We start from the raw sequence: 56924 nt of genomic DNA, 5'->3' as shown, positions 1-56924 counted from the left end.
CGAGACCACCACCGTGCCGCACGACGGCATGGCCGACGCCCTGCTGCAGGCCCAGGGCGGGCACATCGACGGTGCCGTCGCAGGAGGCCTCACGGAGGCCCAGTCCGCCATCGACGAGGGCAGTCTCAAGCCGATCCTGGTGTTCGACGACGAGCGGCTGGAAGGCCTCCCGGACGTCCCCACGGCGAGCGAGGAGGGGCTGGACACCATGCACAGCTCCTGGCGGGGAGTGGCGGCGCCCGAGGGCACCGATCCGGAGATCATCGAGCTCTGCACAATGTCTTCCAGGAGGCGCTGGAGACGCCGGGCTACGAGGAGGCCGCACAGAACCTGAACCTCTCCATCGACTATGCCGGACCGGAGGAGTTCCAGGAGCTGATCGACGCCACCTACGAGACCTACTCGGCATATGAGGACTGACCCCCATCCTGCGTCTCCTCGACCAAGGACGGTGATCCATGAAGGTCAGATCGGTTGAGCTGATCGTGCTGCTCGGTCTCGCAGCCGCGGGAGTCTGGTACCTCGTCAGCGCAACGAGCTTCCTGGAGGCCGGGGAGCCGGACTACTACCTGAACCCCGGCTTCTTCCCCACGATCCTGGGGTGCGCACTGCTGCTGTTCATCACGGTGAGTCTGGTCCAGACGCTGTTCAGGACGTCCAACAGGGAGGCGTTCCCGGCAAGGAACACCCGCCGGGTGATCCTGGTCATCGGGCTGACGGCCGCCTACCTCCTGCTCTGGAGCATGATCGAGCCGCTGTTCTACCTGTTCACCGTCCTGTTCTTCCTGGCGGTCTCCCTGGTGCTGACCCTGAAGAGAGGAACCCCGCTGCTGCCGGCGATCGCCAGGCTCGGGCTGGTCGCCGTCCTGCTCACCGGACTGGTCTACCTCATCTTCGATGCCACGTTCGGGATCTCCCTGACATGACGGCCGCCTCGCCGCCTCGAAAGGACGTGTTCACATGGGCTTGACGGAATTCGACGTCTCGGTCCTCTTTGATCCGCTCAACATCGTCGCCATCCTGGTCGGTTCTCTGGCCGGCATGTTCTTCGGTGCCATCCCGGGTGTCGGAGCGATGGTGGTGCTGGTCCTCTTCCTGCCCATCTCGTTCCTCCTGCCGCCGCTGCCTGCGGTGCTCCTGTTGCTGGCCGTGTATCAGTCGAGCGAGTACGGCGGGTCGATCTCCAGCATCATCCTGGGGATCCCCGGTTCGCCGTCGAATGTGGCGACGATCCTCGACGGGCATCCGATGGCACAGAGCGGAATGCCGGGCAAAGCCTTGGGATACTCGCTGTGGGCGAGCACGATCGGCGGACTCGTCGGTGGTCTGGCGCTGCTGTTCCTCGCAGTGCCGATCGCGGCCTTCGCGATGACGCTCAGCTATCCGGAGTACTTCCTGCTCGGCATGTTGGGCATCCTCGCCGTGGCAGTGATCAGCTCCCACGATCTGATACGCAGCATCATCTCGGCCATCCTGGGGCTCATGGTCGGCACCGTGGGAATGGACCTCATCACCGGGGATCCGCGGTTCACCGGGGGCCAGATGGAGCTCTACAGCGGATTCACGCTCGTGGCGATCATCCTCGGGATGTTCGCCTTCTCCGAGGTCATCACCATGATCAGGGACAAGGGGAGCCAGCCGGCGCCCGATACGCTGACGGTGAAGACGAAGGTCCCGTTCGCGGAGCTGAGGACCACAGCCAAGGCGACCACGGGCGGAAGCGTCATCGGCTCGCTGATCGGCATCTTCCCCGGCACCGGCTCCGGGACCGCATCCTGGTTCGGCTACAGCCTGGCGAAGAAGCTCTCCAGGAACCCGGACCGGTTCGGCAAGGGGAGTCCTGAGGGCATCGCCGGTGCCGAGTCAGCCAACAACTCCTCCGTCGGCGGCTCACTTCTGCCGCTCCTGACTCTCGGGGTCCCCGGGTCTCCGGCCATCGCGATCGTGATGGGGGCGTTCCTCATGCACGGCATCGTGCCCGGCCCCAACATCTTCGCTGAGGAACCCACCCTCACCTACGGAATCCTCTTCGGCTTCCTGCTCACCTCGGTGGCGATGTTCTTCTCCGGGAAGCTGGTGACGCCCATCTTCTCGCGGGTGCTGAAGTTCCCCAGCGAGATGCTGATCCCCGCTGTGCTGCTCATCTCGATCGTCGGCGTCTATGCGGCGAACACCTCGAGCTTCGAGCTGTGGGTCGCACTCACCGTCGGTGTGATCGCCTACTTCATGAGGAACCTCGGTTTCTCCCTCCCTGCCTTCGTTCTGGCGTTCGTGCTCAGCGGGATCATCGAAGAGAACTTCCGCCGTGCCCTGCTGGTCTCGGGCGGGGACCTCACGATCTTCGTGACCAGGCCCTTCTCTCTCGTCCTGGTCCTGATCATCGTCGGCCTCGTGAGTCTGGGAATCTGGGGCAAGGCCCGAGGCACCCGGCGTGAGAAGATCCTCGCCGAAGTGCAGGGGACCGACGAGCAGAAGTCCAAGGCCTGACATCTCATTGACCTGCATCCAGTGGCCACGAATCACGGGATCTGCCCGATGACACGCCGGTCAGGGGTCCGAGATGCCGGGATTCGTGACCACTCGATGCAGTGAGGGCATGTCGTCACCGGCGAGGCCGCAGCGCCTCACGCCAGATCCGCTCGTGCGCACGCACGTAGGAGGTCACCGCGGACCAATGCGCGCCGTGGCCCGTGAGGTACATGCTTCCCCACGGCTCGCGGCCACTTGCGTAGGACTCGCACAGCAGCCGGTGCATGGCCGCCGTGCGGTCGCCCATGGCTTCGGGGAGGGCGGATCGCAGCGTGCAGTCCGCGCCGTATCCGTCGACGAACGCGGCGAGTCGGGCAGCCGCCGCCTCCGGATCCTCCGCAGGGTCGTTCGCGGTGAAGGCCTGTGCGGAGTAGGCCAGGTCCCAGAGCCGACTGCTCGGTCCTGCGCCGTCCCAGTCGATGAACACGAAGCGCTCGCCGATGACCAGGTTCCAGGGGGCGAGGTCGTTGTGACAGATCAGCTCGTGCTCCCGGGCTGGGATGACGTTCTCCCAGGGCGCACCCTCGGCAGGACGGTGCTGTGCGGCGACGTCGTGGATGCGCCGCACCAACGCGCCCACTCTGTGCAGCTCGTCACAGGTGAGTCGACGAGCCTCGACCGTGGGACCAGGGATGAACTCCAGGATCTGGCGGCCTCTGCTGTCCCGGCCCAGCACCCGGGGCACGTCGACGCCATGGTTCCCCAGATGGGTCAAGAAGGCGTGGACGCTCGCCGTCGCAGAGCGCCACGGTTTGCGGACCGTGTCACCGATCCGGACGACGCCGTCGCTGACATTGCCGCCGGTCAGCGGCTGCTCAAGATCCACAGCACCAGGCTAGTGCGTCGCCCCGACCATCTAGTGGCCACGAATCACGGGATCTGCCCGATGACACGCCGGTCAGGAGCCCGAGATGCCGGGATTCGTGGCCACTCGATGCGGAGGTGTCAGCGGAAGCGGACCTCCACGGCCTCGCCGTGGGCGGGCAGACCCTCAGCCGCGGCCAGCGCGGTGACGTGGCCTGCCACCTGGTCCAGTCCGTCCCTGCCGTAGTGGATGACCTGCTGGGAGCGCAGGAAGCTGGTCACATTGAGCCCCGAGCTGTAGGCCGAGGCGCCGCCGGTGGGCAGCACGTGGTTGGATCCGGCGCAGTAGTCGCCCAGCGACACCGGAGTGTAGGCGCCCAGGAACACGGCACCGGCGTTGTGGATCCGGTCGGCCAGGGCGGCGTCGTCGCCGGTCATGATCTCCAAGTGCTCGGCTCCGTAGGCGTTGGCGACGTCCACCGCCACGTCCAGGGAGTCGACCACCAGCACCGCCGACTGGGAACCGGCCAGCGACTGCTTCACCCGGTCAGCGTGCGGCGTGCGGGCGGCCTGCTCCTCGACGGCGGTCATCACCCGCTCGGCGAACGTCATCGAGTCGGTGACCAGCACCGCGGCGGCGAGCTCGTCATGCTCCGCCTGGGAGATCAGGTCCGCGGCCACCAGAGAGGGGTCGGCGGACTCATCGGCGAGCACCATGATCTCGGTGGGACCGGCCTCGGCGTCGATGCCGACCACGCCCTGCACCGCCCGCTTGGCGGTGGCGACGAAGATGTTCCCCGGACCGGTGATCAGCTTCACCGGCGGGCACACCAGGTGCCCGGCGGCGTCGCGCGCGCCGTAGGCGAACATTGCCACCGCCTGGGCCCCGCCGACGGCATAGACCTCCTCGACGCCCAGCAGGTGGGCGGCGGCCAGGATGGTCGGGTGCGGGTAGCCGCCGAAGTCCTTCTGCGGCGGGGAGGCGATCGCCAGGGAGCGGACGCCGGCCACCTGGGCGGGCACCACGTTCATCACCACCGACGACGGGTACACCGCCTGGCCGCCCGGCACATAGAGGCCCACCCGCTCGATCGGCACCCACCGGTTGGTGACGCGAGCATCCGGTCCGGGGGACACCATGGAAGCGGCCGGCAGCTGGGCGGAGTGCACCTCGCGGGCTCGGGAGATCAGCGTCTCCAAGGCGGCGCGGACGGTGCCGTCCAGGTGGTCGAGCGACTCCTCGAGCTTCCACTGCGGCACCCGCAGCGCCGGCGGGCGGACGCCGTCGAAGCGTTCGGAGAGCTCGGTCAGCGCCTCGACGCCCCCGTGCCGGACCTTCTCAAGGATCGGCGCCACGGTCTCGACCGTGGCCGAGATGTCCTGCTCGGCGCGGGGCAGCACGGTGCTGACATCCGCGGCGCTGCCACGGAGATCCTTGAGGGTGAGCATGTTCCTCCTTGGGACCGGTCGGATTCTCCGCCCATTCTCCCCCGGGGAGGCGCAGGACGCAGAATCTCATGACGATGACGGCGGACGACGACGGCGTGCAGGCTGTCACACCGGCTCACGTCCGGTTGCACTCCAGGTGTCGGTGACACCATGCTGGATGATCGCGGTCCGGCAGTCGCCGACCGCCCACCATCCGACGCCCCGAGGAGTGCCGTGACTGCGGAAGAGACGCTCGAGCCAGCACCGGACGAGGATCTGAACACCATCGTCGAGGACAACGTCCCGGACGGGGTCCAGTCGCTGATGGCCGATGCCGGACCCATCCTGGGGATCTTCATCGGTGTCGCGGTCACCCTGGTGGTGGCCCTGGCGATCACCGTGGCCTCCTCGGTGGTGATGAAGCAGATCTTCCGTCGTACGCCGGAGGCCACCCGGGCGATCAACCGCACCCGGCTGCCGCTGTTCCTCACGCTGACGGTCTTCGGCGCCCGGGTGGCGGTGCGGATAGCGGCCACGGAGGAGTCCTGGCAGCCGGCGGTGTCGTTCGTGCTGTTCATCCTCATCGTGGCAGGCATCGCCTGGTGGGCCATGCGTGTGGTGCGCATCGTCGAGGCACTGGTCCTGGCCCGTTACGCCGGCGACGGCGAGATGGAGGACCGCCGGGGGCGCCGCCTGCGCACGCAGGTCTCACTGATCCGCCGCATCCTCACCGCGGTGATCATCACCCTCGCGGTGACCGCCGTGCTGCTGATGATCCCGGAGGTCCGGGCGCTCGGAGCCGGGCTGCTGGCCTCGGCAGGTGTGGTCTCCGTGGTGGCCGGCCTGGCGATGCAGTCCACGCTGAGCAACGTCTTCGCCGGAATCCAGCTGGCCTTCACCGACTCGATCCGCGTCGGTGACGTCATCGTCATGGAGGACACCTTCGCCACCGTTGAGGACATCACGCTGTCGGTGGTGGTGCTGAAGGTCTGGGACGAGCGCCGGGTCATCTACCCCTCCAGCTACTTCGTGGCCACCCCGTTCGAGAACTGGACCCGAGTGGGCACCGAGCTGTTCGGCACCGTGGAGCTCGACGTCGACTGGCGCGTGCCGATGGACCAGCTGCGTGCCCGGCTGAAGCGCCTGCTGGAGTCCACCGACCTGTGGGACGGCAAGGACTACTCGGTGCAGGTCACCGAGGCCACCGGCGGCATGGTCAAGGCCCGCGTGGTGGTCTCGGCACGCAACTCCGGCGAGCTGTGGGATCTGCGCTGCCTGGTGCGGGAGGACCTGGTCAACTACCTGCGCGCCGAGCACCCCTACTCGGTGCCCACCCAGCGCATGCTGCTCTCCCACGAGGAGGCCCTCGACGGTGCGCCCCACCATGTGCGCACGGGCCAGTTCAACCAGGTGGGGGACGACGACGGCGCCCGCCGCGGCGACACCCACGAACAGCCCGTGGTGCCCGGCGCCCCCGAGCGGCGCCCCGAGGATCACGCCGGCGCCTGGCGGCTCAGCCCGGAGGAGCAGGAGCTCCTGCGCCGGTACGGCTCCGCCGGCCACCAGGCTGAGGAGACGGCACAGGAGACGACCCGGGAGGCGACCGGGGCGACGTCCGGAAGGGCGGATGCCTCGCACGCCGCGGAGTCGGAGCATACGGAGGAGACCCCGCTGACGCAGGCCGGCGAGGGTGCCTCCGTGTTCACCGGCTCCATCACCGCCGTCGAACGCAACCGCGAATTCTCCGGCCCCGGTGAGGAGGCGTACCGGGAGCGCCGGGAGCGTCAGGAGGACGGCGCCCTGGAGGAGGACGGCACGGAGCCGCGCGAGAAGCACAGAGCCCGGCCCGACGACGGCGACTGAGCCGCCGCGGACGGCCGTCCGGCTGCGGCGAGGCCTCGGGTGTCGCCCCAGGTCACGTGGTGGTGTCGACATGGCATCAAGCCGATGACGGCGGGCGCTGGGCGGTTCCCGCGCGTCGCGACATCCCGGTACGGTGGCCGGACCTGTGCCCCCGACCTGGAGCTGAGTGATCACGATGGTTCCCCGAGGACCGGACGCGCGCCGCACGCCATGGCACGACCGCCCCGCCGCTCTGCTGGGAGCGGGCCTGGTGGCACTGAGCCTCGCAGCCTGCGGCCCCGGCGACGAGACTCCGGATGAGGACCCCGACTCCGTGGTGGAGGAGGAGACGGACCCGGACGAAGCCCCGACAGATGACGCTCCCGATCCTGATGACACCGCTGACGACGTGCCCGAGCCGGAGGAGGTCGAGGCGCCTGACGCAGTCGAGAGCCCTGATGCAGAGGCCCCTGAGGCGGAGTACCGCGAGCACCGGGAGGGGCTCAGCGACGACCGCTTCGACACCGAGCCGCGGGAGAGCGCCGGATTCCCTGACGCCCTGGTCCCGCCGCCGGAGGATGAGGACCTGCTGCTCGGTGAGGTCCGACTGGGCGCGCATGACGGCTACGACCGTGTGGTCTTCGACCACGCCGGCACCGGCTTCCCGGGGTGGCGGACCGAGTATGTGGACGAGCCCACCCAGCCGGGCAGCGGGCACCTCATCGAGATGGACGGGGACGCCTACCTGGCGGTCCACGTCACCGGGGTGTGGCCCGGCAACGCGGGAGAAGACCAGGGCCACCTGGTGATGGAGACCGACTGGGCGCACCTGGACACGCTCGTGGAGGGCACCGCAACGACGATCGTCTTCGAAGGCGCCGCCAGCTACTACATCTCCCTGGACCAGGTGCGCGACTACGACGTGTTCGCCATCGAAGACGGCTCACGCCTGGTCATCGACATCCTGCACTGACAACGACGCCGGCCCGGCGCCGGACCAGCGTCGGACCAGCGCCGGACCAGCGCCGGCCCAGGTCACTTCTTCAGCGGATTCCGTCCGTTGAGCTGCATGCTTCCCGACGGCGCCGACGTCCGCCCGTCGGAGCCCTGCCCGCTGGAGCTCCGCCCGCCGGCGTCGGGCAGCGGAGTCCTCGGCACCTCGGAGGTCGGAGTCTCCGAGTCGGCCACCTCCACGGCACCGTCGGACGCTTCGGCGCTCTCCTCGCCGCGACCGCGGCTGTCCTGGGCCTTGGCGGCCTTGTAGGCGTCCACGGTCCGGATGGCTTCGGTGGTCGGCTCGGCGGTGCGTCGTGGTCGCGCCGCGGGCCGCGCTCCAGTTGGGCGATCGCCTCACCTTCGGTGGGCGCGCCCACCCGCCGCTCCATGGCCCAGCGGACCATCGAGTCCGGGACGAACTTCAACGAGGCGGTGAGCATCTGGTAGCTGCGCGAGGGCACGCACGTGGACGCGCCCTGGGCGTTGGCTGCCAGCGCCTCCCGGACGACGTCGTCGGCGTCGAGCCACATCCACCGCTTCGCGCCCTTGACCTTGATGCCGGAGCGTTCGTGGAACTCGGTGCGCACCAGGCCCGGGCACAGGGCGGTGACGGTGATCCCGCGGCCGCGCATCTGCTGGTGCACGGCCTTGCTGAAGTTGATGACCCACGCCTTGGCCGCCGAGTAGGTGCCGGTGGGGGTGAAGCCTGCCACCGAGGCCACGTTGATGATGCGGCCCCCGCGACGCCGGACCATGGCCCGTGCGGCGGTGTGGGTGAGCTCCATCGTGGTCTGCACGTGCAGGCGCAGCAGGTCCCGCTCCTCGTCGAGGTCGGACTCGAGGAAATCTGTGGGGAGGCCGTGCCCGGCGTTGTTCACCAGCAGGTGCACCGGGTTCCGCGCGTCCGCCAGGCGCTCCTGGACGGCGCCGACGCCGTCGTCGGTGACCAGGTCGGCCACCAGGACGGTGGCGCGCACCCCATACTGGGAGGCCATCGATTCGGCCTGGGCCCGCAGGCGGTCGGCGTCGCGGGCCACGAGCACGAGGTCATAGCCCTGGGCGGCGAGCTGGCGGGCGAAGGCCGCACCCAGCCCGGCGGTGGAGCCGGTGATCAGAGCGGTGTGGGAACTCATGTCAGTATCCTAGATCGACAGGCTCCACGGGTCGGACCCACACGTTCAGCCGGTGTTCAGCTCCACCGGCCGGGAGCCTGTGATGGCCGTCAGCGGCGGCCAGGCCGCTCACGACCCGGACAACATGACACGAGATCGGGACATTGTTACCGCAGCACCGTGCTGCGAAGGAGGGGTTCACCGTGCGTTGGCGACAGAGGACCGAGTGGGGGCCGAGGTCGCTCGGAGACGACGAATGGGCCGTGCTCGAGGCGCAGATCGACGCCGACGACCTCGAGGCCGTGGAATACGCCGTCGAAGAGCTCACCGGATTCATGGACGCGTTCCGGGAAGACGTGGACGGCCATCCCATGGTGGGGGTCACCGACGGGCAGCTCAGCGTCACTCAGGAGTACACCGAGAACCGCCGGGGGCGACGGGTGCTGCAGGTGACCTTCTACGCCTCGGGCCCCGTGGGGGTGGCCCAGCCGCACGCGTTCGACCGGCTCGGCTCCGCGGCCGGCTCGTTGGTGGACCACCTGCAGGCGGACGGCATCGTCGTCTCCGAGATCCGCTGGTCCGAACACCCCTATCGGAAGCGCGCATTCTGAGCGCCCGTGCCCCTGTGCCTCTGAACCCCTCAGCCCCTGCCGCTCAGGCGCCGTCGTAGGAGGGGGCCGTCGGCCGGCCCTGCTCCACCATCTGCGCCAGCATCGGGCAGACCAGCACGGTGATGGCCCCGCCGGTGACCATCACGGAGGCGACCGCCTCGTCGATCAGCCCGGAGGAGACGGCGATCTGCGTGACGGCCACGATGATCGGCAGACCCGTGGAGGCATAGAGCGCCAGGGCGAGGCGCTCGCGGACGGTGCGCAGTCCGGAGTGCGTCTCGGTGAGCTGTTCGCGCAGGAACACCGGCAGTCCGCGCACCGCGAGGATGGCGGCCACGAAGCCCAGCAGCATGGGCCACTGGGTGACCACCGACCCCAGGTCGATCCCCATGCCGCTGGTCACGAAGAACACCGGGATCAGGAAGCTGAACCCGATGACCTCCACCTTGTGCACCAGCGTGTGCCCGTGCTCGGGGGCCATGCCGGAGAGCACGGCGCTCAGCAGCATCCCGGCGGCGAAGGCACCGAGCGCGACGTCGAGCTCGAGGACCGCAGTCAGCAGCATCAGCGTCAGCAGGACCAGTACGGTGAAGCGCAGCGTGGTCTGCATGGTGGTGTTCGCCCCCACCGCCATGGCCCGCCCCAACAGCGGGATGCGGGTGAACAGCCGGTGGGGCACCAGCACCACGACGACGGCGGCCACCGCGAACCCGACCAGCACCATCGCCGCACCGAGCGTGCCCCGGGTGGAGAGCAGCAACGACATGGCCACGATGGGTCCCAGCTCGCCCAGCGCCCCGTGCAGCATGGTCGCCCCGCCCAGGGGTGAGCCGGCGGCGCCCGAGTCCTTGAGGATCGGCAGCAGGGTGCCCAGCGCGGTGGAGGTGGAGGCGATGGCGAACACGATCGCCACATGGATCTGCCCCTGGGTGACCAGCAGGCCTGCCCCGATGCCCAAGGCCAGGCAGATCACCCAGGTCAGGGCGGCGGCGCGCCCCTGCCGTCCGCGCATCTGGCCGGTGTTGATCTCCAGTCCCGCCAGCAGGAACAGGAACCCCATGCCCAGTTCGCGGAGGAAGCCCACCGCCTCGGTCTGCTCCGCCAGTTGCAGCCCGAAGGGGCCGATGAGCATCCCGAGCAGCAGCAGCCAGACGACGTCGGGGATCTTGCGGCGCGTGGCCAGCGCCAGCAGCGGGGCGAGGAACGCGGCCACGACGATCCACCAGGTGGAGAGCAGATTCTCCACGAGCATGTGTTCACCCATGCAGCAGAGCCTACGCGCGGATGCGTCCGTGGGCCTGCGTCGGCGCCGCGGAGGTCAGATCTCGCCGAGCCTGCGCAGGTGGTCCAGCTGGGCGGCGGCGATCCGTGTGGTGACCCGCTGCGGGACCGGGCTGTCCTCGCCGTACAGCATCCGGCCCAGCTGCTCCGGGTCCTCGGGCGCAGCGGGTGAGGAGGCCGTCGTCGTGCCCTGCCGGGCCTCCGCGATGAGCGCCCGGACCTGATCCAGCCGTTCGTGGCGGTGCGCCAGGTACCGGCGGGCGGTCTTCGCCAGCGACGGCTGGGCGGGGCCGTGGGCGGGCAGCAGGAGCGCATCGCCGTAGCCGATGAGGCACTCCAGGCTGGCCAGGTAGTCGGTGAGCGTGCCGTCCGGGTGGTCGAGCATAGTGGTGCCGCGGCCCAGGAGGGTGTCGCCGGTGAGCATCATCGCGGCCGGTCCGGCGGGCCCCGGGCCGAGACGTTCGTCCCCGGACTCGGCGACGAGCTGCGCCTGCGGCAGGAACAGGCTCACGGAGTCTGAGGTGTGGCCGGGGGTGTGCACCAGCTCCACCGCCGCCCCGCCCAGGTCGATCCGCTCGCGGTCGCTCAGCGGGTGCGGGAAGAGGCCGTCGGCGCCGGGGAGGCCTTGCTCGGGGTCGAATCCGCGGACCGGGGCGCCGGTCCGTTCCGCCAGGGCCGGTGCGGCTCCGGTGTGGTCCCGGTGGCGGTGGGTGACCAGGATCTGCGCCACGGGACGCCCGGCGACGGCGGTCAGGACCGCCTCGACGTGCTCCGGGTGGTCCGCCGGCCCCGTCGACGACGGCGACGCGTCCCGGCCGGCGAGCACGTAGGTGGTGGTCCCCTCCAGGGTCATGGGGGAGGGGTTCTCACAGAGGAGCCGCTGCACGGACAGCGGCGCAGCGGCAGGTCGGGACGTCGTCGTCGAGGTCATGGCACCACTGTAGGACGGCAAGGGCGTCCGGTACGCCAGGTGACGGTGACTCTGTGGCCTGTTCCACCGGCTGGGGCCGCGTCGTAGGCTGGCCCCATGGCACCCGCACAGGAGCGCACCACGGAGAGCGCTGACACCGCTGACCCCCAGCCCACCGCCGGCACGGAGCATTCCACCGCCGGGGCGTATGTGACCGGTGAGGAGTTCACCCGGGACACGAACTACATCGAAGACCGCGTGGTGGCCGACGTCGACGCCGTCCGGGCCGCTGCCAAGGAGGAGAGCTCGACCATCGGGGACCCGCGGATCGCCGGGCTCACCGAGGGGGCCGAGGCCTGGCCGGTGGAAGCCGGTCGGTACCGGCTGGTGGCGGCGCGGGCCTGCCCGTGGGCGCACCGGTCCATCATCGTGCGCCGGCTGCTGGGGCTGGAGGACGTCATCTCCCTGGCCACGCCGGGGCCGGTGCATGACGTCCGCTCCTGGACCTTCGACCTCACCGAGGACGGCCGCGACCCCGTCCTGGGTACCGAACGCCTGCAGGAGAACTACTTCGCTCGGTTCCCCGACTACCCGCGGGGCATCACTGTGCCCGCCCTGGTGGACATCCCGTCCGGCGGCGTGGTCACCAACAACTACCCGCAGCTGACGTTCGACCTCTCCACCCAGTGGCGAGCACACCACCGCGAGGGTGCGCCCGATCTAATCCCCTCAGACCTGATCGAGGACATGCTGCCGGTGATCAAGCGGATCTTCACCGAGGTCAACAATGGGGTCTACCGGTGCGGATTCGCCGGCTCCCAACGTGCCTACTCGGAGGCCTACGACCGCCTGTTCACCGCCCTGGACTGGTTGGAGGATCGGCTGGCCGACCGCCGGTACCTCATGGGCGAGCACATCACCGAGGCCGATGTCCGGCTGTTCACCACGCTGGTGCGCTTCGACCCCGTCTACCACGGGCACTTCAAATGCAACCGCACCAAGCTCACCGAGATGCCGAATCTGTGGGCCTACGCGCGGGACCTCTTCCAGACCCCCGGCTTCGGCGACACGGTCGACTTCGACCAGATCAAGCGCCACTACTACGTGGTCCACGAGGACGTGAACCCCACGCAGATCGTCCCGGAGGGACCGGAGCTGGGGAGCTGGCTCTCCGCCCACGGGCGGGAGCGGCTGGGAGGGTCTCCCTTCCCCGAGGGCGCGACGGCGCCCGGCCCGCTGGCCGCCGAGGAGGTCCCGCCCGGGGCGAATCCGCTGCACGGCTGACCGGCTGAGGAGCGCGCCTCAGCGGTAGGTGCGGATCACCTGGGAGTCGTCCTGGCCGATGAGCCCGGCTGCGGCGGCCTCGGCGTACTTCGCCTGGGCGGCACGCAGCAGCGGGGTGTCGAGGTCGTGGGCGGCGGCGATCTCCGCCACCAGTCCGGAGTCCTTGACGAAGATCCCCACCGCGCTGCGCACCTCCGGCTCGACGCCGGCGAGGCCTTCGAGCATGCGCGGGCCGCGGTCAGCCAGCATCCACGATGCCGCGGCCCCGGCGGAGACCGCGTCGAGGACTGCCTCCGGCTCCAGGCCGAGCGTCTCCGCGAGGGCCAGGGCCTCGGCGGCGGCGACGATGTGCACCGAGCACAGCAGCTGGTTCACGGCCTTGAACGCCTGCCCGCGTCCGACCTGCTCGCCGCAATCGACCACGGTGCCCATCGTGCCCAGCAGATCACGGTTTGCGGCGACGTCGCCGGGTGCGCCGGAGGCGAAGAGCCGCAGCGCGCCCTTCTGTGCCCCGGCCACACCGCCGGTCACCGGGACGTCCAGCAGCCGGACCTGCCGCGCGCAGCCGGGTCCGCGAGGGCCGCACCGCCTCGGGGCCCACCGTGCTCATCACGATCAGGCTGGCTCCCGGGCGCATGCGCGCCAGAAGGCCGGGTGACGCCTCGTCGTCGCCCAGAACGGCCGCGTCCAGCTGCTCCGGGGTGGCCACCATGACGACGACGGCGTCGGCGTCCTGGGCGGAGTCGGGAGCCTCCTCCGTGGCCAGGCCGAGCTCAGCGGCCAGTGTGCGGCGGGCGGGGGAGGGGTCCACTCCGGTCACCTGATGGCCGGCGCGAGCGATCTGTTCGGCCATGGGCAGGCCGATCGCGCCGACACCGACGAAGGTGACGCGCAGGGCGGGCTGGGGAGAGGTGGTGGGCGTGGCGCTCATGGGTCGCTCCTGACAGATGGTGGGCGTGATCCGCTTCACAGGACGGCACCCATGATGTTAGCGTATGTGAACCCAGCGTGCGAGGTTCACAGATCGCAACATCCGGTGTCCGCCGAGGCGGCGCCGCGGAGTTCACCAGAGAGCAGAGTTCACCAGAGAGGGGCGCAGGATGCCGCTTCGACTCGGCGTCATCGCCGATGACTTCACCGGCGCGACCGACATCGCCGGTTTCCTCGTGGCCGCTGGGCTGCGCACCGTTCAACTGAATGGGCCTCTGCAGCTCAACGAACCTCTGCAGCTCAACAGTCCTGTCCAGCCCGACGGGTCGATCCGGGCCCAGACCCCGCAGGACGCGCACGGCTCGGCGGCGGATCTCGCCGCCGCCCTCGGGCTGCCGGCCGACGTCGATGCGGTGGTCATCAGTCTGAAGTCGCGGTCCATCCCGGCGTCCGAGGCCGTCGCGCAGAGCCTGGACGCGTGCCGTCTGCTGGAGGCTCTGGGAGCCGAGCGGATCCAGTTCAAGTACTGTTCCACCTTCGACTCCACCGCGGAGGGCAATATCGGTCCGGTCACGGACGCGCTGCTCGATCACCTGGGGGAGGACCTCACCGTGCTGGTGCCGGCCCTGCCCGTCAACGGACGCACCGTCTACCAGGGGAATCTCTTCGTCCACCACCAGCCGCTGCACGAGTCCGGCATGCGCGACCATCCGGTGACGCCGATGCGGGACTCTGATCTCCTGCGGCTGATGGAGGCGCAGAGCGCCGGGCGTGCGGTGAAGGTGCCGCATGCCGTCGTCGCCCGCGGAGCCGCGGCGGTCCGTGAGGCGCTGCAGGAGGCCCGGGTCGACGGGGCCCGGTATGCGGTGATCGACACGATCGACATGGATCAGCTGGACATCATCGGGGCGGCCGTCCGGGATCTCCGATTCGTGACCGGCGGGTCCGGGATCGGCTCGGGCCTGGCCCGCAGCCTCACTGGCGCGGCGTCCGGAGTGTCTGGTGGCGGCTCCGGTGGCACGGAGGCCTGGGGCTTCACCGGCGGCGCCGCCGTGGTGCTCTCCGGGTCCTGCTCGGAGATGACCAACCGGCAGGTCGAGGCCTACTGCGCGCAGGCGCCGAGTCGAGGCGTCGACGTCGACCAGGTCATCGCCCGCGGCGCGGCCTACGCCGCGGAGACCGCCGCCTGGGTGCAGCAGACCCAGCACGACGCCGAGACTGCCCCGCTGGTCTACGCCACCGCCCCTCCGGAGGAGGTGCGCGCCTGGCAGGACCGCCACGGAGCCGCCCGGGTCTCCGCCGCCGTCGAAGAGTTCTTCGGCCGTGTCGCCGCCGCCGCGCGCGAGGCCGGCACCACCCGGTTCATCGCCGCCGGTGGGGAGACCTCGGGGGCCGTCACCCAGGCGCTGGGCGTGGACGGCTTCGAGGTCGGCCCGCAGATCGCCCCGGGCGTGCCCTGGACACGGACGCTCGCGGACGGCCCGGACCGTCTCGACCTCGCGCTGAAATCCGGAAACTTCGGGGACGAGGACTTCTTCGCCGCAGCTCAGCGGATGGTTCCCGCGACCGCCGCTGACCCCACCCCTGACACTGCCTCCGGGAGTTGACATGACCCGCTTCGCCGCCAATCTGAGCATGCTGTTCACCGAGCTGCCCTTCCTGGACCGTTTCCAGCGGCCGCCGACGCCGGCTTCACCGGCGTGGAGTACTTGTTCCCCTACGACCACGACGCCGCCGTCGTCGCCGCGGCCCGCCGCGCCGCGGGCGTGGATCAGGTGCTGTTCAACATGCCTCCGGGCGACTGGTCCGTCGGAGAGCGCGGCCTGGCGACCCTGCCGGGACGGGAGGAGGAGTTCCGCGCCGGCGTGGAGACAGCCCTGCAGTACGCACAGGCCCTCGGCTGCGGCCGGCTGCACGTCATGGCCGGGGTTCCCGGAACGGATGCGGGGTCTGCACAGCAGATCCGTGAGCGGTACGTGGCCCGTCTGCGGTACGCCGCGGAGCAGGCCGCCGCCCACGGGGTCACCGTGCTCGTCGAGCCCATCAACACCCGTGACATGCCCGGCTATCACCTGGATTCGGTGGAGCTGGCCCGGGAGATGATCGCCGAGATCGACCACCCCGCGGTGGCCCTCCAGCTGGATCTCTACCACGCGCAGATCATCCAGGGTGACCTGTCCGAGCTCATCCGGGCCACGGCGGACATCACCGCGCACGTGCAGATCGCCTCGGTGCCGGACCGCCACGAGCCCGACGGAGGGGAGCTGGACCTGCAGCACCTGCTGGGCGTGCTGGACGAGGTCGGCTACACCGGGTGGATCGGAGCCGAGTACCGGCCCGCCGGAGAGACCACAGCCGGGCTCGGCTGGCTCCACCGATTCCAGGGGGAGGCCCGATGATTCCCGACGAACGCCGCCGTCGCCTCCTGCACCTGGTCGAGGAGGAGGGCTCGGCCAGCATCGCCGCGCTGACCCAGACGCTCGGGGTCTCCCATATGACGGTCCGCCGGGACATCCGGCGCCTGGAGGAGGCCGGGCGGCTCGTCTCCGTGGACGGCGGGGTCGCCCTGCCCTCGCGCATCGCCCTGGACGCGACCCACCAGACCAAGCTCGGACTCCGGCCCGCGGAGAAGGAGGCCATCGCGGCGCGAGCCGCCGCCTTGGTCGGCGCTGGCGACGTCGTCTACCTCGATGCCGGGACCACCATGCTCGCCCTGGCGCGCCGACTGGTCCGGATGGCCGCCGACGGCGCCGCCGGTCCGGGCGACATCATCACCAATGACCTGGCCGTGGCCGCCGCCGCGGGGGAGCACCCGCAGGCCCGGGTCCATGTGCTGGGCGGCCAGCTCGACAGCGCCAACCTCTCCACGCAGGGCCCTGTGACGGCCGCGGAGATCGACGACTACAACATCGACATCGCCTTCGTCTCCGCCTCCTCCTTCGACCTGCGGGGACTCTCGGTCCCCTCGGATGCGAAGACCGTGGTCAAGCGCGCGCTGGTGGAGAACGCCGCCCACAGCTACCTGGTCACCGACAGCAGCAAGTACGGCCGGGTCGCCGCCTTCAAAGCCGTGCCCCTCGGCGCCTTCGACGGCCTCGTCTCCGACCCCGAGCTTCCCGAGGCCGCCCGGGAGCGTGCCCGCGATCTCGGCGTGGACCTGCTGCTGACCGACCCGCCCCACTGACCGACCCGCCCCCACTGATCGACCCGCCTTTGAAAGGACCACCCATGAAAGCCCTCGTCACCGGAGGGGCCGGCTTCCTCGGAAGCCGTGTCATCACCGCCCTGCTGGAAGCTCACGACGCCGGCCACCTCGCCGTCGAGGTGGACGAGGTCGTCTCCCTGGACCTCGCCGAATGCCCCGTCGACGATCCCCGCGTGCGCTCCGTGGTGGGCGACGTCGGGGATCCCGAGACCTTGGCCCAGCTGGTCGACGCCGAGACCTCGGTGATCTACCACCTGGCCGCAGTGCTCTCCGGCGGCTCGGAGGACGACGTCGACCTCGCCCTGGAGGTCAACGTCGACGCCACCCGGAACCTGCTGGAGGCCGCCCGCGCTGTCGGCACCGCCCCGCGGTTCGTGTTCACCAGCTCCATCGCCGTCTTCGGCGGGGAGATGCCCGACGTCGTCCCCGAGACTCAGGGGGTGCAGCCCGAGTCCACCTATGGGGCCACCAAGGGGATCGGGGAGCTGCTGGTCAACGAGTACTCCCGCCGCGGCTTCGTGGATGCCCGCATCTGCCGTCTGCCCACCATCTCGGTGCGACCCGGTCGGCCGAACACCGCCGTCTCCTCCTTCGCCAGCGGCATCATCCGCGAGCCGCTCCAGGGTGAGGAGGCGGTGTGCCCGGTGCCGCGGGACACCCGGCTGTGGCTGTCCTCCCCGGACACGGTGGTGGCGAACCTGGTGCACGCCGCCCGGCTGAACCCCGAGCACCTGCCTGCCTGGCGGGTGCTGAACCTGCCCGGGGTGACCGTCACGGTCGCCGAGATGCTGGACGCCCTCGAAGCGGTCGGCGGTGCTGAGGCCCTGGCCCGGGTCTCCCATGAGCACGACGAGCGGATCAGCCGCATCGTGCGCTCCTGGCCCGGAGCCTTCGACGTGGACCGGGTCCTGGCGCTGGGCTTCCGCCCCGACGCCAGCTTCGAGGACGCCGTGCGGCAGTATCACGCCGAGTTCGTCGACTAGATCGAGGCAGCCGAGTCCATCGGCTGAGAACAGGACTCCGTCCCGGTCCCGGGACGGTCGTGTGTCAAGGAGGACACCATGACAGAAGAAGCTGCAGGTCTCACGGAGATCACCGCCGTCGTCGGCCTCGCCGCCGCCGTCGCGCTGCTGATCTTCCTGGTGCTGCGGACCAAGGTGCACGCGGTGCTGGCCCTGGTCATCGCGGCCTCGATCGCCGGACTGGCCGCGGGGATGGCCCCGGCCGCCGTCGTCGAGGCGATCACCACCGGATTCGGTGCGACCCTGTCGACCATCGGTCTGGTGATCGGACTGGGCGTGATGATGGGCCGGGTGCTGGAGGCCTCCGGCGCGGCCGAGAAGCTCGCCGTGACGCTGATCCGCTGGCTGGGGCGCAAGCGAGAGGAATGGGCGCTCGCCGGGGCCGGGTTCATCATCTCGATCCCGATCTTCGTGGACAGCGCCTTCGTGATCCTCACCCCGCTGGTGAAGTCGTTGAGCCGCACGTCCGGGCGGTCTCTGCTGACCCTGGGCATCGCGCTCGCCGGCGGCCTGACCGTCACCCACCACGCGGTGCCGCCCACGCCGGGGCCCCTGGGCGCGGCCGGGATCTTCGGCGTCGGCGTCGGGGAGATGATCCTCTGGGGTGCGATCCTGACCATCCCCTCGCTGCTGTGCGTGGTGATCTACGCGAAGGTCATGGGTCCGCGCATCGAGGCGATGATCGAGGCCGACACGGGGGACAGGCTCTCCCCGAAGGAGGCGTTCGCGGAGTTCGAGGAGCGTGCCGCCGAGCGGGAGAAGGAGCTGCCCTCGCTGGCCATCTCGGTGATGCCGATCTTCGCGCCGATCATCCTGATCTTCCTCAACACGTTCTCCACCAACCTCACCGAGGCCGAGGTCATCTCGCTGCCGGACTGGTTCGTGCAGACGGCGGCCTTCTTCGGCAACCCGGTGATCGCGCTGCTGATCGGTGTGCTCATCGCCATCTATGGTCTGACCCGCGGCCAGGACCGACAGGGCACCATCGCGGACCTGGAGAAGGGCGTGGAGTCGGCCGGCATCATCCTGCTGGTCACCGGTGCCGGTGGTGCCCTCGGGGCGGTGCTGCGCGAGTCCGGCACGGGCGACGCGATCGGCCAGTGGGCGGCCGGGCTGGCGCTGCCGGCGGTGCTGATCCCCTTCGTCATCGCCACGCTGGTGCGCGCCATCCAGGGATCCGGGACGGTCGCGATCATCACCGCCGCCTCCATCTCGGCGCCGATCATGGCCCCCATGGATGTGAATATGGTGCTGGCCGCGCAGGCCGCCTGCCTGGGGTCCATGTTCTTCAGCTACTTCAATGACAGCATGTTCTGGGTGGTCAACCGTATGCTCGGCGTCACGAACGCCAAGCACCAGATGCTCACCTGGTCGGTCCCGACGACGATCGCCTGGGGCGTCAGCCTGGTCACCCTGCTGACGGTGAGCGTCTTCGCATGATGACTGAACCGCATCGAGAAGGAAGGACCAGTGCGTGAGTGACTCTGAGCTGCGTCGACAGCTGGTGGAGATCGGAGCCAGCCTGTTCGACAGGGGGTTCTCCGTGGGCAGCGCGGGGAATCTGAGCGTGCGCACGGCCGATGGGTTCCTCATGACGCCCACCAACTCCTCCCTGGGGCGGCTGAGCGTGGATGAGCTGGCGGAGCTGGACCACCAGTGGCGGCATATGGGAGGGCCGCGGCCCTCCAAGGAGGTGGTCATGCACCGGGCGATCTATGAGACCCGCCCCGAGGCGCAGGCCGTGGTGCATCTGCACTCCACCTATGTGACGGCGGTCAGCTGCCTGGCCGAGGACGGCCCGGCGATCCCGGCACTGACGCCGTACTTCGTGATGCGGGTCGGGCGCGAGGTGCCCAAGGTGCCGTACTACCGTCCCGGATCGGCCGAGGTGGACGCGGAGCTGCGCGCCGCGGCATCCCAGGGGCCCGCCGTGATCCTGGCCAACCACGGGTCCATCGTGGCGGGGGAGACGCTGGAGTCGGCGTCGAACGCGGCCGAGGAGCTGGAGGTCTCCGCCCAGCTGGCCTTCCTGGTCAAGGACCGGCAGGTCCGGCCGCTGACCGAGGAGCAGATCCGAGAGCTGCTGGACTGAGCTCGGCTGCGGCTCATCGATCGGGGGATTCCTCGTGGTCCCAGGCCCGGACCAGCCCTGGGACCACGAGAAATCCCCCGATGGATGCTGCAGATCGCGGCGCGCGATAGTGTGATGGGTGGTGTCCCATCGTCTTCCGAGGAGCTCGTGCATGTCAGCGTCAGATGAACTCGACGGCCCGTTCGAGAAGCGGTTCGTGGCCCTGGGCGATTCGTTCACCGAGGGTGTCGGGGACATCGACCCCTCCAGCCCCAATGACTGCCGGGGATGGGCTGACCGGGTCGCCGCCCAGCTGATCGCCAACGACTCCTCCTGGGGGTACGCCAACCTGGCGATCCGCGGCAAGAAGCTCACGCAGGTCATCGAGGAGCAGCTCGAGGCAGCCCTGGCCATGGAGCCGACCCTGGTGACCCTCTACGCCGGGGGGAACGACATCCTGCGGCCCGCGGTCAACATCGACGGGCTCATGGCCAGGTACCGCCTCGCGGCGCAGAAGCTGGTCGACACCGGGGCCCGGGTGGTGCTGTTCACCGGATTCGACTCCGCCAAGGCGCCCCTGTTCAACATGACGCGCGGGCGCACGGCCATCTACAACGAGCACGTCCGCAAGATCGCCGACGACTTCGACACAGACCTGGTGGACTTCTGGCACATGAAGCAGTTCCAGGACTGGCGCTACTGGGACGTGGACCGCATGCACCTGGGCATCGCCGGGCACACCGAGATGGCCAAGCAGGTCCTGGAGGTCCTCGGCGAGACCGATGAGATCGAGGACCCCGAGATCGACGAGCTGCCGCCCCAGACGCTGGTGGAGCGGACGGTGGACCACGTCAGCTGGGGCCGGGAGCACCTGCTCCCGTGGGTGAAGCGTCGGGTGACCGGCCGCTCCTCCGGCGATGACATGTCCCCGAAGTACCCGGAGCTGACGTCCCGCGTGTGGTGACCCCCTGCCGAGGAGTCCGGGCATCGTGTCCGGGTCTCCTCAGGGTCGTCTCCGGGTTCCCTGTCGCCCGGAGGCGATGTCCTCCCGCCTGCGCCGGCGCCTAGCGTCGGAGGTATGGAAAGACATGACTCGGGCGGGCCGCGCGGCGGCCTCGCCCTGACCCTGCGGTGGCTGTTCTCCGCCGTCGTGATCCTGCACGCGCTGATGGTGCTGGCCCAGCCGTTCCTGGCCGGCGGATCCCTGGACGGCCACGCCGTGCCGCTGCTGGCCCACGCCGCCGTCGGCGGCACCCTGATCCTGGTCTCCATGGTGCTGGTGGTGCTGGGCGTCCTGGCCTGGATGCCGGGCGGAGGCAGCGCCTGGGCGCCCGTGATGGCCCTGGGGCTGGTGATCCTGGAGATCGCACAGGTCGCGCTCGGACACCTGCACCTGCTGAGCATCCACGTGCCGTTGGGCGTGGTCATCACGTTGCTGGCCGCTGGGCTGTGCCTGGTGGCGCTGCGAAGGCCGCGTCCCCGCTCCCGGCGCACCCGGACCACCCTTCCCGCCCGGCACGACGTCGACCCGGTGAGCCACCCCCTGGCCCGCCCGGTCCCGACGGGAGGTCCCCATGGTTGAGATGGACCGTCGCCACCTGCTGCGGTGGGGAGCCGCCGGCGGGGGCACCGTGGCGCTGGCCGTCGTCGCGAGCCTCTTCGGCTGCGGGTTCGCGGAGATCCGCACCCCGCGCAGCACCGCCGGCCAGGTGGACTTCCGGAACCCGCTGCACATCCCACCGTTGGCGGAGCCTGTGATCGATGAGCAGAGCGACGACGGCGCTCACCGGATCTTCGAGCTCACTGCGCAGACCGGAAGCTCGCAGATCGTGGATGCCGGGCCCACCGAGACATGGGGGATCGACGGCGACCACCTGGGTCCGACCCTGCGGGCGAGCCGTGGCGACACCGTGGAGATCCGGTTCGCCAACGCGCTGCCGGAGGCCACCAGTCTGCACTGGCACGGTATGCGCCTGCCGGCAGAGGCCGACGGCGGCCCACACCAGATGGTGGAGCCCGGTCAGACCTGGGAGCCGTCCTGGCGCATCGACCAGCCGGCGGCCACCCTCTGGTACCACCCGCATCCGCATGGGCAGACGGAGGCTCACGTGCACCGGGGGATCGCGGGGATGTTCATCCTCGACGACGACGAGGAGCAGGCGCTGGACCTGCCGCGGGAGTACGGGGTCGATGACGTGCCGCTGATCCTCCAGGACCGCAGCTTCGACTCCCGGGGCCGACTGGTGGAGAGCGGGCGCCGGAACAACGGCATGCTCGGAGACACCGTGCTGGTCAACGGGACGGCGGAGCCCGTCCTGGACGTCACGGCTGCGCGCACCCGGCTGCGGGTCCTCAACGGCTCGGGGGCGCGCAGCTACGCCGTCGGGTTCGCCGACGGAAGGCCCGTGACGATGATCGCCTCCGACGGCGGCCTGCTTCCGGCTCCGGTGGAGCTGGAGAAGATCATCCTCACTCCGGGGGAGCGCGCGGAGATCCTGGTGGACATGGAGCCCGGGGAGGAGGCGGTGCTGCGCTCCTTCCCGCAGGAGCTGGGCATCACCCGGGGCATGGCCGACACCACGGGATCCCGGGACGAGCTGGATCTGCTGCTGCTGCGTGCCGCGGCGACGCTGCGCCCGGCACCGCCGATGCCGGAGCGTCTGGTCCCGCTGGAGTCGTTGGAGGAGCGCGAGGCGGGCACCGTGCGCGGCTTCGAGCTGCGCACCAACCGGATCAACGGGCGGCTGATGGACATGGACCGGATCGACGAGGTCGTCACGGCCGGGACCATCGAGATCTGGGAGGTGTGGAACAGCCACGGCCAGCCGCACAACTTCCATGTCCACGACGTCCAGTTCCAGGTGCTCACCGTGGGCGGGCAGGCCCCGCCGCCCGAGCTGGCCGGCTGGAAGGACACCGTGTACCTGCCTCCGCATGAGCCGGTGCGGCTGATCATGCGTTTCGGCGAGCACACCAGCACCGAGGTCCCGTACATGTACCACTGCCATCTCCTCTGGCATGAGGACCAGGGCATGATGGGCCAGTTCGTGGTGGTGGACCCCGGAGATGAGGACGACGTCGACGTCGCGCCGCGACTGGATCAGCCGGACCTCGGCTCCGCTGAGGAGCACGGGCACTGAGGTTGCGCGAGGGGCGCCTCAGCGCACCCCGCGCATGAGCCGTACCAGCTTCGGCGAGGCCACGGCCAGAGCGGCGCCCAACACCACGCACACCCCGCCCAGGGTGATGAAGTAGGCGACCTCCTGGCCTGCGGTGTAGAAGCCGGCCAGGATGCCCGCCAGCGTGGTGCCCAGGGCGATGGACAGGTAGAACAGCGCCAGCATCTGGGTGGTGAACGCCACCGGGGCCAGCTTGGTGGCCACGGACAGGCCGATGGGACTGATCAGCAGCTCCGCCCAGGTGACCAGCAGCAGGATGCCGCCCAGCGCCAGCAGCGGGGTCCGCTCCAGGGACTCCAGAGGGATGAACAGCAGATAGGCGATGCCGATCACCACCAGCGCGCCGCCGAACTTCAGCGGAGTGGAGGGCTGCCGGTCTCCCATCGTCGTCCACAGGGCCGCGAAGACTGCGGCGAAGAGGATGATGAACAGCGGGTTGATGGACTGCACCCAGCTGGCGGGCATCTCCCAGCCGAAGATGCTGCGGTCCAGGCGCTGCTCCGAGTACACGGCGATGAAGGTGAACTGCTGCTGGAACAGGGCGAAGAATGCGGTGGAGGCGATGAACAGCGGGATGAAGGCGACCACGCGGCTGCGCTCGTCGCGGTCGACCTTCGGAGAGGTCAGCAGCACCACGAAGTAGACCACCGCGGCCACGATCACCACCCCGGCGATCACCGTGGCCAGGTTGGCCGCGGTGAGCACGCCGGTGGCAAAGAGCCCGGAGATCAGCACGACGGCGGCCAGCGCGCCGAAGCCGTACCGGCGGCGCAGCGCGGCGGGCAGCGGATTGACCACCGCATGGGCGGAGTCCGGGAGCCGGCGGCGGCCCCGCGTGTAGACCACCAGACCGATGACCATACCGACCGCGGCGGCGCCGAAGCCCCAGTGGAAGCCGATGCGGTCCTGCAGCAGCCCGGAGAGCAGCGGGCCGATGAGCCCGCCGATGTTCACCCCCATGTAGAAGATGGAGAACCCGGCGTCGCGGCGCGGGTCCTCGCGGGTGTAGAGGGTGCCCACCAGGGAGCCGGCGGCGGCCTTCACCCCGCCCGAGCCCACGGCGACGCAGACGAGTCCGACGGCGAGCCCGGCCGCGCCGGGCAGCACGGCCAGGGCGATGTGGCCGATCATCACCAGCACCGCCGAATGGAACAGTGTGCGCTCGGCACCGATCAGTCGATCCGCGATCCACGCGGTGAGGATGGTGGAGAGGTAGACGGAGCCGCCGTAGGCGCCCACGAGACTCAGGGCCAGGCCCTGGTCGATCCCCAGGCCGCCGTCGGCGACCGAGAAGTACATGTAATAGGCGAGGATGCCCTGCATCCCGTAGAAGGAGAAGCGCTCCCACAGCTCGACCGAGAACAGGTTGAACAGCATCCGCGGATGCCCGAAGAACGACTTCCCCTCATCCGCCGCAGGGACCGGCGACGGGTTCTGATGAATGGTGGTCATTTTTCCCATGGAATCGCATGCTGAGCTAAAGCGCTAATCCGGACGTTTCCTGGATGCTCGCTCGCCAGGGGTGATGTCGGCACGATCGCAGGTCAGAGGCGATCAGGAGGGGGTGGACGGCGCGACGGCGTGACGTGCGAGACAGCTGTGGCCGGCCTCGTCACCCGAGGCCGGCCACAGCTGCTGCGTGGGGGAGAGGCAGGGGGGATGTGCTCAGCCGAGCACGGCGGCCAGGGTCTCCTCCCAGAGGCCCAGGGCCTCGTCCACCTCGCCTCGGTGACCACCAGCGCGGGGATGAGGCGCACGTTCTGCCCGTACATGCCGTTGTTCAGCAGCAGCAGGCCGCGCCGGGCGGCCTCCTGCTGGACCGCGGCCGACGTCGCCCCGTCCGGCTCGCCGTCGGCGTCGACGAACTCCACGGCCAGCATCAGGCCGAGTCCCGTCACCCCGGCCACCTGGGAGTGCTGCTCACCGATCCGCTCCAGTCCGGCGCGCAGCTGGGCGCCGCGGGCGGCGGCGTTGTCCACCAGCCCCTCCTTCTGGATGACCTCCAGGGTGGCGGCGGCTGCGGCGCAGGCGACCGCGTTCGCCCCGTAGGTTCCGCCCTGGGAGCCCGGGCGGGCCTTGGCCATGAGCTCTTCGGAGGCGGCGATGCCGGAGATCGGGAAGCCGGAGGCGATGCCCTTGGCGAACATCATGATGTCTGGGGAGACGCCGAAGTGGTCCTGGCCCCAGAATTCGCCGGTGCGGCCGAAGCCGGTCTGCACCTCGTCGAGGATCAGCAGGATGCCGTGTTCGTCGGCCCGCTGGCGCAGGCCCTCGAAGAACCGGCGGTTCCCCGGGACGTAGCCGCCCTCGCCGAGCACCGGCTCCACCAGGAACGCCGCGGTGTCCGCGGGTGCCGACTGGGTCTGCAGCACCAGGTCCAGCTCCCGCAGCGCGAAGTCCGTGGCCTGCTCCTCGTCGAAGCCGTAGGCGCGGTAGTGCGTCGGGTTGGGGAAGGGGGAGACCACCACGCCGGGCATCAGCGGCGAGAAGCCGGCCTTGAACTTGGTGCCGGAGGTGGTCAGTGAGGCCGCGGCGACGGTTCGCCCGTGGAAGCCGCCCTGGAACACCACCATGTTCGGCCGTCCCGTGGCCTGGCGGGCCAGGCGCAGTGCTGCCTCCGCGGCCTCGGAGCCGGAGTTGGCGAAGAACAGGGAGTTCAGCCCCGCCGGCAGCACCTCGCCGAGGCGTTCGGTGAGACGCTGCAGCGGCTCGTGCATGATCGTTGTGTACTGGCCGTGGATGAGCTTCCCGACCTGGGCCTGCGCGGCCTCCACCACCTTCGGGTGGCAGTGGCCCGTGCTGGTCACCCCGATGCCGGCGGTGAAGTCCAGATGGCGCCTGCCCTCGGCGTCGTAGAGGTTCACGCCTTCGCCGTGGGTCGCCACCACGGGGGTCGCCTGCTTCAGGAGGGGGAGAGAGCCGTCACCGGTGCACCTCATTCTGATTGTTGACAATCCGTCCGTGGCCTAGGCTACTCGGTGGGGGTGCGGATGTCAGCCCGTGGCCGGGATGGCCATGGTCGGCGTCGTCGCACCCGTGACCGGCCCCGCGGGGCGGGCGTATCGTGAGCACCACGTCGAGAGACCGCGTGTGAGGCCAGGCGAGAGGCCTGGCTGCAGATCTAGCGTGAGAAGGAGTCCAGATGACAGGCACCACCGCTGAGACCGTGACGCCGCACCGGGAGGCCGACGTGGTCGCCCAGGCGCCGAAGCAGCTGTTCATCGACGGCCAGTGGGTCGACGCCCGGGGAGGGCGCACGCTCGACGTCGTCGACCCCTCCACCGGAGAGGTGCTGTGCGCCGTCGCCGACGCCAGTGAGGAGGACGGCTGGGACGCGCTGAAGGCCGCCGAGCGCGCACAGGCCGAGCTGGCCGCGCTGCCCCCGCGCAAGAGGGCCGACATCCTCATGCGCGCCTTCGAGCTGATGCATGAGCGCATCGACGACCTCGCCCTGCTGATGACCCTGGAGATGGGTAAGCCGCTGGCCGAGGCCAAGGGGGAGGTCGCCTACGCCGCCGAGTTCTTCCGGCACTTCGCCGAGGAGGCCACCCGCATCGACGGCGGCTACCAGACCGCCCCCGCCGGAGGCTCTCGCTTCCTGGTGACCCGCCAGCCGGTGGGGCCCTCGATCCTCATCACCCCGTGGAACTTCCCTCTGGCGATGGGTGCACGGAAGATCGGGCCCGCGATCGCGGCCGGCTGCACGTCAGTGACCAAGCCCGCCGCCCAGACGCCGCTGTCCATGCTGGCGCTGGGGGAGATCCTCTCCGAGGCCGGCGCGCCGGCAGGGTCGGTGAACATCCTGGCGACCTCCACCTCCGGGAAGGTCATGGAGCCGCTGATCCGCTCCGGGATCGCCCGCAAGCTCTCCTTCACGGGCTCCACCTCGGTGGGGCGGAAGCTGCTGGAGCAGTGCGCGGGCCGGGTCCTGCGGACCTCCATGGAGCTCGGCGGAAACGCCGCGTTCGTGGTCTTCGAGGACGCGGACCTGGATAAGGCCGTCGACGGCGCCATGCTGGCCAAGATGCGCAACTCGGGCGAAGCCTGCACGGCGGCCAACCGGATCTTCGTCCACCGCAGCGTGATCGAGGAGTTCGGCCGCCTGCTCACCGAGCGGATGTCCGAGCTGACGGTCGGCCGCGGTGTCGACGACGGCGTGAAGGTCGGTCCGATGATCGATGCGAACCAGCGGGACAAGGTCGACGAGCTGGTCCAGGACGCGATCTCCGGCGGCGCACGTGTGCTCACCGGGGCCGAGGCGCTCGACGGCGGCGGGTTCTTCTACCGGCCCACTGTGCTCACCGACGTCCCGGAGTCCGCGCGGATGCGGGACGAGGAGATCTTCGGGCCCGTGGCGGCGCTGACTCCCTTCGACAGCGAGGAGGAGGTCGTCGCCGCGGTCAACTCCACTGAGTACGGCCTGGTCAACTACGTCTACACCGAGTCCCTGCGGCGCGGGCTGCGCGTGGCGGAGTCGGTGGAGTCCGGCATGGTCGGGCTCAACCAGGGCGTGGTGTCCAACCCGGCGGCACCCTTCGGCGGGGTCAAGGAGTCCGGGCTGGGCCGCGAGGGCGGGCCCACCGGCATCGACGAGTTCCTGGAGACCAAGCTCATCGGCATCGCGATGGACTGATCGGATCCCATCACCGCCTCGAGTGGCGGATTCACTGCGGCTGTCGGGCGCGATCGGCGATCCAGCAGCAGTGGATCCGCCACTCGACGTGTGACGGGGGCGTGGATCGGGGCCGAGGGTGTGGAGCCGCGTCGAGAGGGGCTCGCCGTCGTCGGGAATGGATGCCGCAGCACCTCTGTTGGACAGGACATGAAAAGTTGAGTCGAGTCGACTCAAGTCAGTTTGACACCACGATTCCCGAGGTGGAGACTTGAGCCTGGTTCACTCAAGCAGACCTGCGCTCCACCCCGGAGCGACACCGTCCATCGAAGGGAGTCCCCTCATGTCCCGTGCAGTCGGCATCGACCTCGGAACCACCAACTCCGTCGTCGCCGTCCTCGAAGGTGGCGAGCCCACCGTCATCGCCAACGCCGAGGGCGCCCGCACCACCCCGTCCGTCGTCGCCTTCTCCAAGGACGACGAGGTCCTCGTCGGCGAGATCGCCCGCCGTCAGGCCGTCAACAACCCGGACCGCACCATCGCTTCCGTCAAGCGCCACATGGGCACTGACTGGAAGAAGGAGATCGGGGAGAAGACCTACACCCCGCAGGAGATCTCCGCCCGCACGCTGATGAAGCTCAAGCACGACGCCGAGTCCTACCTGGGCGAGGACGTCACCGAGGCCGTCATCACCGTGCCCGCCTACTTCAACGATGCCGAGCGCCAGGCCACCAAGGAGGCCGGCGAGATCGCGGGCCTGAAGGTCTCCCGCATCGTCAACGAGCCCACCGCCGCCGCGCTGGCCTACGGTCTGGACAAGGGCAAGGAGGACGAGCTCATCCTCGTCTTCGACCTCGGAGGCGGAACATTCGACGTCTCGCTGCTCGAGGTCGGCAAGGATGAGGACGACTTCTCCACCATCCAGGTGCGCGCCACCGCCGGTGACAACCGCCTCGGCGGCGACGACTGGGACCAGCGGATCATCGACTGGCTGGTCCAGCAGGTCAAGAGCAAGGAGGGTGTGGACCTCTCCAAGGACAAGATCGCCGTGCCGCGTCTGAAGGACGCCGCCGAGCAGGCGAAGAAGGAACTGTCCTCGGCCACGTCCACCGACATCAACCTGCAGTACGCCGCCATGACTGAGAACGGCCCGGTGCACGTCAACGAGACGCTGTCCCGCGCGAAGTTCCAGGACATGACCTCGGACCTGCTGGACCGGACCAAGAAGCCGTTCCAGGACGTCATCACCGAGGCCGGCGTGAAGGTCTCCGAGATCGACCACGTCATCCTGGTCGGCGGCTCCACCCGTATGCCCGCCGTGGCGGACCTGGTCAAGGAGCTCTCCGGCAAGGACGCCAACAAGGGCGTCAACCCGGACGAGGTCGTCGCCGTGGGTGCGGCCCTGCAGGCCGGTGTGCTCGCCGGTGAGCGCAAGGACGTGCTGCTCATCGACGTCACCCCGCTGTCCCTGGGCATCGAGACCAAGGGCGGTGTGATGACCAAGCTCATCGAACGCAACACCGCGATCCCGACCAAGCGCTCCGAGGTGTTCTCCACCGCCGAGGACAACCAGCCCTCGGTGGCCGTCCAGGTCTTCCAGGGCGAGCGCGAGTTCACCCGGGACAACAAGGCCCTGGGCACCTTCGAGCTGACCGGCATCGCCCCGGCTCCGCGCGGTGTGCCGCAGATCGAGGTCACCTTCGACATCGACGCCAACGGCATCGTCCACGTCTCCGCCAAGGACAAGGGCACCGGCACCGAGCAGTCCATGACCATCACGGGCGGCACCTCCCTGGACAAGGAGGACATCGACCGCATGGTGGCCGACGCCGAGGCCCACGCCGAGGAGGACAAGAAGCGTCGCGAGGCCGCCGAGCAGCGCAACGCCGCCGAGACCACCGCGTACTCGGTGGACAAGCTGATCAAGGACAACGAGGACAAGCTCCCCGCCGAGGTCAAGGACGAGGTCCAGGCCGACGTCGACGCCCTGAAGAAGGCGCTCGAGGGCGAGGACAACGACGACGAGATCAAGTCCGCCTTCGAGAAGCTGCAGGCCTCCCAGACCAAGCTGGGCGAGGCGCTGTACTCGCAGGCCGGTGCTGACGCCGCCACCGACGGCGCGCCCGCCGGCGACGCCTCCGGCGAGGACGAGGACATCGTCGACGCCGAGGTGGTCGACGAGGACGCCGACGAGAAGAAGTGAGAGGTCGTCCCTGATGGCAGAGCAGGACCAGAACCCGGAGCGGGACGGCGTGGACCGTCCTGAGTCCGAGGAACCGATCCGCTTCACCGACAAGCGCCGGATCGACCCGGAGACGGGCCGGCCGCGCCACGTGGAGGGAGAGACCGGCGCCGAGGAGAAGGAAGCCGCTGCGGGCTCCGGCACAGCACCGGCAGACCCGGTGCAGGACCCGCTGGCCCAGGCCGAGCAGATCCTGCGCGACCTGCCGGCCGAGGATGCCGAGGACTCCGAGGCCGGGGATCCGGTGAGCGTCGCCGACGCCGCCGGAACCCCCGACCCCGGTGCGGATCCCCTGGTGGCTGAGGAGCCGGAGCTTGAGGAGGTCCCCGCGGACCAGTCGAGCGCCGGTGACCGCGAGGCCGAGCTGCAGGCCGACCTGCAGCGTCTCCAGGCGGAGTACGTCAACTACCGGCGCCGCGTGGAGCGGGACCGGGCCGTGGAGCGGGACCGCACCGTCGGTCACGTCATCACCGGCCTGATGCCGGTGCTGGACGACATCCACGCCGCCCGGCAGGCCGGTGACCTGGACGACGGGCCCTTCGCGGCCATCGCCGCGAAGCTGGAGTCGCTGCTGCAGCAGCAGGGCCTCGAGCGCATCGACGAAGAAGGCGTGCCCTTCGACCCGTCGGTCCACGAGGCGCTCATGCAGCAGCCGCACCCGGAGATCCCCGCCGACCACGTGGCCGCGGTGCTGCGGGCGGGCTACCGCCACGGCGACCGTGTGCTGCGCGCGGCCCAGGTGATGGTCTCCACCGGCCCGGCCGAGTGAGCCGAGCCTGACTCTCCGTGCCGACGGCCCGCACCGGGCCGTCGGCACGGATCGGCCGACGCCGTCGTCGCGGAGCGTCGCAGCCCACGACGTCGGCACACAGACAGCGCACCACGCACAGGCCCCGCCCGGCGGGGTCGCAGAAGAGAAGCAGGGAGGGAGGCGCCGTGGCCTCGCAGGATTGGATCAACAAGGACTTCTACGCCATCCTGGGCGTCTCCAAGGACGCGTCCGAGGAAGAGATCAAGAAGGCCTACCGGAAGCTCGCCCGGACGTACCACCCCGACAAGAACCCGGGGGACGAGGCCGCTGAGCAGAAGTTCAAGGACGTCTCCGAGGCCCACACCGTGCTCTCCGACAAGCAGCAGCGGGAGCAGTACGACGCGATCCGCGCCATGGGTTCGGGCGCCCGCTTCTCCGGAGCCCCGGGCGGCGCCGGCGGCGCCTCCGGATTCGAGGACATCTTCGGCGGGCTCTTCGGCGACGCCGGCGGCTTCGGCCGCGGGGGTCGAGGCGGCCCCGACTTCTCCGACATCTTCGGTGGCATGGGCGGCCGGTTCGGCGGCGGCTTCAGCGGGGGCGCGCCGGCCAAGGGCGCCGACCGCACCGCGAAGACCACCATCTCCTTCGCCGGGGCCGTCCGCGGCACCACGGTGGGGCTGCGGGAACCGGACGGCAACGTCATCGACGTCCGGATCCCCGCCGGGGTGAAGGAGGGCCAGAAGGTCCGCGTCAAGGGCAAGGGCCAGCAGGGACCCGGCGGCGCCGGCGACCTGCTGGTGGAGGTGGCGATCACCCCGCACCGGTTCTACGAGCGCGACGGTGACGACATCCGCATCCACCTACCCGTCTCCTTCGACGAGGCCGTGCTGGGCACCACCGTCCAAGTGCCCACCGTGCACGGGGAGAAGGTGCGGATCAAGGTCCCCGCCGGCACCACCTCGGGCCGCACCCTGCGGCTGAAGGGCCACGGGGTCCGCCGGAAGTCCCACCAAGGGGACATGCTCGTCGTCGTGGACGTGCAGGTGCCCCAGGACCTCTCCGAGGAGGCGGTGGAGGCCGTGAAGGCCTACGCGGAGGCGACTCGCGACGTCGACCCCCGCGGCGACCTGGAGGCCCGGGCCGCCCTGTGACCGGGCCCGCCGCTGCGGGATGATGGAGAGACGAGACCGACCCGCCCCGCCGCGGCCGGGCGGGAACGGAGGAGGTGAGCAGCAGTGGCCAGGAGACGTCGCTCCGAGATCGGCGGGGAGGACCCGCGGCTGATCGAGGCGGAGCACCGGCATGCTCCGCTGTTCGTCATCTCCGTGGCCGCCGAGCTGGCGGACATGCACCCGCAGACGCTGCGCCAGTACGACCGCATCGGCCTGGTCACCCCGCGGCGCCAGGGCGGCCGGCACCGTCGGTACTCGCCCTATGACATCGAACAGCTCCGGCAGATCCAGCAGCTCTCCCAGGAGGCGTCTCCCTGGAGGGCATCCGGCGGATCATCGAGCTGCAGAACCGGGTGGAGGAGCTCGAGGAGACCGTGGAGGAGCTGCGCTACGAACTCCGCGAGGCTGAACGGCACTCCACCAAGCCACGGGTCTTCGCCGTCGGCCCGCACGGCGACGTGGTCACGGTGGCCCGAGGCCGCCGGGCCCGCACCAGCACCCAGGCGCTGGTGCTCTGGGACCCGCGCCGCCGCTGACCGGGTGTGTTGCCCGAGTACCCGCCCCGCACACTCTGTCCCGCACACCCCGTCGAGCGGTGATCTGTGCGTCAGGAGGGGTCAGGGGCGGGCGGCGACGTCGGCGAGCAGTCCCGCCAGCAGCGCCGTCTGCGGCGCGATCTCCGAGACCAGGATGTGCTCATGGACCGCATGCGGCCCTTCGCCGACGGCACCGAGGCCGTCGAGGACCGGCAGCCCCAGGGCGGAGACGAAGTTCGCGTCGGAGGCTCCGCCCACCGCGGCCGGGGTGATCCTCCGCCCCAGACCTGCGGCCAGGCGCTCCACCCGGGCCATGGCCGCCCGGGAGGCCCGGGTCGGATTCATCGGGGGCCGATTGGCATCCACCGCGATCTCCAGTCGCAGCCGAGGGTCGGCGGCATGGGGCTCCGGCAGCCGCAGGGCGCGCAGACCCTCGGCCACCCGGTCCTGCTCGGCCGCTTCGGTCACGCGCACATCCACCTGGCAGGTGGCCTGACCGGCCACCACATTGCGGCTGGTGCCCCCGTGGAAGGTGCCCACGGTGACGGTGGTCCCGTGATCCGGGGAGGCCAGGGCGACGACGTCGGGCACGACGGCGGCCAGCGCGTGCACCGCACTCGCTCCCTTCTCCGGTTCCAGCCCCGCATGGGCCTGCACGCCGTGCACCGTCAGATCCGCGAAGACCATGCCTTTGCGGCGGTCCTTGGGCTGACCGGCCGCACTGGGCTCCGGCACCAGTGTCAGCGCGGACTGCGCCGCGGCGGCCTCGATCGCCGGGCGCCCCGCCGTCGACCCGATCTCCTCGTCACCGGTGAGCAGCAGCCGCAGCGGAGCGTGCGGCACACCGAGCTCGCGCAGCGCACGCACCGCCCAGAGGGTCTGGACGATCCCGAACTTCATGTCCAGCACGCCGGGGCCGGTGAGTCGGTCGCCGTCGGCGGCCAGCGGCCAGTCGGTGATCGTGCCGGCCGGCCACACGGTGTCGTAGTGGCACACCGACAGCACCGAGGCTCCGAGGTCGGTGACCTCGCCGCCGTCGATGTCGCGTCCGGGCCAGCGCAGATCCAGCACGTCGCCGTGGACGCCGCCGTCGGTGCGGGCCTCGGCCAGCGGTTCGCCCAGCCGCTCCACGGCCAGGGTGCGGACCTCCTCCAGCCCGGCGTCGAGCAGCGCCTTGTCATGGCTGGGCGTCTCCGCGTGCACGATGCGCCGCAGGTCCTCCAGGAGCTGCTCCTGGTGGGCGGCGGCGTGGTTCCGCAGCGCCGGCATCGGGATGCCGGCCACGGAGTCGGGGCGGGCAGACGTCGTCGGGGTGCTCTCCATCGGGTTCCTCTCCATCGGGGTCCTGTCTCTCCTGGGCATGGTCGTCTCCTCAGCGCACCGGCACTCCGGGCCCGAGCGGGATCCCGAGGGCCCACCACAGCACGAAGAACAGGAACCAGGCGCACAGCAGCGCCACGGAGACCGGCAGCGTCAGGGACACCAGGGTGCCGATGCCGGCCTTCGGGTAGTACCGCTGCAGATACCCCAGCACCAGGGCGAAGTAGGGGCTCATCGGGGAGATGATGTTGGTGGGGGAGTCCCCGATGCGGAACAGCATCTGAGTGACCTCCGGGGAGGTGCCCACCAGCATCAGCATGGGCACCAGGACCGGGGCCATGAGGGTGTACTGCGCGGACCCCGAGGTGATGGTCAGGTTGAACAGCGCGACCAGCAGCACGACGCCGGCGAACATCACCACCACGGGCAGGTCCAACCGCTCCAGCAGGTGGGCGCCCTCGATGGCCAGCACCATCCCGATGTTCGACCAGCTGAAGTAGGCGATGAACTGGGCGGCCGCGAAGAACAGCACCACCACGCCGGAGAGCTCCTTGATGGAGCGTCCCATCAGCTCCGGGATGTCCCGCGGGCGGGTGATGGTGCCAGCTGCGACCCCGTAGGTGATGCCCACCGCCAGGAAGGCCAGCGCGATCGGCACGGCGATGTCGGTCAGCAGCGGGGAGTCGAGCACGTCTCCGCTCTCGGCCTGGAACGGCGAGCCGGGCAGCAGGAGCAGGGAGAAGTACACCGCCAGGAAGCCTGCCAGCGCCAGCAGGGACGCGCGCAGCGCCGCAACCTCTCGGCGGGTGTAGGTCAGCAGGGAGACCTCATCGGTGATCGCCTCGCCGCGGCCGCCGTCGTCAAGGTCTCGGCCGGCCGCCAGCACGGCGGTGGCCGCTCCGCCGGTGGCGTCCTCCTCGTGCTTCATCCGCTCGGTCATCCGGACCAGCAGCAGCTCGGTGACCAGCGTGACCACCAGGGCGAGCACCACGGCGGAGGCCGCGGAGAAGAAGTAGTTGGCCACCGGGGAGACCACATGGTCCGGGTCGATCAGTTGGGCCGCCGAGGTCGAGATCCCGGCCAGCAGGGGATCGCTGGCGGTGATCAGCAGGGACGCGTTGTAGCCTGCCGAGGCGGAGCCGAAGGCGACGACGGCGCCCAGCACCGCGGAGCGGCCGCTGGCCTTGAACGCCGCGGCCGCCAACGGGATCAGGATGACGTAGATGGCGTCCGAGGCGACGGACCCGGTGACCCCGGCCAGGGCGACCGTGAAGGTCAGCCAGCGGCGCGAGACCCGGGAGACCACCACCCGGATGGCCGCGCTGATCAGACCCGATCCCTCAGCCACTGCGACGCCCAGCATCACGGTGATGATCAGACCCAGCGGCGGGAACGTCACGAAGTTCTCCACCGCATCGGTGACCATGCGCTGGAAGCCCTCCGGTGTGAGCAGGCTCTGCACGGCGATCTGCTCGCCGTCGGCCGGGTTCTCCGCACCCACTCCCAGGGCCTCCAGGATGGCGGAGAGCACTACCACGACCACCGCGAGGATGATGAACAGCCAGAACGGGTGTGGCAGCAGGTTGCCGATGCGTTCGACGACCCGCAGCGCCCGGACCAGGAACCCGGGGCGATCGCCGGCGCTGCGCGATCTGCGGGAGCGGCGGGTCGGGGTGACGGTGCTGGGCTCTGACATGGCGATTCCCTTCCGCCGGCCCCGGGGTCCAGGGGCCTTTCGGCGTGACGACCTTGCAGATCGCGCCAGTCTAGTCAGAAGGTGGTGATTCGGTAAACGAACCATCTCTGCCTGTGGTGGGCCCTCCGGTGGGGAATTCCTCGAGGTCGCCGCGTGGATCAGCGCGATGCACCTCGAGGAACTCCCCACCGGATGCCGGGCGGCGCCGGGATCAGCGTCGGGGAGCGGGGTCCTCCTCGGGCTCGACCGCCTCGGAGCGCCCCCGGCGGTGCCGCCGTCGCCCTCGCCCGGGCGCCGACCTCCGTGCTCGCCCTCGGCCTCGGCATCCGCCGGGACCACCGGGATCGAGGAGGTCGCCAACGACGTCGCCGGGGAGTAGTTCTCCATGTCCCCGTGCCAGTCCTCATCCTCCTCCGGAGTCCAGCCGTCCTCCCACTGGCCAGTGGTGAAGTCGTAGCCGATCGGATCGCCGTTCTCGTCGGTGCGCTGGTACCACTCGGTGTACATGTCGTCCTCCGAGTCCACCCCGGCGCCGGCGCCCAGCCCCGGCTCGGTGGGTGCCACTTGCAGGGTGAAGTCGTCGCCGTAGCGGTCGACGCCGTCGATCACCGCATCCCGCAGCGCCTTCTCCGCGTACTTGGTACGCAGGGCCCGCGGGTCGGTGCGCACGTCCCGCAGCCAGGCGACCATGATCAGCAGCATGATCACGGCGAACGGCACCGCCGTCACCGTCACCAGTGACTGCAGCCCCTGCAGGGCGGTGTCGCCGCCGGTGAGCAGCATGACGACGGCGACGCCGGTCATCACCAGCCCCCAGAAGACCACCACGGACTTCCGCGGGTTCAGGTCGCCGCGGGTGGAGAAGATGCCCATCACCACGGAGGCCGAGTCGGCGGAGGTGATGAAGAAGATGGCCAGCACCACCATGATGACCGCCGGCAGCCACTCCACATACGGCAGGTGGTCGATGATCGTGAACAGCACCTCGGCGGCGGGCATCTCGTCGCTGAAGCCTTCCAAGCCCTCGCGGTACATCCAGATCGAGGTCCCGCCCATGATGCCGTAGGCCACGAACAGCAGGGAGCTGGGGATGAGGATGACGCCGAGGATGAACTGTCGGATGGTGCGGCCCCGGGAGATGCGGGCGATGAAGACCCCGACGAAGGGCGACCAGGAGATCCACCAGGCCCAGTAGAACACCGTCCAGGCGGACTGGAAGTCCATGGTCTCGGTGCCCCAGGACGCGGAGCGGCCCATGAGCTCGAACAGGGAGCCGAAGTACTCCACGAAGGAGGAGGGCACCAGGTTCAGCAGGAAGAGGGTGGGGCCGAGGAGGAACACCAGCGAGATGATGCCGATGGTCAGCACGATGTTGATGTTCGAGAGGTAGCGGATGCCTCGGGCCACGCCGGAGACCGCCGACAGCACGAAGCCGACGGTCAGGATCCCGATGATCAGGATCAACAGCGTGTTGGTGACCTCGTTGCCGGAGACGATGGTCCAGCCCTGGCCGATCTGCATGGCCGCGATGCCGAGCGAGGCCGCCGTGCCGAACAGGGTGGCGATGATCGCGAAGATGTCGATCAGCTTGCCGGCGAAGCCGTCGGTCTGGCTCTGGCCGAAGAGGTTGCGGAAGATCGAGGACATCAGCGGGACCCGCCCGCGGCGGTACGCGGCGTAGGCCACTGCGCCGCCGACCAGGGCGTACATGGCCCAGGCGTGGACGCCCCAGTGGTAGTACGTCTGCGCCATGGCGCCGTGCAGCGCCTCGATGGTCTCGGCCTGGTTGGTCAGCGGGGCCGGGGAGTGGAAGTAGGTGAGCGGCTCGGAGGGGCCGAAGAACAGCACACCGATGCCGATGCCTGCGGCGAAGAGCATCGCCGTCCAGGAGAAGGTCGAGAACTCCGGCTTCTCCCCGTCCTTGCCGAGCGGGATCCGACCGTACTTGGAGAAGGCCAGGCACAGCAGGAAGATCAGCACCACGATGGCGACCACGTTGAACAGCCACCCGAGGTTCTCCATCGTCCAGGTGAACGAGGTTCCGGCGACCTCGGCCACGCTCTCCGGGCTGGTGACGCCCCAGATCACGAAGGCCACGGTCAGCAGTCCGGCCAGGGCGAAGACGATCCGGTCCAGCGAGTAGCGCCGCCGCTGCTCGTCGATGCCGATGCCAGGCACCAGTGCCGGGTGGATGTTGTGCGGGTACTCGCCCTGGGAGTAGACGTTGAGCCGGTGCAGCGCGGCCCCGGCCCTTCGCGTCGCCGCTCCGGCAGCCGCTGCGGTCTTCTCGGCGGTCGCCTTGGGGGCCGGCGAGCGGCGGGTGTCGTCTTCGGGCTGGGATCCGCCGTCTCGGCGGGAGTGGGGTGGCTGAGAGTCAGCCATGCTGATCACACCTTGTGTGGGTCGGGGTCGGTTGTCTCGTCAGGCAGAGCGCTGCGTCTGGGGGGCGTGGGCGTGAGGTGCTCAGCTCACCGGGGTGCGGACGAAGGTCAGGTCGAAGACCCTCCGCCCGGCCGTCAGCGCCTTGGTCTCGAAGTCGGTCTGGATGCGGCCTTCGAATCGCGGCGCCCAGCCGCCGACGTCGTCGATGGCCTGGTCCAGGGGGAGCGGTTCGGGAGTCTTGCCCATGCTGCGGGTGTCGAGGTCCTCCAGGCGGACGGCGGTCAGTGGGGACTCCTCGCCGGCGCGCTGGCCGGCGTGGACATTGGTGAATGCGGGGGAGGCGGAGATCGTGTCCCGCATCTGGACTGCGTAGCCGGACCAGTCGGTGGCCAGCCGCCAGAGGCCGCCGTCGGGCAGCACGCGGGCGACCTTCTCCACGAAGGAGTCCTGGACGAGGCGGCGCTTGGTGTGCTTCTTCTTGTGCCAGGGGTCGGGGAAGAACACCCACACCTCGGACACCGAATCCTCGGGGAGGAGCTTGTCCAGGACCTCGGTGGCGTCCACATTGGCGACCCGCACATTGCGCAGGCCCTCCCGGCGCAGCCGACTGACCAGCTGCGCGACGCCGGGGCGGTACACCTCCACGGCGAGGAAGTCCTTCTCCGGGTGCTGGGCGGCGGCGTGGGCGATCGCCTCCCCGGACCCGGTGCCGATCTCCACGATCAGCTCCGCGTCACGGCCGAACTCGGCCTTCCACTCGATGCGGAAGTCGTCGGCGACGGCGGTGTCGCGCTCGCCATGCGGGATGTCCAGGAGCTCCTGGCCGAGGGCGGCGTCCCAGGCGCGCTGGCGACGCGGGGTCAGCCGGTTGCTGCGGCGCACGAAGGACAGCGGGTGGCGCATGTGGCTCCGAGCGACGGTCTGCTCAGGCTGCTGGCTCTCAGGGGACACGGTCTCAGGCTCTCTGTTCGGGTGCAGGTGCTGCCGCGGGCAGCCGGAGTGCTGGCACTCCTGGCGTTCCGCGGCATGACGACGACACGCCATCGTAACGGACCGGTCCCCGCCGACTCAGGGGTCAGCGGGCCGCGGTCCGTGGTCGAGGCAGTGGTCGCCACGAGGCGCCGACGCTGAGCATATCGCAAAATCTGACTGAAAGTCAGGGTGCTTGCGATTTTGGGAGGGGGCTCAGTACGCTGAGCCGCATGTCCTCCACGACGACGGGCCGCCCGTCCGCCGACCGCATGCGACGTGCCATCCGCGCCAGCGGACGCTCACAGCGTCAGGTGGCCGCCGAGATGGGCATCGACGAGACCAAGCTCTCCAAGTCGCTCTCGGGCCAACGACGGTTCACCGACGACGAGCTCGTCGCCCTGGCCCGCGTGACCGGAGTGGCGGTCAGCGCTCTGGTGGGCTCAGCCCCCGGCGCGGACCCCGTCTCCGTGACCCCGCCTGACGCCGACCCCGCCGGTGCCTCACCTGCCACACCCGAGCAGGCGCGCCGTCGCCGGGAGATCGTCGAGGCGGCCTGGGGGCTCTTCGCGCAGACGGGATTCGAGGCGGTCCGCGTCAGTGACATCGCCGCCGCCGCGGGCGTCTCCAGCGCCACCGTGCACTACTACTTCCCGACCAAGCCCGACCTGTTCGCCATGGCGCTGAACCATTCCGTGAAGCTGGCCTATGACCGGCAGATCGCCCGGCTGACCGGCGTCGACGATCCGGTGGAGCGGCTGTGGAGGCTGCTGGACATGCAGTCCCCGCACGGTGAGGCCGGTCGGCTCGACTGGTCCATCTGGCTGCAGTCCTGGAACCGGGTGGCTCTCAAGGGCGGCCAGGACGTGGAGTACGTGGAGATCTACCGGCGCTGGTTCGAGACTGTCCGCGCCGCCGTCGCCGCCGGTCAGCAGGTCGGAGTGTTCCACTCGGGCGCCAGTGAGGAGCTCACCGGAGAGCTCACCGCGCTGGTGGACGGGCTGGGGGTCCAGGTGCTCACCGGAGTGATCACCGAGGAGACCATGCAGCGCCGCGTCCGCGACCACCTGCGGCGACGCATCCTGCTGCCGGACGTGGAGCTTCCGGAGGTGGAGCTGCCGTCCACGGATCTTCCGGTGGAGCGCCCGGTGCCGTCCTCGCAGGGATCGCCGCCGGCCGGCGTCTGAGCCCGCGCCCCACAGACCCCATCACGAGAGGAACCCCTCCCATGTCACGTCCCGTCATCCTCACCTGCGCGCTCACCGGCGCCGGCGACACCGCCGGCCGCAGCGAGCACGTCCCGGTCACCCCGGAGCAGATCGCCGCCGACGCGATCGCCGCCGCACGGGCCGGCGCGTCCATCGTCCACATCCACGTCCGCGACCCGGAGACCACCCAGGCTCCCGCGACGTGGCCCACTACCGCGAGGTGGTGCGGATCGTCCGGGAGTCCGACGTCGACCCCGTCCTCAATCTCACCGCCGGGATGGGCGGAGACCTGGTCATCGACCCGCAGCGGCCCACCGACCAGCTCGACGGCACCGACCTGGTCAACGCGGTCGACCGCCTCCCGCATGTGGAGGAGCTGCGCCCGGAGATCTGCACGATCGACTGCGGCTCGCTGAACTTCGGCGAGGGCAGCAACCTCTACGTCTCCACCCCGGACATGCTCCGCGAGGGGGCGGCGAGGATCCAGGAGCTCGGCGTGACGCCGGAGATGGAGATCTTCGACACCGGGAACCTGTGGTTCGCCAACGTCATGGTGGAGGAGGGGCTGATCGATCCGCCGCCCCTGTACCAGCTGTGCATGGGGATCCCCTATGGGGCCCCGGCCGACCCGCGCCTGCTGCGGACCATGGTGGACATGCTTCCCGAGGGTGCCGAGTTCACCTCCTTCGCCCTGGGCCGGAACCAGCTGCCGTGGGCCGCCCGCTCCGTGCTCGCCGGCGGCCACGTCCGCGTCGGCCTGGAGGACAACCTGTACCTGTCCAAGGGGGTCAAGGCCACCAACGCTCAGCTGACCGAACGTGCCGTGGGGATCGTCGAGTCCCTGGGCGAACGGGTCGCCACCCCGGACGAGGCACGCGAGATCCTGGACCTGACGGTTCAGATCCCCTCCGCAGGGAAGGGGGCCTGAGCATGGCCCCGGCGCTGCGCAGCATCGACGACGTCGGCACCATCGCCTGTGTGGGCGCCGGCACCATCGGGGGCGGGTGGGCCGCCTACTTTCTGGCCCGCGGCCATCGGGTGAAGGTCTGGGACCCCGCCCCGGACGCCGAGGAACGCCTGGGCCGGCTCATCCGCGCCGCCTGGCCGGCCCTGGAGCAGCTGGACATGCTCGACGGCGCGGACCGGCACGCCTGGAGCGTGCACACCGACCTGGCAGAGGCCGTCGACGGCGTCGGCTTCGTCCAGGAGTCCGCCCCAGAAGACCTGGCCCTGAAACGTCGGCTGCTGGCGGACCTGGATGCGGTGACCGCGCCCGATGTCGTGATCGGCTCCTCAACCTCCGGATTCGGCATGACGGACATGGCCGCCGAGGTGGTCCGCCCGGAGCGTTTCGTGGTGGGCCACCCGTTCAATCCGCCCTACCTGATCCCGCTGGTGGAGGTGGTCGGCGGGGAGGGCACCGCCTCCGAGGTGGTGGACTGGGCCGCGGAGTTCTACACCGCGTCGGGCAAGTCGGTGATCCGGATGGACCGCGAGGTGCCCGGGTTCATCGCCAACCGGCTGCAGGAGGCCTTGTGGCGCGAGGCGCTGCACATGGTGGACAACGGCGAGGCCACCGTGGAGCAGATCGACCGGTCCATCAAGGACGGTCCGGGCCTGCGCTGGCCGATGCACGGGCCCATGCTGACCTTCCACCTCGCCGGAGGGGAGGGCGGCATGGCGCACATGCTCGACCACTTCGGCCCGTCCTTGAAGTCCCCGTGGACCCGGCTGGAGGCGCCCGAGCTGACCGAGGAGCTGCGCGCCGGCGTGGTGGCGGGATGTGACGAGGCCAGTGCAGGCCGCAGCGTCGCGGAGCTGGTGGCCGAGCGCGACGCCGGCATCATCGCCATCCGTCGTCTGCTCGGTGGCGCCCAGCCGCTGGGTGACGCTCGGTCGCCGGGTGACGCAGGGCAGGGGGCATCATGACGAGCGCCGCGCTGCCGGTCTATGAGACCCAAGTGGCCGCCGAGTGGATCGACTACAACGGGCATATGTCCGAGGCCTTCTACGTGCTGGTCTTCGGGTACGCCACCGACCAGGCGATGGAGCACCTCGGCATGGGGCCCGCCTACCGGGAGGCGAGCGGCTGCTCGCTCTACACCGTGGAGGCCCATGTGCGGTACCTGCGCGAGGTCGGCTTGGGGGCGCCCCTGACGGTGCGCACCCGGGTGGTCGGGGAGGGCCCCAAGAAGCTCCACCTGGCCCATGAGATGCACTCCGGCGCAGAGCTGGTGGCCACCGAAGAGATCCTCGGACTCCACGTGGACCAGGCCGCCGGTGGCACCGTGGGCTTCCCCGAGGACGTGTCCGCCGCCATCCGGGTCCACGCCGAGGAGCCTCCGGGGTGGTGCGGCCGCCGGGTGGGCTGAGGCGGCGCATGCGACCGGCTGAGGGCGATCCTCGCCCTCAGTCCAGGATCTCGGCAGCGCCGGTGAGGAACTCCTGCAGCAGCGGCCCGTTGGTGGAGGAGCCGTACTCGCCCTCGTCCACGAAGATCGCCACCGCCAGGTCACCCTGGAAGGCGATGACCCAGGTGTGGGCGTACATGTCGTCTCCGGCCCCGGCCTGAGCGGTGCCGGTCTTGGCGTAGACGTGCTCCCCGGGCACGTCGATCAGTCCGTCCAGCGTGCCGAACTCGACCGTGCCGTGCATCAGCTCCCGCAGGTCCTCGGCCTCCTCCTCGGTCAGCCCGGATTCGGCGTCCGAAGCGCCCTCGTCGTTCTCTTCGCCGGCCTCCTCGGAGTCCGCCGGCTTCACCAGGTGCGGGTGCACCGTCTCGCCGGCGGCCACTGAGGCGGCCACGGTGGCCATCCCCAGGGAAGAGGCCTCCACGACCCCCTGGCCGAAGAGGTTGGCCGCATGCAGGTTCAGCTCCGAGTCGTCCGGCACGGTGCCGAAGCTGCTGGCCAGGCCGATGTGCTGCGACTCATCGTCCAGGCCGAGGTCATAGGCGGCCTGCTGCAGCTCGGCGGAGGTGACCTCGTCCCAGGCGTTGACGAACAGCGTGTTGCAGGAGGTGGCCACGGCCTCGGTGAACTCCACCGAGCCGGTGTATTCGGTGGGGAACCCGACGTAGTTGCGGAACACCTGGCCGTGCACTCGGGCGGAGGCGGGGCACTGCACGGTGGAGTCGGGGGAGAGGCCGTCACGTAGCATCGCCAGCGAGGAGACCACCTTGAAGCTGGAGCCGGGTGCATAGGTGGACTGCGTGGCGGTGGAGACCCAGGAGTCCTCCGGGTCGTGGCTGGCCGCGGCGAGGATGCCGCCGTCGGAGGGGCGCAGGGCGACCATCGAGGCGGTCACGTCCTCGTCCACGCCGTCGACGATGTCCTGGGCGAGGTTCTGCAGGCGCGGGACGAGCGTGGTGTCCAGGTCCTCACCGTCGACCGGGTCCGTGGAGAACAGCGTCTCACCGTCCCTGTGGATCCGCATGCCCGGCGATCCGCGCAGCGTGTCCTCGAAGGCGGCCTGCAGGCCCGAGGTGCCGATCTGGTCGCCGGCGCTGAGGCTGGGGTCCTCCTCCAGGTGCTCAGCCGTGACCGGCCCCACCCGGCCCAGCAGCAGGGGTGCGAAGTCGCGGGACTCCGCCAGCGGCAGCTGATCGTCCACGATGGTCACGCCGGGGATGCCCTCAAGGTCCGCGGCGGTGACCTCGTCGGAGTCCCGGCGGTGGACGATCGCCTCCACGAAGGCCTGGTCTCCGTGGGCCACCACCCGGTCAGCGTAGCTCTCGGCGTCGATGCCGAGCACCTCGGCCAGCTCCTCGGCGGCCTCCCGCTGAGTGTCCTCATCGGCGGCGTCGTCTCCCTCGGCGAGCTGGGACTTGTCGATGCCGATGCGCACCACGTCCCGGTTGTAGACCATGGCTCGGCCGTCGTCGTCCATGATGCGGCCCCGTTCGGCGGGCACGGTGGAGATCCCGATGCCCTCCTGGCCGGTGAAGTCGGGCAGCACCACCTCGGTGTCGGGCTCCAGACGCCACTGGTCCGCTTCAGCGCTGTAGGTCAGCTCTGCCTGGGTGTCATAGCTCCAGGTCTGGTCCTCGACGCCGATCTCGTCCAGGTCCCAGGTATGGGTCAGTTCGACGACCGCGGTGGCCGGCCGGGGCGAGTCCTCGTCAGGCTCGTCGACGGTGATCTCTGAGACGCTGACGTCCGGGCTCAGCTCGCCGAAGGGCTCATGGAGGGTGGCCACGGCGTCGGCGAGCTCCTGGGCTCCGGCCTCGGTGCGCACGGCCACCTCGGTGAAGTCCCCGCTCTGCAGGGCGGCGGCCAGGGCCTCAGCCTGGGATTCGGGGCCGGTCGTCTCGTCTCCGCAGCCGGTGAGCAGCGCCAGGGTTCCGGCGGCCACCACGCTCAGGCCGAGGAGGCGTCGGGGGTGCGAGGTGAGTGACATGGACCCAGTATGCCCGCAGGCAGTGACACGACGGCGGCATATGTCCTGCTAGGGGCGTCCCCCTCCCGAACGACGGCGCCGGGGCGCATGGCATCCACCGCGCGGGGGGACTCACCGCGTCCGGAGCCGCACCCGCACGGCCGTCGCCGCGCAGGCCACCACGGCGGCGCCGCCGATGACGGTGGCCGGCGTGATCGTCTCGCCGAGCAGCAGCGCCGCCCAGACCAGCGTCATCACCGGTTGAGTGAGCTGGATCTGGCTGACCTGTGCCATCGGGCCGAGAGCCAGTCCGCGGTACCAGGCGAAGAAGCCCAGGAACATGCTCACCACGGCGAGGTAGCCGAAGCTTGCCCACTGGACCGGGGAAGCCTGAGGGGCCTGGCCGTCGAGGCTGACGGCGGTGAGCAGCGCCGTCGCCGGCAGGGCGAGCACGAGCGCCCAGCAGATCGTCTGCCAGGAACCCAGCTCGCGGGCCAGCAGCCCGCCCTCCGCGTACCCGCAGGCCGCGGCGACCACGGCGGCGAAGAGCAGCACGTCCGACCAGTGCAGCGGTCCCAGCCCGCCGTGTGCCAGGGCGAAGACGACGGCGGCAGCCGCCCCCGCCGTCGTCGCGAGCCAGAACAGCGGGCCCGGTCGCTCGCCGGTGCGCAGGGACGACGACCACGGCGGTGGCCGCCGGCAGCACGGCGATGACGATCGCGCCGTGGTTCGCCGTCGTCGCCGTCAGGGCCATCGAGGTCAGCACGGGGAAGCCCAGCACGACGCCAAGGCCCACCACGCCAGTCGCCACCACTGTCGGCCGATCGGAGCCCGCGGCGGGCCAGCAGCAGGGCCACCGCCGCCAGGAGGCCGGCGACGACGGCGCGTCCGGCGCCGACGAACAGCGGGTCCAGCGCGCCCGCCCCGGCGCCTGTCTCTGCGCCGGTCTCCGTGACGGCGATTCGGGTGAACGGGACGGTCAGTGAGAAGGCGGCGACGCCGAGCAGTCCCCACCACAACCCCGCTCGCCGGACCAGTAGCGCAGTCGGGCCATTGGCAATAGCGGTATCATGAGGTCTCATGACTGATAGTAGCAGTCGAGTGGAGCAGCATCTGCGCCGATGGATCGAGCAGGCCCCGGTGGGAGCGCGCCTGCCCAGCAGCCGTCGGCTGGTCTCCGAGCTGCAGGTCAGTCCCGTCACCGTGCAGACGGCGGTACGGCGGCTGGTCGGCCTCGGGCTCGTGGAGAGCCGTCCCGGGGTGGGCACCTTCGTCCGTCCCCGACGGCCAGCGGCGAGCCGCGACCATCGGTGGCAGACCGTAGCCCTGAGTCTGAGCGACCCCGTGGCCGCCGCCGCACCGGCCACGCTGCGGTCAGCCTCGCCCGAGGCGATCCCCCTGCACGTCGGGTATCCCGAGCCGGGGCTGCTGCCGCGTCGGCTGCTGCAGTCGGCCTGGTCCCGGGCGGGCCGCACCGACTCGTCGCTGCAGCGGCCGCCGGCCGCCGGGCTCCCGGAGCTCCAGGCCTGGTTCGCCCAGGAGCTGATGGCGGCAGAGGCCGGGGGATCCGGAGTCTCGGCGCGTGATGTGCTCATCGTTCCAGGGAGCCAGAGCGGACTGGTCGCCGTGTTCCGGGCCCTCATCGGTCGGGATCAGCCGGTGGTGATGGAGTCGCCCACCTACTGGGGTGCCATCCTCGCCGCTCGGCACATCGGTGCGCGCATCATTCCCGTGCCCACCGGGCCGCACGGCCCCGATCCCGAGCAGGTGCGCCAGGCGCTCATCCGCTCCGGGGCCCGGACCTTCTACGCCCAGCCGACCTTCGCCAACCCCACCGGAGCTCAGTGGAGCCCCGCCAGGGGGCGCGAGATCCTCGACGTGGTCCGGGGTCAGGGAGCCTTCCTCATCGAGGACGACTACGCCCACGACTTCGGGATCGACGGCGCCGTCGCGCCGCTGGCCGCCCAGGATCCGGACGGCCATGTGGTCCATCTGCGCTCGCTGACCAAGAGCGTCTCACCCTCGGTGCGCGTGGCCGCCGTCGTCGCCCACGGCCCGGCGCGCGAGCGGATTCTGCGCGCCTGCCAGGCGGAGTCCCTGTACGTCAGTGCGGTGCTCCAGTCGGTGGCGCTGGATGTGGTCACCCAGCCGGGATGGAGCACCCACCGGCGCGGGCTGCGGGAGGAGCTGGGCCGCCGTCGGGACCTGCTGGTGCGCGCGGTCCACCAGCACCTGCCGGACGCACAGCTGGAGCACATCCCTCGCGGCGGGCTGCACCTGTGGCTGCACCTGCCCGGGCTGCCGGAGGCGGGAGCCTTCGTGCGCCGCTGTGAGGAGAAGGGCGTCGTCGTCGCCGGCGGAGACGAATGGTTCCCCGCCGAGGCCCCTGCCAGCCATGTGCGGATCAGCTACTGCGGGCCCCGCACGGAGGAGTTCGACGACGCCGGCCGGCTCATGGGGGAGGCGCTGCGGGAGTGCCTCGAGGATCAGGGCTGACCTCAGGGCTGACCTCAGGGCTCACGCCCGAGGCCCGCCAGGATCCGCTCGGCCATCCCGCGTGCGCGCCGCAGGCGGTCCGGGCCGCCGTCGAGGCCCGCTCGGCTCATGGCCCCTTCCAGGAGGAAGGAGAGCTGCTCGGCGGTCTCCTGCGCGAGGGGGCGAGGGGCGAGGCGCTCGAGATGTGCGGCGAGGACCTCCTCCACCTCCTCCTTGTGGCGGCGTACGGCCTCCCGCCCGCGTGCCCCGGCAGGCAGCTCCGCTGCGGCGTTGAGGAGTCCGCATCCACGGAACGCGTGGACGTAGGCCGCCTCCGCATGGTCCAGGTAGGCGTCGAAGACGGCGAGCACGCCGTCCTCCGGACTTACGGCGCCCTGGGCGCGGTGCCGGTACAGCTCCATCCACTCCTGGTGCCGACTCTCGAGGTACGCCAGCACGAGCTCCTCCTGGGAGGAGAAGTTGTTGTACAGGCTCATCTTGGCCACGCCTGCTTCCGCGATGACTGTGTCGATGCCGGTCGCCGCGATGCCCTCGGCGTAGAACAGCCCGGCGGCGGCCTCCAGGAGGCGGGCCCGGGCGGAGCCCCGTCGCGCTGCGGACGGCTCGGCGCCGGTCATGACGCGCCGCCGTCGACTCGGCCTCGACGGCATCGGCGAACTCCTGCATGGAGCGGAACTCGGCGTCATAGGTCCATGGTTCGGCAGGCTCCGGGGTCGCGCCCCAGCCGGGCTGCGCGTGACGGCGGTTGATCCACACCGAGTCCAGCGCGTGCCGACGGGCCGGCACGTGGTCGTGGAACAGGCTCTGGGCCACGTGGAGCACGTCTGAGCGGGGAGTGCCTCGTTCCGCCAACCAGGAGTCCAGGGCCTCGAAATGTGGGGCGGCAGGTTTGTAGGCGCCCACGTCCTCAGCAGTGATGACGGTGGCGAAGTCGGCGCGCAGGTGCGTGTTGCTCCCGGTGAAGCCGGCCCGGTGGACGTTGGACAGGATGACCAGGTCGTACCGGCGGTCCAGGGCGGCGAGCGCCTCGGCGGAGTCAGGGAAGGCTGGCCACTGGGGCACGGACGTGCCGAGTCGTCGCGCCCACTGGTCGCTGACGGTGACGCCGAGGTCCTCGCCGGTGCGGCGGAACGCCTCGGCGAGGATCTCCGGGTAGAGCCAGGTGGGATGCTCGCGCATCACGGCCGCCTCCTGGGCCGAGTAGGCCTGCAGGAGGTCTTCGGGGCTCCTCTCGAGGGTGTGTTCGCGCGCCCAGTCGGTCAGCACGGCGGAGAGGCCCGCCTCCCAGTCGATCAGCGTGCCGTAGCAGTCGAACGTGAGGACGGAGTAGTCGGTCAGGTCCTTCATCGCGTCTCCTCAGCCTGTAGTAGGCAGATCTGTCTACCTCGTTCCGTCACGAGTGTGCCACGCGGCGGGCCGGGGTCGGCCTGATGAAGGACTGAGGGCGCGACCTACGTGCTGTTGCCCTGTCTGTCAGCGAAAATGCCAGCGACATGGCAGAGGCCGGCTGAACTGTGAGCGTGTTCAATCCAGCCGATGAGGGGTCGCAGCCTCAACCTGCCGTGCGTCGTTCAGTCTGCGTAGCCACTCGATGAGGAGCTGAGTCTCTGTCCTGCCAAGGACGTCCGGGTGGGCGGCGGCATGCTCGATGGCGCAGGTGAGCGGGTCGTCGGCTCGCGAGCCTTTGCCGGTGATCGCTGAGATGGCGCCTTCGCGGACGGCTCGAGAGAGTGCGGGGTCCGGTGCAGCCAGGATGATCTGGCGAAGCGTGACGCCGATGTTGGTGACGAGGATATGCGCGGCGGCCTGCTCGGAGGGTACTGCGAGCCTGCCCTGTTCGGCGGCCCGCGCCGTGAGTGCGCGCAGGATCTCGCTGGGACGTGACTGGGCTTCGGGGGAGTGCCCAGGGCGGACCTTCCCGTACATGAGCGTATAGAACCCGGGGTTGGCCAGGCCGAAGGCGACGTGTGCATCCCATCCGGCGCGGATGTCCTGGATGGGGTCGCCGGATGACTCCATCGATGACTTCTCGTCCAGGTAGAGGTCGAATCCGCGTTCGATGACCGCGTCCATCAGTCCCTGCTTGGAGCCGAAGAAGTGATACAGGGTCGGCATCTTGACTCCGACCGCATCGCACACCGCGCGCAGCGAGAACTCCTCCCCAGGGGAGGCGGCGATGAGGTCGGCTGCGGCCGCAATCATCCGCTGACGTGTATCGCTTGTCGGTGTCGCTGTCATGATGCTATGTTACCGCATATATCGAAATAACATTAGCGCATACAGTCGATATACAGGGGATCTCATGACCGAGCACACACTCAAGGACAAGAACGTTCTCATCGCGGGCGGCGCGAAGAACCTCGGTGGGTTGATCGCTCGCCAGGCGGCCGAGGCGGGAGCGAACGTCGCGATCCATTACAACTCCGACTCCAGCCGTGCCGACGCCGAGCGGACACTCGCCGCGGTCGAAGCTGCTGGAGGCAAGGGGGCGACCTTTCAGGGAGATCTCACTGTCCCCGCGAATGTGACCCGCCTGTTCGCTGACGCGGAGGCGGCCCTGGGGAAGATGGACATCGCGGTCAACACAGCTGGCAAGGTGCTGCGCAAGCCGATCGTGGAGACGACCGAGGACGAGTACGACTCGATGTTCGACATCAACTCCAAGGCTGCCTACTTCTTCATCCAGGAGGCCGGCAAGAACCTCGCCGACGGTGGCAAGATCATCACCATCGTCACCGCTCTGCTGGCGGCATTCACCGACGGCTACTCCACCTACGCCGGAGGCAAGGCTCCGGTCGAGCACTTCACCCGAGCCGCGGCCAAGGAATTCGCCGATCGGGGCATCTCCGTCACTGCTATCGCCCCCGGCCCCATGGACACGCCGTTCTTCTATGGCCAGGAGACCCCGGAACGGGTCGAATTCCACAAGTCCCAGGGCATGGGCAACCAGTTGACTGAGATCGACGACATCGCGCCGATCGTCCGCTTCCTCGCCTCCGAGGGGTGGTGGATCACCGGTCAGACGATCTTCGCCAACGGCGGTTACACCACCCGCTGAGCTCGACCCTACGAAATGAGGAACACCCCATGGCAGAACCCACCATCCCCGAACCAGTCGCCTCGTTCATCACAGCGGTCAACGACCACGACGAGCAAGCTTTCCTCGATGCCTTCACCGCGCAGGGGTCCGTCGACGACTGGGGCCGTGACTTCACCGGGCGTGACCAGATCAAATCGTGGAGCGACACGGAGTTCATCGGTTCGCGCGGGACACTTGAGGTCGAGGAGGTCGACGTCGCGGACGACACCATCACCGTCATCGGCGATTGGCGCTCCAACCATGCCAATGGCCGGTCGAAGTTCGTCTTCGCCATCGACGGCGACAAGATCGTGAAGATGACGATCCGCGAAGGGTGAAGGTCGGCACTGGTCACTCGAGCGGGCGTCCAGCCAGATGGGCGCCCGCTCAGTGCTGCCGCATTCGATACTCACGCACGACACGAGCATGCGAGGTTCGCCACCAATGACTGCCGTCCCGTTCGCCCGCACCGGCCACCGTCGGTCCGAGGTGGGCCCAATAGAGCTGTTCTTCGACCTGGTCTACGTCTTCGCCATCATCCAGCTCTCGCACTTGCTCATCGAGCATCTCTCCTGGGAGGGTGCCGCACAGACCATCGTGGTGTTCGCGGCGGTGTGGTGGGGCTGGAACTACACCGCCTGGGCGATGAACTGGCTGGATCCGAGCCGTACCCCGGTGCAGCTTCTCTCTGGGGTGCTCATGCTTGCCGCACTGGGCATGTCGATTGCGATCCCCAGTGCCTTCGACGGCGGAGCCTGGCTGTTCGTCGGGTGCTACCTTTTCATGGGCATCCTTCGTCCGGCCTTCATGATGATCACCTACCGCGGCCACCAGCTCGCAGCCAACTACCGCATGCTGCTGCTGTGGACCCTGTTGGCCGGCATCTTCTGGGTCCTCGGCGCAGCACTGCCCCTCGAGTGGCGGTTGGGTCTCTGGCTGATCGCGGTGCTCGTCGACTACGCGGCCCCGTTGACTCAATACCGGATACCCGGCATCGGCGCAGCCCCCATGCACCAGTGGGATACGGACGCCGAGCACCTGGCCGAGCGCAACCGTCTCGTCTTCATCATCGCCCTCGGCGAGTCCATCCTGCTCATGGGTGGCACCATCGTCTCCCACGGCCAGCTCACTCTGTCGCTCGCTCTGAGTCTGATCGTCGGCTTTGCCTCCCTGTTCGTGCTCTGGTGGAACTACTTCGCCCTTGCCGGCCCTGACACCCACGGTGGGAACTCGTCCACCGGGGCTCTCAGATCGGCTTACGCATACGCGCATGCCTTCATGGTCCTGGGTGCGATCCTTGTCGCCGTGTCGATCGAACTGCGGCTCTCCCACAACCACCTCACGCCCGCCATAGTTCTCGTGACAGCAGCAGGTCCGCTCGTCTACCTGGTGGGGAACCTGCTGTTCCTCCGGTCCCGCTTCGGACGCCTCGCACGGTCCCGGTTCATCGCAGCCGCTGTGCTGGTGGTGATCGCGATCGCCGCGATGCTGCTCATGGACCACCTGCCGGTGATCGTGCTGAGCGTCGCCGTACTCGCCGTGACGGCTGCTCTTGCCGCCCACACCGCGTACACGACGTCGAAGCCGTCAACGCACCGTCGAAGCGCGCAGGCCTGACACACCGTTGCCTGGAGTTTAATCTCGCCTCCCGTTGTGGGCGGCGGCTTCGAAGCGGAGTCACCGGCGGGCCAGTCTTCTCCGCAAGTCCCGGCCCATCAGGGCTCAGCGATAGTGCCGACCGGGACTCCAGCGGTTCATCTCCCGCCGACGGACGTCGCGTCGGGTCTTGTGCGCCCCTCCCACGGGCTCCTTGATCTTGTCGACGATCATGTGTTTCTCCCACGTGGGATTCTCATACCAGTAGAGCTCTCCCATCTTCAGACCGTGGCCGACCAGGTCGGGCGTGCCGTCACCTGTGACATCGGGGGCTTCCAGCCAGTACCCGTCATGGAGATAGTCCGTGACAGTCGTACTCTGAAAGCTGGGCGGGGAGATCGTGCGGGGGTCTGTGGGGTCTGCTGAAGGTTCGGTTGACTTCAAGACTGCTGAGAAAGCAGGAAGGATGGAAGTCATGCCGAAAGTCGTCTACACCGAGGAGTTCCGCCGCACCGCTGTGGAGCTGGTTGCTGGAGGGATGAGTCAGAAGCAGGTCTGCGCGGATATGGGCTGCTCGAAGTCCGCGCTGCAGTCCTGGATCCGGGCTGCGAAGCTCGAAGAGCAAGGGATCGAGCCGGCCAAGGACGCTGAGGAGTCCCGGGAGCAGGCGAAGATGCTGCGCCGGATCCGTGAGCTTGAGCAGGCGAATAAGGTCTTGCGCGAGGCTGCGGCGTATCTCTCCCAGGCGAATCTGAAGCTGGGTGGCACCTCCCCAAAATGATGTTCCCGCTGGTCCGTGACCTTGCCGCTGCCGGGGTGCCGGTGGCGGTGACCTGCCGGGTTCTGGGCTTTTCTAAGCAGGCCTTCTATAAATGGGCAGCAGCGCCGATCTCTCAGCGGGATTGGGATGAGGCCCACCTGCTCAACGCCGCGATAGATGTTCATGCTGATGATCCTGAGTTCGGACACCGGTTCATCGCCGATGAGCTCACCGCCGCCGGGTACCAGGCCTCTGAACGGCGGGTGTGGCGGCTGTGTTCACACCAGCAGCTCTTCTCAGTCACTCAGCGCAAGGGCAGGAAGAAGTATAAAAAGCCGAGCCCGCCGGTCTGTGATGACCTCATCGACCGGGACTTCACCGCTACCGGAGCTAACCAGAAGTGGTTAGTGGACATCACCGAGCACCGCACTGGTGAGGGCAAGCTCTACCTGTGCGCGATCAAGGATGTCTTCAGTAACCGGATCGTGGGCTATGCCATCGATTCCAGGATGAAATCCCGCCTGGCAGTGACGGCTCTGCACGATGCTGTGGCTCGTCGCGGAGGCCCCTCAGAAGTAGCCGGGTGCATTGTTCACTCGGACCGTGGGTGGCAATTTCGTTCACGGAGATTCCAGCGGGCCCTGAAGGGGTACGAGCTGGCCGGGTCCATGGGCCGGGTGGGAGCTGCTGGGGACAATGCTGCGATGGAGAGCTTCTTCTCCACGCTGCAGAAGAACGTGCTCAACAGGGCCTGCTGGGCCACTCGCGCTGAGCTGCGGGCCCGGATCATCCATTGGATCGAAGCGACCTACCATCGCCGCCGCAGACAGCGGAGGCTGGGTAAGCTGACCCCGGTCGAATACGAGACCGTTCACAAAGAAGCCGTCGCCCTGGCGGCATAAACCCCACGGTCAACCAGACCTTCAGCAGACCCGCAACACGTTTCTGACCTATAACGGCTCTTCCCAGATGAGGGTGTAGGTCGGCCGGGCGCGTCGGTCCGCAGGTAGACGTCGAGGTCTCCCGACGATGGAGGTTCCTACGCCATCCATCCGAAAGACCTCGACGTGACCGACGCTACCCCGCCGGCCGGCTTCGGCCGCCCTGACCTGACCGCCTTCGCGTCTTATCCCAATCGGCTCTGATCGGGTCTGCTGATCCTCTCGACGAGAACGCAGCGACATCACAGCCACCCAACCCCGACCGTCCGGGAAGCCGGGACACGTCACATGGCCTGTGCTGCGGGCGTGTCGAGTGGGTCGTCCAGGGGCGACGCAGGAGCGTCGACGCGACGTGCTGAGAGGTGGTTCCAGTCGAGCACTAGGACACCGGCTACAGGCATGGCGATAGGTCAGGAACGGCGTCGCTCCCTACGCAGGAGGGAGCGCAGAGTCTCGGCGTTCGCGTAGCCGACCCGTAGCGCGATCTCGGCGGAGGTGAGGTCCGTGGTTGCTGAGAGGTGCCGAGCTCGTTCGATGCGAAGCCGTTGGACGAAGCCGAGCGGAGTGAGGTTGAGCGCCGCACGGACTCGTCGTTCGAGGGTGCGCCGGCTGGTGCCGAGCGACTGCGCGACGAAGGCGACGTTGAACGGTTCGTCCAGGCGGGCGCGCACGAAGCGTTCGAACTCGACGACGATCGGGTCCTCGTGCCGGAGATGTTCGTAGGCGACGAAGGCCGCCTGCGACGGACGCTCGTCGATGATGAGGAGCTTGGCGACATGTTGGGCCAGGTCGGGGCTGATCGATCGCACGAGTGAGAGCGCGAGGTCGATGTGGGCGAACGCGGCGCCGGCGGTGACGAGGTTCCCGTCGACCACGACCATGGTGTCGAGATCGAGGGCGACGGTCGGATAGCGCTTCAGGAACTCCGGCCCCAGGAACCAGCTGGTCGTCGCCCGCCGATGATGCATCCGTCCGGTCTCGGCGACGGCGAACACGCCGGTGCACGCTGCGGCGATCCGGGTGGTCGCCTCGTCGAGGCGCCCGAGCGAGGCGATGACCGAACGAGCATCTCGGCTCTGGAGGGCGTCGTTGGTAGCGGCGGCCGTAAGGGTTCCAAGCGCAGGGACGACGACCACGTCGAACTCTGCGGACTCCGACAGTGGGTGGTCCACCGACAGGGTCATCGATGCCGTCGTGGTCACTCGCCGTTTCGGTCCGAGGATGGCGAGTTTGATCGGGTCGATCCGCGGGTCGACATCGCGGCGGGCTCCGTCGGCCACCCGCACGATGTCGATGATCGACGCGATAGCCGAACCGAAGCAGCCGTCGATCGCGATCAGTCCGATACGCATGACGTAAACAATAGCAATACTGCCGTATGCGCCACTTCCCACCGGCCCTCGCTCGTCATACGCTGAACTCGTCCCACGAAGAACCCCGATTTCAAGGAGAGTCCCTCATGTCCACACCCGCATCACTTCCGTATGCCTTCGTCGCCAAGATCGTCGCGGCCGATGGACAGCACGACGCGCTCGCCGATCTGCTCGCCGGCGCTGTCGCGCTCGCCAACGAAGAAGTAGGAACGATTGTCTGGTTCGCGGTCAGGACCCACGCCGACACCTTCTGGATCTTCGATGCATTCCCCGACGAGGCCGCTCGCGACGCCCACGCCAACGGCGCCATCGTCGCAGCCCTGATGGCCAACCAGCACCTCCTCGGCGCAGCACCCGAGATCCTGGCGGCCGACGTCCTCGCGTCCAAGCTCCCGTAGTCCGCCAACGCACGAGACGGTCGCGCCCCGCCGAGCCGTCGCCAGGTCGCGACGCAACGCCATGCTGCGTTGCCGAGCGGTGCGAGGCCTATCGGCACACGGACAGGATGCCGGCCGCGAGCGCTCAGCCGGCGAGGGGTCCGTCGCAGAGGAGAGCGACGTCGGTGTCGGGCAGAGCCGTGAGGCCAGCGCATCGCGCGACCACCAGGACCGAACCGCCCCTGCCCTGCGTTTCCGCAGGTCAGGGGCTGTTCGCCGGAGCCGCCTGTCGGAATCGAACCGACGACCTAATCACGTCGGCTTTGCGTCTATCGCTTGATTGCGCCCACTGGGCGAACGAGCCGCTGACCTGCGCAAACGCCGAGCGTGGGGGACGCCGCCATCCGGTGGTGACCGACGACGACCGACCAGTACCGACCGTTTCACCGGAGCTTGCGGCGGCGTCGAAGCCGAGCAAGCTCCATTCCTGTAGCTCACCGCGCCCTCCTCCTCGCCGGTCCCGTCATCGTCGAATACGTTTCAGGGGTCTTCTCAGATGAGGGTGTAGATCGGCCGGGCGCGTCGGTCCGCAGATAGACGTCGAGGTCTCCCGACGACGGAGGTTCCTACGCCATCCATCCGAAAGACCTCGACGTGTCCGACGCTACCCCGCCGGCCGACTTCGGCCGCCCTGACCTGACCGCCTTCGCTCGACTCGACGGCCTCGGTCTGAGCGTGACCGGGCAACGACTTGAACCGGATGGGGCTGCCGCACGGATAGGTGACATTCGATCTGGCTTGCCCGCAGGGCGGCCTGGAAGGATGTGCACCATGCCCGCTCCCTACCCCCAGGAGTTCCGCGAAGACGTCGTGCGAGTGGCCCGGTCCCGTGAGGACGGCGTCACGATCGCGCAGATCGCGAAGGACTTCGGCGTCCACGAGATGACGCTGCACAAATGGATCCGCCAAGCCGACATCGAGTCCGGCAGCCGCCCCGGCAAGACTCGGGAGGAGTCGACGGAGCTGCGCGAGGGGCGAAAGCAGATCCGGCTGCTCCAGCAGGAGAACGAGGTCCTCCGCCGTGCCGCCGCCTACCTGTCCCAGGCGAACCTGCCGGGAAAGGGTTCTACCCGCTCGTGAGCGAGCTCGCCGCCGATGGGATCCCCGTCGCGGTGTCCCTGCGGGTCCTGAAGCTCTCTCGCCAGCCCTACTACCGCTGGCGGCATCAACAGGTCACCCAGGCCGAGCTGATCGAGGCCTACCGCGCCAACGCCCTGCTGGACGCCCACCGCGACGACCCCGAGTACGGCTACCGGCTCCTGGTCGACGAAGCCGCCGAGGCCGGCGAGGTGATGTGTGAGCGGACCGCGTGGAAGATCTGCCGGGACAACCAGTGGTGGTCCGTGTTCGGGAAGAAGCGCGGCAAGAACGGGAAGCGTCCCGGGCCACCGGTCCACGACGATCTCGTGAAGCGGGACTTCTCCACCGATGACATCAACGAACTGTGGCTGACCGACGTTCCCCCGCAAGCGGGAGGTGCCCCCCACCGAGCACTGGACCGACGAGGGCAAGCTCTACCTCTGCGCCATCAAGGACGTGTTCTCCGGCCGCATCATCGGCTACTCGATCAGTGACCGGATGAGGGCCCGTCTCGCGGTGAACGCCCTGGATAACGCGATGTCTCGTCGTCGCGATGCTGCTGGATGCATTGTGCACTCGGACCGCGGGAGCCAGGGCGGATTCAACTGATCGTCGCAACACCTTGATCACGGAGAGGTGTTTGACGATGGCAACATCAGACTGGAGCAAGAAGGCCAGCGACGCACCGGAGGG

45 protein-coding genes and 7 pseudogenes (1 of these 52 running past the window's edge) are annotated in these 56924 nt (G+C 69.4%); 34 read left to right on the top strand and 18 right to left on the bottom strand.

The window, feature by feature from the left end; translation table 11 throughout:
* The 3 genes from BCY76_RS06010 to BCY76_RS06000 all read left to right on the top strand — a co-directional run.
* Nucleotides 1–334 carry the 3' portion of a tripartite tricarboxylate transporter substrate binding protein gene (locus BCY76_RS06010; protein ID WP_085437346.1) on the top strand. 557 nt of this gene lie to the left of the window's left edge, so only the last 334 of its 891 coding nucleotides appear in the window; its start codon lies off the left edge, out of view; the stop codon is at nt 332–334.
* A 124-nt stretch (nt 335–458) separates the two neighbouring features.
* Nucleotides 459–926, top strand: a complete 468-nt coding sequence (locus tag BCY76_RS06005) for a tripartite tricarboxylate transporter TctB family protein (RefSeq protein ID WP_070159207.1) — start codon at nt 459–461, stop codon at nt 924–926.
* A 34-nt stretch (nt 927–960) separates the two neighbouring features.
* Nucleotides 961–2487: a tripartite tricarboxylate transporter permease gene (locus tag BCY76_RS06000; protein ID WP_070159206.1), complete on the top strand. Its 1527-nt coding sequence runs from the start codon at nt 961–963 to the stop codon at nt 2485–2487.
* A gap of 115 nt (nt 2488–2602) precedes the next feature.
* On the opposite strand, the gene BCY76_RS05995 is transcribed toward BCY76_RS06000, so the two are convergent.
* Both BCY76_RS05995 and hisD read right to left on the bottom strand, forming a co-directional pair.
* Nucleotides 2603–3355, bottom strand: coding sequence for a phosphotransferase (locus tag BCY76_RS05995; protein WP_070159205.1), 753 nt, complete (start codon nt 3353–3355; stop codon nt 2603–2605).
* 119 nt (nt 3356–3474) lie between these two features.
* On the bottom strand, nt 3475–4782 hold the full coding sequence (gene hisD, locus BCY76_RS05990) for a histidinol dehydrogenase (RefSeq protein WP_070159204.1): 1308 nt from the start codon (nt 4780–4782) through the stop codon (nt 3475–3477).
* Nucleotides 4783–4995: 213 nt separating this feature from the next.
* On the opposite strand from hisD, the gene BCY76_RS17465 reads away from it, so the two are divergent.
* Together BCY76_RS17465 and BCY76_RS05980 are read left to right on the top strand one after the other, a co-directional pair.
* Nucleotides 4996–6624 carry a mechanosensitive ion channel family protein gene (locus tag BCY76_RS17465; RefSeq protein ID WP_070159203.1) on the top strand — a complete coding sequence of 543 codons (1629 nt, stop codon included), beginning with the start codon at nt 4996–4998 and terminating at the stop codon, nt 6622–6624.
* Between the two features lie 175 nt (nt 6625–6799).
* Nucleotides 6800–7576, top strand: coding sequence for an AMIN-like domain-containing (lipo)protein (locus tag BCY76_RS05980; protein ID WP_139827645.1), 777 nt, complete (start codon nt 6800–6802; stop codon nt 7574–7576).
* A gap of 70 nt (nt 7577–7646) precedes the next feature.
* Here the strand turns inward: BCY76_RS05980 and BCY76_RS05975 are convergent, their stop codons facing one another.
* Nucleotides 7647–8732 carry an SDR family NAD(P)-dependent oxidoreductase gene (locus BCY76_RS05975; protein WP_201791085.1) on the bottom strand — a complete coding sequence of 362 codons (1086 nt, stop codon included), beginning with the start codon at nt 8730–8732 and terminating at the stop codon, nt 7647–7649.
* Nucleotides 8733–8914: 182 nt separating this feature from the next.
* Between BCY76_RS05975 and BCY76_RS05970 the strand changes: the two genes are divergently transcribed.
* Nucleotides 8915–9322 (top strand): hypothetical protein, encoded by a 408-nt coding sequence (locus tag BCY76_RS05970; RefSeq protein ID WP_070159200.1) that lies wholly within the window; start codon nt 8915–8917, stop codon nt 9320–9322.
* A 43-nt stretch (nt 9323–9365) separates the two neighbouring features.
* Here BCY76_RS05970 and BCY76_RS05965 read toward each other — a convergent pair whose 3' ends face one another.
* A complete protein-coding gene (locus BCY76_RS05965) occupies nt 9366–10586 on the bottom strand; it encodes a cation:proton antiporter (protein WP_070159199.1) in 1221 nt (406 codons plus the stop codon).
* Between the two features lie 54 nt (nt 10587–10640).
* Nucleotides 10641–11534: an MBL fold metallo-hydrolase gene (locus tag BCY76_RS05960; protein WP_085437344.1), complete on the bottom strand. Its 894-nt coding sequence runs from the start codon at nt 11532–11534 to the stop codon at nt 10641–10643.
* Nucleotides 11535–11630: 96 nt separating this feature from the next.
* Here BCY76_RS05960 and BCY76_RS05955 point away from each other — a divergent pair, with 96 nt between their 5' ends.
* On the top strand, nt 11631–12797 hold the full coding sequence (locus BCY76_RS05955) for a glutathione S-transferase family protein (protein ID WP_070159197.1): 1167 nt from the start codon (nt 11631–11633) through the stop codon (nt 12795–12797).
* A gap of 18 nt (nt 12798–12815) precedes the next feature.
* Here BCY76_RS05955 and BCY76_RS20290 read toward each other — a convergent pair.
* Nucleotides 12816–13673: pseudogene (locus BCY76_RS20290) on the bottom strand (NAD(P)-dependent oxidoreductase); the annotation flags it as partial.
* 224 nt (nt 13674–13897) lie between these two features.
* On the opposite strand from BCY76_RS20290, the gene otnK reads away from it, so the two are divergent.
* From otnK to BCY76_RS05905, 9 genes are all read left to right on the top strand, one after another.
* Nucleotides 13898–15334: a 3-oxo-tetronate kinase gene (otnK, locus tag BCY76_RS05945; RefSeq protein WP_070159195.1), complete on the top strand. Its 1437-nt coding sequence runs from the start codon at nt 13898–13900 to the stop codon at nt 15332–15334.
* Nucleotides 15335–15427: 93 nt separating this feature from the next.
* Nucleotides 15428–16126 (top strand): hydroxypyruvate isomerase family protein, encoded by a 699-nt coding sequence (locus BCY76_RS05940; protein WP_237090000.1) that lies wholly within the window; start codon nt 15428–15430, stop codon nt 16124–16126.
* The gene (locus BCY76_RS05935) at nt 16123–16911 is read left to right on the top strand and encodes a DeoR/GlpR family DNA-binding transcription regulator (RefSeq protein WP_070159194.1); all 789 of its coding nucleotides are present in this window, start codon (nt 16123–16125) and stop codon (nt 16909–16911) included. The genes BCY76_RS05940 and BCY76_RS05935 overlap by 4 nt, the downstream gene beginning before the upstream one ends.
* Before the next feature lie 44 nt (nt 16912–16955).
* Nucleotides 16956–17915, top strand: a complete 960-nt coding sequence (gene denD, locus BCY76_RS05930) for a D-erythronate dehydrogenase (RefSeq protein WP_070159193.1) — start codon at nt 16956–16958, stop codon at nt 17913–17915.
* 78 nt (nt 17916–17993) lie between these two features.
* Complete coding sequence (locus BCY76_RS05925; RefSeq protein WP_070159192.1) at nt 17994–19394, top strand: GntP family permease; 1401 nt, start codon at nt 17994–17996, stop codon at nt 19392–19394.
* A gap of 34 nt (nt 19395–19428) precedes the next feature.
* On the top strand, nt 19429–20046 hold the full coding sequence (gene otnC / locus BCY76_RS05920) for a 3-oxo-tetronate 4-phosphate decarboxylase (RefSeq protein WP_070159191.1): 618 nt from the start codon (nt 19429–19431) through the stop codon (nt 20044–20046).
* Between the two features lie 151 nt (nt 20047–20197).
* Nucleotides 20198–20989, top strand: a complete 792-nt coding sequence (locus tag BCY76_RS05915; RefSeq protein ID WP_070159190.1) for an SGNH/GDSL hydrolase family protein — start codon at nt 20198–20200, stop codon at nt 20987–20989.
* 114 nt (nt 20990–21103) lie between these two features.
* Nucleotides 21104–21607: a hypothetical protein gene (locus BCY76_RS05910; RefSeq protein WP_070159189.1), complete on the top strand. Its 504-nt coding sequence runs from the start codon at nt 21104–21106 to the stop codon at nt 21605–21607.
* Nucleotides 21600–23165, top strand: coding sequence for a multicopper oxidase family protein (locus BCY76_RS05905; RefSeq protein WP_237089999.1), 1566 nt, complete (start codon nt 21600–21602; stop codon nt 23163–23165). Before BCY76_RS05910 ends, BCY76_RS05905 begins: the two co-directional genes overlap by 8 nt.
* An 18-nt stretch (nt 23166–23183) precedes the next feature.
* Here BCY76_RS05905 and BCY76_RS05900 read toward each other — a convergent pair whose 3' ends face one another.
* Nucleotides 23184–24656, bottom strand: coding sequence for a peptide MFS transporter (locus tag BCY76_RS05900; RefSeq protein WP_070159187.1), 1473 nt, complete (start codon nt 24654–24656; stop codon nt 23184–23186).
* A 213-nt stretch (nt 24657–24869) separates the two neighbouring features.
* Nucleotides 24870–26143: pseudogene (locus BCY76_RS05895) on the bottom strand (aspartate aminotransferase family protein).
* A gap of 203 nt (nt 26144–26346) precedes the next feature.
* On the opposite strand from BCY76_RS05895, the gene BCY76_RS05890 reads away from it, so the two are divergent.
* From BCY76_RS05890 to BCY76_RS05870, 5 genes and pseudogenes are all read left to right on the top strand, one after another.
* The gene (locus tag BCY76_RS05890; protein WP_139827641.1) at nt 26347–27837 is read left to right on the top strand and encodes an NAD-dependent succinate-semialdehyde dehydrogenase; all 1491 of its coding nucleotides are present in this window, start codon (nt 26347–26349) and stop codon (nt 27835–27837) included.
* Between the two features lie 322 nt (nt 27838–28159).
* The gene (gene dnaK / locus BCY76_RS05885) at nt 28160–30019 is read left to right on the top strand and encodes a molecular chaperone DnaK (RefSeq protein WP_070159185.1); all 1860 of its coding nucleotides are present in this window, start codon (nt 28160–28162) and stop codon (nt 30017–30019) included.
* A gap of 13 nt (nt 30020–30032) precedes the next feature.
* Nucleotides 30033–30827 (top strand): nucleotide exchange factor GrpE, encoded by a 795-nt coding sequence (locus BCY76_RS05880; RefSeq protein ID WP_070159184.1) that lies wholly within the window; start codon nt 30033–30035, stop codon nt 30825–30827.
* Nucleotides 30828–30994: 167 nt separating this feature from the next.
* Nucleotides 30995–31960, top strand: coding sequence for a DnaJ C-terminal domain-containing protein (locus tag BCY76_RS05875; RefSeq protein WP_085437342.1), 966 nt, complete (start codon nt 30995–30997; stop codon nt 31958–31960).
* Nucleotides 31961–32155: 195 nt separating this feature from the next.
* A pseudogene (locus tag BCY76_RS05870) lies at nt 32156–32517 on the top strand (heat shock protein transcriptional repressor HspR).
* A gap of 81 nt (nt 32518–32598) precedes the next feature.
* Here the strand turns inward: BCY76_RS05870 and BCY76_RS05865 are convergent.
* The 3 genes from BCY76_RS05865 to trmB form a co-directional block, all read right to left on the bottom strand.
* The gene (locus BCY76_RS05865; protein ID WP_237089998.1) at nt 32599–33840 is read right to left on the bottom strand and encodes a M20/M25/M40 family metallo-hydrolase; all 1242 of its coding nucleotides are present in this window, start codon (nt 33838–33840) and stop codon (nt 32599–32601) included.
* Nucleotides 33841–33889: 49 nt separating this feature from the next.
* Nucleotides 33890–37915, bottom strand: a complete 4026-nt coding sequence (locus BCY76_RS19005; RefSeq protein ID WP_139827640.1) for a BCCT family transporter — start codon at nt 37913–37915, stop codon at nt 33890–33892.
* Between the two features lie 81 nt (nt 37916–37996).
* Nucleotides 37997–38818 (bottom strand): tRNA (guanosine(46)-N7)-methyltransferase TrmB, encoded by an 822-nt coding sequence (trmB, locus tag BCY76_RS05855; RefSeq protein WP_070158642.1) that lies wholly within the window; start codon nt 38816–38818, stop codon nt 37997–37999.
* A 299-nt stretch (nt 38819–39117) separates the two neighbouring features.
* Here trmB and BCY76_RS05850 point away from each other — a divergent pair, with 299 nt between their 5' ends.
* The 4 genes and pseudogenes from BCY76_RS05850 (at nt 39118) to BCY76_RS05835 (ending at nt 42464) form a co-directional block, all read left to right on the top strand.
* Nucleotides 39118–40071 (top strand): TetR family transcriptional regulator, encoded by a 954-nt coding sequence (locus BCY76_RS05850; protein ID WP_070158644.1) that lies wholly within the window; start codon nt 39118–39120, stop codon nt 40069–40071.
* A 41-nt stretch (nt 40072–40112) separates the two neighbouring features.
* Nucleotides 40113–41020 (top strand): annotated as a pseudogene (locus tag BCY76_RS05845) (3-keto-5-aminohexanoate cleavage protein).
* A gap of 2 nt (nt 41021–41022) precedes the next feature.
* Nucleotides 41023–42021: a 3-hydroxyacyl-CoA dehydrogenase NAD-binding domain-containing protein gene (locus tag BCY76_RS05840; protein WP_070158645.1), complete on the top strand. Its 999-nt coding sequence runs from the start codon at nt 41023–41025 to the stop codon at nt 42019–42021.
* Nucleotides 42018–42464: a thioesterase family protein gene (locus BCY76_RS05835; RefSeq protein ID WP_070158646.1), complete on the top strand. Its 447-nt coding sequence runs from the start codon at nt 42018–42020 to the stop codon at nt 42462–42464. The genes BCY76_RS05840 and BCY76_RS05835 overlap by 4 nt, the downstream gene beginning before the upstream one ends.
* Before the next feature lie 37 nt (nt 42465–42501).
* Here the strand turns inward: BCY76_RS05835 and BCY76_RS05830 are convergent, their stop codons facing one another.
* The gene (locus BCY76_RS05830; protein ID WP_085437338.1) at nt 42502–44490 is read right to left on the bottom strand and encodes a penicillin-binding transpeptidase domain-containing protein; all 1989 of its coding nucleotides are present in this window, start codon (nt 44488–44490) and stop codon (nt 42502–42504) included.
* Between the two features lie 111 nt (nt 44491–44601).
* Nucleotides 44602–45551, bottom strand: a pseudogene (locus BCY76_RS05825) (DMT family transporter).
* Between BCY76_RS05825 and BCY76_RS05820 the strand changes: the two are divergent.
* Nucleotides 45550–46965 (top strand): aminotransferase-like domain-containing protein, encoded by a 1416-nt coding sequence (locus BCY76_RS05820; protein WP_085437336.1) that lies wholly within the window; start codon nt 45550–45552, stop codon nt 46963–46965. The pseudogene BCY76_RS05825 and the gene BCY76_RS05820 overlap by 2 nt on opposite strands.
* A gap of 14 nt (nt 46966–46979) precedes the next feature.
* Here the strand turns inward: BCY76_RS05820 and BCY76_RS05815 are convergent, their stop codons facing one another.
* The 3 genes and pseudogenes from BCY76_RS05815 to BCY76_RS05805 form a co-directional block, all read right to left on the bottom strand.
* Nucleotides 46980–47582: a TetR/AcrR family transcriptional regulator gene (locus tag BCY76_RS05815; RefSeq protein ID WP_085437334.1), complete on the bottom strand. Its 603-nt coding sequence runs from the start codon at nt 47580–47582 to the stop codon at nt 46980–46982.
* Nucleotides 47583–47766: 184 nt separating this feature from the next.
* Nucleotides 47767–48312: pseudogene (locus BCY76_RS05810) on the bottom strand (HAD-IA family hydrolase); the annotation flags it as partial.
* Between the two features lie 177 nt (nt 48313–48489).
* On the bottom strand, nt 48490–49167 hold the full coding sequence (locus BCY76_RS05805; protein WP_237089996.1) for a TetR/AcrR family transcriptional regulator: 678 nt from the start codon (nt 49165–49167) through the stop codon (nt 48490–48492).
* 100 nt (nt 49168–49267) lie between these two features.
* On the opposite strand from BCY76_RS05805, the gene BCY76_RS05800 reads away from it, so the two are divergent.
* The 3 genes from BCY76_RS05800 (at nt 49268) to BCY76_RS05790 (ending at nt 51661) form a co-directional block, all read left to right on the top strand.
* The gene (locus BCY76_RS05800) at nt 49268–50023 is read left to right on the top strand and encodes an SDR family oxidoreductase (RefSeq protein WP_070158402.1); all 756 of its coding nucleotides are present in this window, start codon (nt 49268–49270) and stop codon (nt 50021–50023) included.
* A 29-nt stretch (nt 50024–50052) separates the two neighbouring features.
* Nucleotides 50053–50382 carry a nuclear transport factor 2 family protein gene (locus BCY76_RS05795; protein ID WP_070158403.1) on the top strand — a complete coding sequence of 110 codons (330 nt, stop codon included), beginning with the start codon at nt 50053–50055 and terminating at the stop codon, nt 50380–50382.
* 106 nt (nt 50383–50488) lie between these two features.
* Nucleotides 50489–51661, top strand: coding sequence for a low temperature requirement protein A (locus tag BCY76_RS05790; RefSeq protein ID WP_237089995.1), 1173 nt, complete (start codon nt 50489–50491; stop codon nt 51659–51661).
* A 105-nt stretch (nt 51662–51766) separates the two neighbouring features.
* On the opposite strand, the gene BCY76_RS05785 is transcribed toward BCY76_RS05790, so the two are convergent.
* On the bottom strand, nt 51767–52117 hold the full coding sequence (locus tag BCY76_RS05785; protein WP_237089994.1) for a hypothetical protein: 351 nt from the start codon (nt 52115–52117) through the stop codon (nt 51767–51769).
* On the opposite strand from BCY76_RS05785, the pseudogene BCY76_RS05780 reads away from it, so the two are divergent.
* Nucleotides 52116–53302, top strand: a pseudogene (locus BCY76_RS05780) (IS3 family transposase). The gene BCY76_RS05785 and the pseudogene BCY76_RS05780 overlap by 2 nt on opposite strands.
* A 449-nt stretch (nt 53303–53751) precedes the next feature.
* On the opposite strand, the gene BCY76_RS05770 reads toward BCY76_RS05780, so the two are convergent.
* Nucleotides 53752–54693 (bottom strand): GlxA family transcriptional regulator, encoded by a 942-nt coding sequence (locus BCY76_RS05770; RefSeq protein ID WP_070158407.1) that lies wholly within the window; start codon nt 54691–54693, stop codon nt 53752–53754.
* Nucleotides 54694–54800: 107 nt separating this feature from the next.
* On the opposite strand from BCY76_RS05770, the gene BCY76_RS05765 reads away from it, so the two are divergent.
* The 4 genes from BCY76_RS05765 to BCY76_RS20660 all read left to right on the top strand — a co-directional run bounded on the left by BCY76_RS05765 (nt 54801) and on the right by BCY76_RS20660 (nt 56840).
* Complete coding sequence (locus tag BCY76_RS05765) at nt 54801–55112, top strand: putative quinol monooxygenase (RefSeq protein ID WP_003941073.1); 312 nt, start codon at nt 54801–54803, stop codon at nt 55110–55112.
* Between the two features lie 810 nt (nt 55113–55922).
* A complete protein-coding gene (locus BCY76_RS19000) occupies nt 55923–56231 on the top strand; it encodes a transposase (protein ID WP_070158408.1) in 309 nt (102 codons plus the stop codon).
* The gene (locus tag BCY76_RS18515; RefSeq protein WP_201791083.1) at nt 56228–56725 is read left to right on the top strand and encodes a hypothetical protein; all 498 of its coding nucleotides are present in this window, start codon (nt 56228–56230) and stop codon (nt 56723–56725) included. The genes BCY76_RS19000 and BCY76_RS18515 overlap by 4 nt, the downstream gene beginning before the upstream one ends.
* Complete coding sequence (locus BCY76_RS20660) at nt 56628–56840, top strand: DDE-type integrase/transposase/recombinase (RefSeq protein ID WP_083277196.1); 213 nt, start codon at nt 56628–56630, stop codon at nt 56838–56840. The genes BCY76_RS18515 and BCY76_RS20660 overlap by 98 nt, the downstream gene beginning before the upstream one ends.
* Nucleotides 56841–56924: the final 84 nt, after the last annotated feature.

This window comes from Nesterenkonia sp. PF2B19, assembly GCF_001758425.2.
Lineage (GTDB): Bacteria > Actinomycetota > Actinomycetes > Actinomycetales > Micrococcaceae > Nesterenkonia > Nesterenkonia aethiopica.
Note: the sequence above shows the minus strand (reverse complement) of the source record. Positions and strands in the feature narration are given on the sequence as shown.

Bases quoted from the DNA above. Each gene is read 5' to 3' on its own strand.
- BCY76_RS06005 (WP_070159207.1), top strand. From the start codon at position 459: ATGAAGGTCAGATCGGTTGAGCTGATCGTGCTGCTCGGTCTCGCAGCC.
- BCY76_RS06000 (WP_070159206.1), top strand. From the start codon at position 961: ATGGGCTTGACGGAATTCGACGTCTCGGTCCTCTTTGATCCGCTCAAC.
- hisD (WP_070159204.1), bottom strand. From the start codon at position 4,782: ATGCTCACCCTCAAGGATCTCCGTGGCAGCGCCGCGGATGTCAGCACC.
- BCY76_RS05980 (WP_139827645.1), top strand. From the start codon at position 6,800: ATGGTTCCCCGAGGACCGGACGCGCGCCGCACGCCATGGCACGACCGC.
- BCY76_RS05975 (WP_201791085.1), bottom strand. From the start codon at position 8,732: ATGAGTTCCCACACCGCTCTGATCACCGGCTCCACCGCCGGGCTGGGT.
- BCY76_RS05965 (WP_070159199.1), bottom strand. From the start codon at position 10,586: ATGGGTGAACACATGCTCGTGGAGAATCTGCTCTCCACCTGGTGGATC.
- BCY76_RS05960 (WP_085437344.1), bottom strand. From the start codon at position 11,534: ATGACCTCGACGACGACGTCCCGACCTGCCGCTGCGCCGCTGTCCGTG.
- BCY76_RS05955 (WP_070159197.1), top strand. From the start codon at position 11,631: ATGGCACCCGCACAGGAGCGCACCACGGAGAGCGCTGACACCGCTGAC.
- otnK (WP_070159195.1), top strand. From the start codon at position 13,898: ATGCCGCTTCGACTCGGCGTCATCGCCGATGACTTCACCGGCGCGACC.
- BCY76_RS05935 (WP_070159194.1), top strand. From the start codon at position 16,123: ATGATTCCCGACGAACGCCGCCGTCGCCTCCTGCACCTGGTCGAGGAG.
- denD (WP_070159193.1), top strand. From the start codon at position 16,956: ATGAAAGCCCTCGTCACCGGAGGGGCCGGCTTCCTCGGAAGCCGTGTC.
- BCY76_RS05925 (WP_070159192.1), top strand. From the start codon at position 17,994: ATGACAGAAGAAGCTGCAGGTCTCACGGAGATCACCGCCGTCGTCGGC.
- BCY76_RS05915 (WP_070159190.1), top strand. From the start codon at position 20,198: ATGTCAGCGTCAGATGAACTCGACGGCCCGTTCGAGAAGCGGTTCGTG.
- BCY76_RS05910 (WP_070159189.1), top strand. From the start codon at position 21,104: ATGGAAAGACATGACTCGGGCGGGCCGCGCGGCGGCCTCGCCCTGACC.
- BCY76_RS05905 (WP_237089999.1), top strand. From the start codon at position 21,600: ATGGTTGAGATGGACCGTCGCCACCTGCTGCGGTGGGGAGCCGCCGGC.
- BCY76_RS05900 (WP_070159187.1), bottom strand. From the start codon at position 24,656: ATGACCACCATTCATCAGAACCCGTCGCCGGTCCCTGCGGCGGATGAG.
- BCY76_RS05890 (WP_139827641.1), top strand. From the start codon at position 26,347: ATGACAGGCACCACCGCTGAGACCGTGACGCCGCACCGGGAGGCCGAC.
- dnaK (WP_070159185.1), top strand. From the start codon at position 28,160: ATGTCCCGTGCAGTCGGCATCGACCTCGGAACCACCAACTCCGTCGTC.
- BCY76_RS05880 (WP_070159184.1), top strand. From the start codon at position 30,033: ATGGCAGAGCAGGACCAGAACCCGGAGCGGGACGGCGTGGACCGTCCT.
- BCY76_RS05865 (WP_237089998.1), bottom strand. From the start codon at position 33,840: ATGGAGAGCACCCCGACGACGTCTGCCCGCCCCGACTCCGTGGCCGGC.
- BCY76_RS19005 (WP_139827640.1), bottom strand. From the start codon at position 37,915: ATGGCTGACTCTCAGCCACCCCACTCCCGCCGAGACGGCGGATCCCAG.
- trmB (WP_070158642.1), bottom strand. From the start codon at position 38,818: ATGCGCCACCCGCTGTCCTTCGTGCGCCGCAGCAACCGGCTGACCCCG.
- BCY76_RS05850 (WP_070158644.1), top strand. From the start codon at position 39,118: ATGTCCTCCACGACGACGGGCCGCCCGTCCGCCGACCGCATGCGACGT.
- BCY76_RS05840 (WP_070158645.1), top strand. From the start codon at position 41,023: ATGGCCCCGGCGCTGCGCAGCATCGACGACGTCGGCACCATCGCCTGT.
- BCY76_RS05835 (WP_070158646.1), top strand. From the start codon at position 42,018: ATGACGAGCGCCGCGCTGCCGGTCTATGAGACCCAAGTGGCCGCCGAG.
- BCY76_RS05830 (WP_085437338.1), bottom strand. From the start codon at position 44,490: ATGTCACTCACCTCGCACCCCCGACGCCTCCTCGGCCTGAGCGTGGTG.
- BCY76_RS05820 (WP_085437336.1), top strand. From the start codon at position 45,550: ATGACTGATAGTAGCAGTCGAGTGGAGCAGCATCTGCGCCGATGGATC.
- BCY76_RS05815 (WP_085437334.1), bottom strand. From the start codon at position 47,582: ATGACCGGCGCCGAGCCGTCCGCAGCGCGACGGGGCTCCGCCCGGGCC.
- BCY76_RS05805 (WP_237089996.1), bottom strand. From the start codon at position 49,167: ATGATTGCGGCCGCAGCCGACCTCATCGCCGCCTCCCCTGGGGAGGAG.
- BCY76_RS05800 (WP_070158402.1), top strand. From the start codon at position 49,268: ATGACCGAGCACACACTCAAGGACAAGAACGTTCTCATCGCGGGCGGC.
- BCY76_RS05795 (WP_070158403.1), top strand. From the start codon at position 50,053: ATGGCAGAACCCACCATCCCCGAACCAGTCGCCTCGTTCATCACAGCG.
- BCY76_RS05790 (WP_237089995.1), top strand. From the start codon at position 50,489: ATGACTGCCGTCCCGTTCGCCCGCACCGGCCACCGTCGGTCCGAGGTG.
- BCY76_RS05785 (WP_237089994.1), bottom strand. From the start codon at position 52,117: ATGACTTCCATCCTTCCTGCTTTCTCAGCAGTCTTGAAGTCAACCGAA.
- BCY76_RS05770 (WP_070158407.1), bottom strand. From the start codon at position 54,693: ATGCGTATCGGACTGATCGCGATCGACGGCTGCTTCGGTTCGGCTATC.
- BCY76_RS05765 (WP_003941073.1), top strand. From the start codon at position 54,801: ATGTCCACACCCGCATCACTTCCGTATGCCTTCGTCGCCAAGATCGTC.
- BCY76_RS19000 (WP_070158408.1), top strand. From the start codon at position 55,923: ATGCCCGCTCCCTACCCCCAGGAGTTCCGCGAAGACGTCGTGCGAGTG.